This window comes from Mycobacterium deserti, from assembly GCF_025345615.1.
Classification (GTDB): domain Bacteria; phylum Actinomycetota; class Actinomycetes; order Mycobacteriales; family Mycobacteriaceae; genus Mycobacterium; species Mycobacterium deserti.
Genome location: NZ_JAODWD010000007.1, coordinates 56,548 through 111,978, shown reverse-complemented (window position 1 = coordinate 111,978; position 55,431 = coordinate 56,548). Strand labels below are relative to the sequence as shown.

58 protein-coding genes and 1 pseudogene (2 of these 59 cut by a window edge) are annotated in these 55,431 nt (G+C 64.4%); 26 read left to right on the top strand and 33 right to left on the bottom strand.

From position 1 onward, the window contains the following. Window positions 1-712: the 5' portion of an agmatinase gene (gene speB, locus N4S67_RS26140; RefSeq protein ID WP_260995956.1), read on the bottom strand. 320 nt of this gene lie to the left of the window's left edge; 712 of the gene's 1,032 nt are visible here — the first part of the coding sequence; the start codon lies at window positions 710-712; its stop codon lies beyond the left edge, outside the window. 25 nt (window positions 713-737) lie between these two features. After that, a complete protein-coding gene (locus N4S67_RS26135; RefSeq protein WP_260996180.1) occupies window positions 738-1,163 on the bottom strand; it encodes an acyl-CoA thioesterase in 426 nt (141 codons plus the stop codon). Window positions 1,164-1,222: 59 nt separating this feature from the next. Here N4S67_RS26135 and N4S67_RS26130 point away from each other — a divergent pair, with 59 nt between their 5' ends. Continuing rightward, a complete protein-coding gene (locus N4S67_RS26130) occupies window positions 1,223-2,170 on the top strand; it encodes a threonine ammonia-lyase (protein ID WP_260995955.1) in 948 nt (315 codons plus the stop codon). A 362-nt stretch (window positions 2,171-2,532) separates the two neighbouring features. On the opposite strand, the pseudogene N4S67_RS26125 reads toward N4S67_RS26130, so the two are convergent. Then, window positions 2,533-3,426 (bottom strand): annotated as a pseudogene (locus N4S67_RS26125) (peptide MFS transporter); the annotation flags it as partial. A 207-nt stretch (window positions 3,427-3,633) separates the two neighbouring features. Between N4S67_RS26125 and N4S67_RS26120 the strand changes: the two are divergent. The 3 genes from N4S67_RS26120 to N4S67_RS26110 all read left to right on the top strand — a co-directional run bounded on the left by N4S67_RS26120 (window position 3,634) and on the right by N4S67_RS26110 (window position 6,392). Further along, window positions 3,634-4,959: a DUF7159 family protein gene (locus tag N4S67_RS26120; RefSeq protein WP_449288841.1), complete on the top strand. Its 1,326-nt coding sequence runs from the start codon at window positions 3,634-3,636 to the stop codon at window positions 4,957-4,959. Next, complete coding sequence (locus tag N4S67_RS26115) at window positions 4,956-5,573, top strand: Pr6Pr family membrane protein (RefSeq protein ID WP_260995953.1); 618 nt, start codon at window positions 4,956-4,958, stop codon at window positions 5,571-5,573. Before N4S67_RS26120 ends, N4S67_RS26115 begins: the two co-directional genes overlap by 4 nt. A gap of 129 nt (window positions 5,574-5,702) precedes the next feature. Further along, complete coding sequence (locus N4S67_RS26110) at window positions 5,703-6,392, top strand: L,D-transpeptidase (RefSeq protein WP_260996179.1); 690 nt, start codon at window positions 5,703-5,705, stop codon at window positions 6,390-6,392. A gap of 7 nt (window positions 6,393-6,399) precedes the next feature. Here N4S67_RS26110 and N4S67_RS26105 read toward each other — a convergent pair whose 3' ends face one another. Genes N4S67_RS26105 through N4S67_RS26085 form a run of 5 tightly spaced genes read right to left on the bottom strand, consistent with a single transcriptional unit; the run spans window position 6,400 to window position 9,431 of the window. Next, window positions 6,400-7,071: a sterol desaturase family protein gene (locus tag N4S67_RS26105; RefSeq protein WP_260995952.1), complete on the bottom strand. Its 672-nt coding sequence runs from the start codon at window positions 7,069-7,071 to the stop codon at window positions 6,400-6,402. Beyond that, the gene (locus tag N4S67_RS26100) at window positions 7,068-7,790 is read right to left on the bottom strand and encodes a FadR/GntR family transcriptional regulator (RefSeq protein ID WP_260995951.1); all 723 of its coding nucleotides are present in this window, start codon (window positions 7,788-7,790) and stop codon (window positions 7,068-7,070) included. Before N4S67_RS26100 ends, N4S67_RS26105 begins: the two co-directional genes overlap by 4 nt. Window positions 7,791-7,844: 54 nt before the next feature. After that, complete coding sequence (locus N4S67_RS26095; RefSeq protein ID WP_260995950.1) at window positions 7,845-8,216, bottom strand: nuclear transport factor 2 family protein; 372 nt, start codon at window positions 8,214-8,216, stop codon at window positions 7,845-7,847. A gap of 12 nt (window positions 8,217-8,228) precedes the next feature. Next, window positions 8,229-8,645, bottom strand: a complete 417-nt coding sequence (locus N4S67_RS26090) for a lipoprotein LpqH (RefSeq protein WP_260995949.1) — start codon at window positions 8,643-8,645, stop codon at window positions 8,229-8,231. 42 nt (window positions 8,646-8,687) lie between these two features. Continuing rightward, window positions 8,688-9,431 (bottom strand): helix-turn-helix transcriptional regulator, encoded by a 744-nt coding sequence (locus N4S67_RS26085; RefSeq protein ID WP_260996178.1) that lies wholly within the window; start codon window positions 9,429-9,431, stop codon window positions 8,688-8,690. A 150-nt stretch (window positions 9,432-9,581) separates the two neighbouring features. On the opposite strand from N4S67_RS26085, the gene N4S67_RS26080 reads away from it, so the two are divergent. Then, on the top strand, window positions 9,582-9,869 hold the full coding sequence (locus tag N4S67_RS26080; protein ID WP_260995948.1) for a hypothetical protein: 288 nt from the start codon (window positions 9,582-9,584) through the stop codon (window positions 9,867-9,869). Window positions 9,870-9,878: 9 nt separating this feature from the next. On the opposite strand, the gene N4S67_RS26075 is transcribed toward N4S67_RS26080, so the two are convergent. Further along, window positions 9,879-11,126, bottom strand: coding sequence for a cytochrome P450 (locus N4S67_RS26075; RefSeq protein ID WP_260995947.1), 1,248 nt, complete (start codon window positions 11,124-11,126; stop codon window positions 9,879-9,881). A 256-nt stretch (window positions 11,127-11,382) separates the two neighbouring features. Between N4S67_RS26075 and N4S67_RS26070 the strand changes: the two genes are divergently transcribed. Further along, on the top strand, window positions 11,383-11,856 hold the full coding sequence (locus N4S67_RS26070) for a hypothetical protein (protein ID WP_260995946.1): 474 nt from the start codon (window positions 11,383-11,385) through the stop codon (window positions 11,854-11,856). 477 nt (window positions 11,857-12,333) lie between these two features. Here N4S67_RS26070 and N4S67_RS26065 read toward each other — a convergent pair whose 3' ends face one another. After that, the gene (locus tag N4S67_RS26065; protein WP_260995945.1) at window positions 12,334-12,951 is read right to left on the bottom strand and encodes a DUF2867 domain-containing protein; all 618 of its coding nucleotides are present in this window, start codon (window positions 12,949-12,951) and stop codon (window positions 12,334-12,336) included. Between the two features lie 58 nt (window positions 12,952-13,009). Between N4S67_RS26065 and N4S67_RS26060 the strand changes: the two genes are divergently transcribed. After that, a complete protein-coding gene (locus tag N4S67_RS26060) occupies window positions 13,010-13,558 on the top strand; it encodes a TetR/AcrR family transcriptional regulator (protein WP_260995944.1) in 549 nt (182 codons plus the stop codon). Window positions 13,559-13,590: 32 nt separating this feature from the next. Continuing rightward, the gene (locus N4S67_RS26055; RefSeq protein ID WP_260995943.1) at window positions 13,591-13,992 is read left to right on the top strand and encodes a VOC family protein; all 402 of its coding nucleotides are present in this window, start codon (window positions 13,591-13,593) and stop codon (window positions 13,990-13,992) included. A 68-nt stretch (window positions 13,993-14,060) separates the two neighbouring features. Here N4S67_RS26055 and N4S67_RS26050 read toward each other — a convergent pair whose 3' ends face one another. The 8 genes from N4S67_RS26050 to N4S67_RS26015 form a co-directional block, all read right to left on the bottom strand. After that, window positions 14,061-15,425: a lipase family protein gene (locus tag N4S67_RS26050; protein WP_260995942.1), complete on the bottom strand. Its 1,365-nt coding sequence runs from the start codon at window positions 15,423-15,425 to the stop codon at window positions 14,061-14,063. 97 nt (window positions 15,426-15,522) lie between these two features. After that, a complete protein-coding gene (locus tag N4S67_RS26045) occupies window positions 15,523-16,749 on the bottom strand; it encodes an NAD(P)/FAD-dependent oxidoreductase (protein WP_260995941.1) in 1,227 nt (408 codons plus the stop codon). After that, window positions 16,746-16,955, bottom strand: a complete 210-nt coding sequence (locus tag N4S67_RS26040; RefSeq protein WP_260995940.1) for a ferredoxin — start codon at window positions 16,953-16,955, stop codon at window positions 16,746-16,748. The genes N4S67_RS26045 and N4S67_RS26040 overlap by 4 nt, the downstream gene beginning before the upstream one ends. A gap of 47 nt (window positions 16,956-17,002) precedes the next feature. Continuing rightward, a complete protein-coding gene (locus N4S67_RS26035; protein WP_260995939.1) occupies window positions 17,003-17,617 on the bottom strand; it encodes a nuclear transport factor 2 family protein in 615 nt (204 codons plus the stop codon). A 25-nt stretch (window positions 17,618-17,642) separates the two neighbouring features. After that, the gene (locus N4S67_RS26030) at window positions 17,643-18,989 is read right to left on the bottom strand and encodes a Rieske 2Fe-2S domain-containing protein (RefSeq protein ID WP_260995938.1); all 1,347 of its coding nucleotides are present in this window, start codon (window positions 18,987-18,989) and stop codon (window positions 17,643-17,645) included. Between the two features lie 57 nt (window positions 18,990-19,046). Next, window positions 19,047-19,958 carry a styrene monooxygenase/indole monooxygenase family protein gene (locus tag N4S67_RS26025; protein WP_260995937.1) on the bottom strand — a complete coding sequence of 304 codons (912 nt, stop codon included), beginning with the start codon at window positions 19,956-19,958 and terminating at the stop codon, window positions 19,047-19,049. A gap of 593 nt (window positions 19,959-20,551) precedes the next feature. After that, the gene (locus tag N4S67_RS26020; RefSeq protein WP_260995936.1) at window positions 20,552-21,595 is read right to left on the bottom strand and encodes a helix-turn-helix transcriptional regulator; all 1,044 of its coding nucleotides are present in this window, start codon (window positions 21,593-21,595) and stop codon (window positions 20,552-20,554) included. A gap of 77 nt (window positions 21,596-21,672) precedes the next feature. Further along, window positions 21,673-22,449 carry an SDR family NAD(P)-dependent oxidoreductase gene (locus N4S67_RS26015; protein WP_260995935.1) on the bottom strand — a complete coding sequence of 259 codons (777 nt, stop codon included), beginning with the start codon at window positions 22,447-22,449 and terminating at the stop codon, window positions 21,673-21,675. A 143-nt stretch (window positions 22,450-22,592) separates the two neighbouring features. On the opposite strand from N4S67_RS26015, the gene N4S67_RS26010 reads away from it, so the two are divergent. The 8 genes from N4S67_RS26010 to catC all read left to right on the top strand — a co-directional run bounded on the left by N4S67_RS26010 (window position 22,593) and on the right by catC (window position 28,864). After that, window positions 22,593-23,123 carry a flavin reductase family protein gene (locus tag N4S67_RS26010; protein ID WP_260995934.1) on the top strand — a complete coding sequence of 177 codons (531 nt, stop codon included), beginning with the start codon at window positions 22,593-22,595 and terminating at the stop codon, window positions 23,121-23,123. A gap of 135 nt (window positions 23,124-23,258) precedes the next feature. After that, complete coding sequence (locus N4S67_RS26005; RefSeq protein WP_260995933.1) at window positions 23,259-24,314, top strand: aldo/keto reductase; 1,056 nt, start codon at window positions 23,259-23,261, stop codon at window positions 24,312-24,314. A gap of 28 nt (window positions 24,315-24,342) precedes the next feature. Beyond that, on the top strand, window positions 24,343-25,113 hold the full coding sequence (gene pcaD / locus N4S67_RS26000; protein WP_260995932.1) for a 3-oxoadipate enol-lactonase: 771 nt from the start codon (window positions 24,343-24,345) through the stop codon (window positions 25,111-25,113). After that, on the top strand, window positions 25,110-25,928 hold the full coding sequence (locus N4S67_RS25995) for a CoA transferase subunit A (protein ID WP_260995931.1): 819 nt from the start codon (window positions 25,110-25,112) through the stop codon (window positions 25,926-25,928). The genes pcaD and N4S67_RS25995 overlap by 4 nt, the downstream gene beginning before the upstream one ends. Then, window positions 25,912-26,574 carry a 3-oxoacid CoA-transferase subunit B gene (locus N4S67_RS25990; protein WP_260996177.1) on the top strand — a complete coding sequence of 221 codons (663 nt, stop codon included), beginning with the start codon at window positions 25,912-25,914 and terminating at the stop codon, window positions 26,572-26,574. Before N4S67_RS25995 ends, N4S67_RS25990 begins: the two co-directional genes overlap by 17 nt. After that, window positions 26,574-27,677: a mandelate racemase/muconate lactonizing enzyme family protein gene (locus N4S67_RS25985; protein ID WP_260995930.1), complete on the top strand. Its 1,104-nt coding sequence runs from the start codon at window positions 26,574-26,576 to the stop codon at window positions 27,675-27,677. The genes N4S67_RS25990 and N4S67_RS25985 overlap by 1 nt, the downstream gene beginning before the upstream one ends. 32 nt (window positions 27,678-27,709) lie before the next feature. Continuing rightward, a complete protein-coding gene (gene catA / locus N4S67_RS25980) occupies window positions 27,710-28,579 on the top strand; it encodes a catechol 1,2-dioxygenase (RefSeq protein WP_260996176.1) in 870 nt (289 codons plus the stop codon). A gap of 3 nt (window positions 28,580-28,582) precedes the next feature. Continuing rightward, the gene (gene catC, locus N4S67_RS25975; protein ID WP_260995929.1) at window positions 28,583-28,864 is read left to right on the top strand and encodes a muconolactone Delta-isomerase; all 282 of its coding nucleotides are present in this window, start codon (window positions 28,583-28,585) and stop codon (window positions 28,862-28,864) included. A 43-nt stretch (window positions 28,865-28,907) separates the two neighbouring features. On the opposite strand, the gene N4S67_RS25970 is transcribed toward catC, so the two are convergent. Then, window positions 28,908-29,966, bottom strand: a complete 1,059-nt coding sequence (locus tag N4S67_RS25970; RefSeq protein ID WP_260995928.1) for a GlxA family transcriptional regulator — start codon at window positions 29,964-29,966, stop codon at window positions 28,908-28,910. A gap of 91 nt (window positions 29,967-30,057) precedes the next feature. Between N4S67_RS25970 and N4S67_RS25965 the strand changes: the two genes are divergently transcribed. Then, on the top strand, window positions 30,058-31,101 hold the full coding sequence (locus N4S67_RS25965) for a DUF4440 domain-containing protein (protein WP_260995927.1): 1,044 nt from the start codon (window positions 30,058-30,060) through the stop codon (window positions 31,099-31,101). Window positions 31,102-31,293: 192 nt separating this feature from the next. Here N4S67_RS25965 and N4S67_RS25960 read toward each other — a convergent pair whose 3' ends face one another. Further along, window positions 31,294-31,998: an HD domain-containing protein gene (locus tag N4S67_RS25960; RefSeq protein WP_260995926.1), complete on the bottom strand. Its 705-nt coding sequence runs from the start codon at window positions 31,996-31,998 to the stop codon at window positions 31,294-31,296. A 192-nt stretch (window positions 31,999-32,190) separates the two neighbouring features. After that, window positions 32,191-32,637: a MarR family winged helix-turn-helix transcriptional regulator gene (locus N4S67_RS25955; protein ID WP_260995925.1), complete on the bottom strand. Its 447-nt coding sequence runs from the start codon at window positions 32,635-32,637 to the stop codon at window positions 32,191-32,193. 185 nt (window positions 32,638-32,822) lie between these two features. On the opposite strand from N4S67_RS25955, the gene N4S67_RS25950 reads away from it, so the two are divergent. Continuing rightward, complete coding sequence (locus tag N4S67_RS25950) at window positions 32,823-34,064, top strand: Dyp-type peroxidase (RefSeq protein WP_260995924.1); 1,242 nt, start codon at window positions 32,823-32,825, stop codon at window positions 34,062-34,064. 79 nt (window positions 34,065-34,143) lie between these two features. Beyond that, the gene (locus tag N4S67_RS25945) at window positions 34,144-34,830 is read left to right on the top strand and encodes a DJ-1/PfpI family protein (protein WP_260995923.1); all 687 of its coding nucleotides are present in this window, start codon (window positions 34,144-34,146) and stop codon (window positions 34,828-34,830) included. A gap of 4 nt (window positions 34,831-34,834) precedes the next feature. Here the strand turns inward: N4S67_RS25945 and N4S67_RS25940 are convergent, their stop codons facing one another. Genes N4S67_RS25940 through N4S67_RS25915 form a run of 6 tightly spaced genes read right to left on the bottom strand, consistent with a single transcriptional unit; the run spans window position 34,835 to window position 39,887 of the window. Further along, entirely contained in the window at window positions 34,835-35,965 is a 1,131-nt protein-coding gene (locus N4S67_RS25940; RefSeq protein ID WP_260995922.1) for a nitronate monooxygenase, read from the bottom strand. A 44-nt stretch (window positions 35,966-36,009) separates the two neighbouring features. After that, entirely contained in the window at window positions 36,010-36,384 is a 375-nt protein-coding gene (locus tag N4S67_RS25935; RefSeq protein WP_260995921.1) for a VOC family protein, read from the bottom strand. Then, a complete protein-coding gene (locus tag N4S67_RS25930) occupies window positions 36,381-37,001 on the bottom strand; it encodes a DJ-1/PfpI family protein (protein ID WP_260995920.1) in 621 nt (206 codons plus the stop codon). The genes N4S67_RS25935 and N4S67_RS25930 overlap by 4 nt, the downstream gene beginning before the upstream one ends. An 11-nt stretch (window positions 37,002-37,012) precedes the next feature. Further along, on the bottom strand, window positions 37,013-38,008 hold the full coding sequence (locus N4S67_RS25925; protein WP_260995919.1) for an NAD-dependent epimerase/dehydratase family protein: 996 nt from the start codon (window positions 38,006-38,008) through the stop codon (window positions 37,013-37,015). Between the two features lie 21 nt (window positions 38,009-38,029). After that, the gene (locus N4S67_RS25920) at window positions 38,030-38,797 is read right to left on the bottom strand and encodes an HAD family hydrolase (RefSeq protein WP_260995918.1); all 768 of its coding nucleotides are present in this window, start codon (window positions 38,795-38,797) and stop codon (window positions 38,030-38,032) included. A 13-nt stretch (window positions 38,798-38,810) separates the two neighbouring features. After that, window positions 38,811-39,887, bottom strand: a complete 1,077-nt coding sequence (locus N4S67_RS25915) for an NAD(P)H-dependent amine dehydrogenase family protein (protein WP_260995917.1) — start codon at window positions 39,885-39,887, stop codon at window positions 38,811-38,813. A gap of 78 nt (window positions 39,888-39,965) precedes the next feature. On the opposite strand from N4S67_RS25915, the gene N4S67_RS25910 reads away from it, so the two are divergent. After that, a complete protein-coding gene (locus tag N4S67_RS25910; RefSeq protein ID WP_260995916.1) occupies window positions 39,966-40,700 on the top strand; it encodes a glucose 1-dehydrogenase in 735 nt (244 codons plus the stop codon). A 62-nt stretch (window positions 40,701-40,762) separates the two neighbouring features. Here N4S67_RS25910 and N4S67_RS25905 read toward each other — a convergent pair whose 3' ends face one another. Continuing rightward, window positions 40,763-41,149: a PaaI family thioesterase gene (locus N4S67_RS25905; protein WP_260995915.1), complete on the bottom strand. Its 387-nt coding sequence runs from the start codon at window positions 41,147-41,149 to the stop codon at window positions 40,763-40,765. A gap of 58 nt (window positions 41,150-41,207) precedes the next feature. Here N4S67_RS25905 and N4S67_RS25900 point away from each other — a divergent pair, with 58 nt between their 5' ends. Both N4S67_RS25900 and N4S67_RS25895 read left to right on the top strand, forming a co-directional pair. Continuing rightward, on the top strand, window positions 41,208-42,479 hold the full coding sequence (locus N4S67_RS25900; RefSeq protein WP_260995914.1) for a competence/damage-inducible protein A: 1,272 nt from the start codon (window positions 41,208-41,210) through the stop codon (window positions 42,477-42,479). A gap of 32 nt (window positions 42,480-42,511) precedes the next feature. Beyond that, window positions 42,512-43,225 carry a 2OG-Fe dioxygenase family protein gene (locus N4S67_RS25895; RefSeq protein WP_260995913.1) on the top strand — a complete coding sequence of 238 codons (714 nt, stop codon included), beginning with the start codon at window positions 42,512-42,514 and terminating at the stop codon, window positions 43,223-43,225. Here N4S67_RS25895 and N4S67_RS25890 read toward each other — a convergent pair. Beyond that, window positions 43,209-44,315: a carboxylate-amine ligase gene (locus N4S67_RS25890; RefSeq protein WP_260995912.1), complete on the bottom strand. Its 1,107-nt coding sequence runs from the start codon at window positions 44,313-44,315 to the stop codon at window positions 43,209-43,211. The two genes, N4S67_RS25895 and N4S67_RS25890, sit on opposite strands and share 17 nt — an antisense overlap. 113 nt (window positions 44,316-44,428) lie before the next feature. On the opposite strand from N4S67_RS25890, the gene N4S67_RS25885 reads away from it, so the two are divergent. Continuing rightward, window positions 44,429-44,653, top strand: a complete 225-nt coding sequence (locus N4S67_RS25885) for a hypothetical protein (RefSeq protein ID WP_260995911.1) — start codon at window positions 44,429-44,431, stop codon at window positions 44,651-44,653. A 364-nt stretch (window positions 44,654-45,017) separates the two neighbouring features. Here the strand turns inward: N4S67_RS25885 and N4S67_RS25880 are convergent, their stop codons facing one another. Further along, the gene (locus N4S67_RS25880; RefSeq protein WP_260995910.1) at window positions 45,018-47,777 is read right to left on the bottom strand and encodes an ATP-binding protein; all 2,760 of its coding nucleotides are present in this window, start codon (window positions 47,775-47,777) and stop codon (window positions 45,018-45,020) included. 367 nt (window positions 47,778-48,144) lie between these two features. Here N4S67_RS25880 and N4S67_RS28090 point away from each other — a divergent pair, with 367 nt between their 5' ends. After that, window positions 48,145-48,474, top strand: coding sequence for a hypothetical protein (locus N4S67_RS28090; RefSeq protein ID WP_390893529.1), 330 nt, complete (start codon window positions 48,145-48,147; stop codon window positions 48,472-48,474). 63 nt (window positions 48,475-48,537) lie between these two features. On the opposite strand, the gene N4S67_RS25870 is transcribed toward N4S67_RS28090, so the two are convergent. Continuing rightward, window positions 48,538-49,080 carry a DUF3558 domain-containing protein gene (locus N4S67_RS25870; RefSeq protein WP_260995909.1) on the bottom strand — a complete coding sequence of 181 codons (543 nt, stop codon included), beginning with the start codon at window positions 49,078-49,080 and terminating at the stop codon, window positions 48,538-48,540. 659 nt (window positions 49,081-49,739) lie between these two features. Between N4S67_RS25870 and N4S67_RS25860 the strand changes: the two genes are divergently transcribed. Next, window positions 49,740-50,804 (top strand): hypothetical protein, encoded by a 1,065-nt coding sequence (locus N4S67_RS25860; protein WP_260995908.1) that lies wholly within the window; start codon window positions 49,740-49,742, stop codon window positions 50,802-50,804. 7 nt (window positions 50,805-50,811) lie between these two features. Here the strand turns inward: N4S67_RS25860 and N4S67_RS25855 are convergent, their stop codons facing one another. Then, window positions 50,812-53,571 carry a helix-turn-helix transcriptional regulator gene (locus N4S67_RS25855; RefSeq protein WP_260995907.1) on the bottom strand — a complete coding sequence of 920 codons (2,760 nt, stop codon included), beginning with the start codon at window positions 53,569-53,571 and terminating at the stop codon, window positions 50,812-50,814. Between the two features lie 207 nt (window positions 53,572-53,778). On the opposite strand from N4S67_RS25855, the gene N4S67_RS25850 reads away from it, so the two are divergent. Then, window positions 53,779-54,990: an enhanced intracellular survival protein Eis gene (locus N4S67_RS25850; protein ID WP_260995906.1), complete on the top strand. Its 1,212-nt coding sequence runs from the start codon at window positions 53,779-53,781 to the stop codon at window positions 54,988-54,990. On the opposite strand, the gene N4S67_RS25845 is transcribed toward N4S67_RS25850, so the two are convergent. Continuing rightward, window positions 54,987-55,431, bottom strand: partial view of an alpha/beta fold hydrolase gene (locus N4S67_RS25845; RefSeq protein WP_260995905.1) — the end only. 470 nt of this gene lie beyond the right edge of the window; only the last 445 of its 915 coding nucleotides appear in the window; the start codon falls outside the window, past its right edge — the gene reads right to left on this strand; its stop codon occupies window positions 54,987-54,989. The genes N4S67_RS25850 and N4S67_RS25845 overlap by 4 nt on opposite strands.

Below are 55,431 nucleotides of genomic sequence, written 5' to 3'. Positions count from 1 at the left end.
CGCGCATTACCACCTTGAAACCCCGCTCCCAGATCTCCTGCATGGTGTGCCAGGTCATCTTCTGCTCGAGCATCCATTCGAAGGTGTCTTGCGGCGGCCAGTAACCGCGCAGCCCCACCTGCACGAAGTGGCTGCCCGGCACCGCGCCCGACTCGATGAGGCGGCGCATCGGTGTGCCGTGGCTTGCCAAATTTCCCTCGATCTCCTCAGCGGTGTCGGCGTGCGCGTCGAAGTGCACGATGCCGACGTTGCCGTATCCGTGCACGTCGGCCACCGCGGTGGCGGCGGGCCAGGTGATCGAGTGGTCGCCGCCGAGGACGACCGGCACGATGCCGCGCGACGCCACCGCATGCACCCGCTCGCGGATATTGGCGTGCGAGACCTCGGTCTGCCCGTGCGGGCAGTACGCGTCGCCGAAATCGACGACCTCCAACCAGTCGAAGATCTCCAGACCGAGATCGAGGTGGTAGGTGCCCGGTTCGTAGGCGGTGGCACGGATCGCTCGGGGACCGAAGCGGGCGCCAGGCCGGTTCGTCGTCGCTACGTCGAACGGCGCGCCGACGACAGCCACATCGGGACGCCATGCATCCAGTTGGTCGACTTCGGTGAGAAACGGCCGTTGGCCGAACGACACCACACCCGCATGAGCGAGATCGAGCTGTTCGGCCATGCCGGGCGGAAGGTCGCGCTGATGTCCACGGTCGTGACCCATGGGACGACGGTACCGCCACCTTCGCTCATTCGGCCGCGGAACGGGCTTGGCGCTCAACCGAAATGAGCGCCTCGCGCAGCGAGTCGGGGATCGGCCGCTTCGCCCAGTCGGCGGTCGAGACCACCACGTACACGTTGTGGCCGCGCACCGCGGTCTGCTCGGCACCGATGTCGTCGCGACGCAGTACCTCGAACCCGAGTGTGAAGCTGGTCGAGCCGATTCTTCGGCACTGAACGGCAATTCGCACCGAATCCCGCCAGCGCACCGGGACGCTGTAATCGATTTCGCTGTGCACGACCTGAATGTCGTGTCCGGTCGCCATCAGTCCGGAATAGGAGACACCGTGGTGGTCGAGAAATCCGGTACACGCCTCGTCGAACCAGGTGAGGTAATGGCCGTTGAACACCACCCCTTGCTGGTCCACTTCCGCGTACCGCGGCACGATCGGCAGGGAGTACGCTACGGCGTCACCCTATCGAGCGAGCGGCGGGCACAGGGCAGACTGGACCCGTGCCCTTGGTGACCATCGATGACATCCGATCGGCCGCGACGCGCATCCGTGCGTTCGTCGTGCGCACACCTTTGATCCCGGCGCTGTGGGCCGACGGCGACCGCCCGCTGTGGATCAAGCCGGAGAATCTGCAGTCCATCGGCGCGTTCAAGGTGCGCGGCGCGTTCAACGCGATCGGCAACCTCGACGAGTCGGTGCGCACCCGGGGAGTGGTCGCGTACTCGAGCGGCAATCACGCGCAGGCGGTGGCCTACGCCGCGGCGGTGTTCGCGATTCCGGCCCACATCGTGATGCCGCGTGAGACGCCTGCGATCAAGGTGGACGCCACTCGCGCGCACGGCGCCGAGGTCGTGCTGTGCGAGGCCGGGCAGCGTGAGCGGGTGGCCGCCGACCTTCTCGAGCAGACAGGCGGTGTCCTCGTTCCGCCGTTCGACCATCCGGACATCATCGCGGGGCAGGGCACGATCGGCTTGGAGATCGCCGAGGACCTGCCCACCGTCGACAATGTGCTCGTGCCGGTCAGCGGCGGCGGTCTCGCGTCGGGCATCGGAACCGCGATCAAAGCGTTGTGCCCGCAGGCGCGGGTCATCGGTGTCGAACCGGAACTGGCGGCCGACACCGCGGAAGCGCTGGCCGCCGGGCACCGGGTGGATTGGTCGATCGAGGACCGCAACCGCACCATTGCCGACGGTCTGCGATCACAACCATCAGAACTGACCTTCGCGCATCTGCAGCAGGTTCTCGATGGCGTGATCACCGTGTCCGAGAACGAGATTCGTGCCGCAGTACGAGAACTCGCCCGCCGGGCGCACCTGGTCAGCGAACCGAGCGGGGCAGTCGCGTTGGCCGCCTATCGGCGCGGCGAGACGCCGCCTGGCCGTACAGTGATGGTGCTGTCGGGCGGAAACATCGAACCGGCCATGCTCGGCGAGATCCTCGTCGGATAGCGGTCAGGCGGCGGGGCGGGACGCCGCCGGGATCACCAACGGCACTGACACATCGCAGTTCTCATGCATCGAGTGCTGCCACGCGTCGAACTGCGCGCCGGCCTTCAGATAGCGACGTCGGCCCGTCCAACCGCACGAACACGTCGCGGCGAAATGTGCGAATCCGTAGGCGAGTACCGCCACAACACCGTGGCCCGTCGCCTCCGGCCAGAGCAGATCACCAGCATCGAAAGATAGTGCCACCGACATCGTGTCAGCCTCCTACGTCGACCCGACCCCGTTGTCTCGTCAAACGCGCGTGCAAGCGATCGAGTTCCATGCTGAACCCGCCGAATGTCGGTTCCGGTATCAACCCGGTCACGAATTGGCCACGTCACGCGGAGAGCCGATCGTGCGCGCTCCGCCAGCACGGTGAAGATCTGCTGAAACAACGACCAGAACACCGCATTCGCGATGAACAATGGGATGAACGCCCGCACCCGTGTGCGCTCGATGACCCCCGTCGTGACCTGCGACAGGTTCGACAGCTCAACCGCACACGTCGCGAACGCCACCGCGATCACCACGACCATCGCGACCGCCCCGCCGGCAAACCCACCGATTGCACTGCGCGGCAGTGGATTCGGCACATGTCGACCGTGCTCGCCAAGGTTGCGCCGAAACACGACGTACAGCGTCAGCCCGAAAGCCATCCCGATCGCCGCGGCGCCGAAGCCGTAGTGAAATCCCCACCGCGTCTGCAGCAGACCGGTGATCAACGGCCCGATGAAGGCACCCAGATAGAACAGGGTGAAGCCGCCGTCGCAGCGCGGATCGCCCTTGGCGTACCGCGTGCCCAACAGCGAGGACGCGTTGGCCTTCAGTGCACCGGATCCCAGCGCGACGAGTACCAGTCCGACCGCGACGCCCGCCAGCCCCGGTAACAAGGCCAGGGCGATGTGGCCGAACATCACCACGACTCCGCCGTAGAAGACCGTGCGCTTCATGCCGAGCAGCCGGTCGGCGACCCAGCCGCCCAGCACCGTCGACAGATAGACGAGCCCGACGTAGGCGCCGACGACGCCGGTCGCGGTGCTCTGCGCAAATCCCAGGCCGCTCGGTGAGCGAGAAATAGAGGTAGTAGCTGAGGATCGTCAGCATGCCGTAGAAGGAGAACGCTCCCACATCTCGACTCCGAACAGGTTGACCAGACCCATCGGATGGCCGAACAGGGTGCGTTGGGCGGGCCCGACCTCCCGCTGTCCTGCTGTTCGCATGCGGTCACCGTGCCACGGGACCCGATCAGGACGGCCTGGCCGCCGGGCAAATGGTGCGCTGGGTGACGTACAGGAGTTTCCTGCGCCACAGCACATTTCGAGACCGTCCACGGGAACCCCGCACGGACGCCCCGTGAGCTGACGCGCAACGGCACGGGTAGTGTCAGCCGGATAGGTGGACGTCCGACAAAGTAGTAAAGGGTTGTAGTGGACGCCGTACTCGGCTTATCCGTGACTCCGTCCGCCGTCGGTCTGGTTCTCGTCGAGGGAGCAGACGCCGACGGCGCCACCGTGGACCGCGATGCAATCGAGATCCTGCCTGGTCGGCGGTCGAGCGCCCAGCAGACCTCCGAACAAGCGGCCGCGGCTGTGCTGCGGACCGAGGCGATCGCCGCCGTCCGCGGCCACCGCGTGCAGTCCATCGGCGTGACCTGGAGCGACGACGCCGACACCGAGGCGTCGCTGCTCCTGAGGTCGTTGAGCGATTCCGGCTTCGACAACGTCGTGCCCGTGCGCCTGCCAGAAGCGACAGAGGCGTTGGCCTGGGGGATCGCCGAAGTGATCGGCCACGACATCACCGCGGTCTGCGTGATCGAACCCGAAACCGTGATCGCGCTGATCGTGCACACGCCCGAAGGGGCCGTGCAAACAGCCGTTCACCACGCCATGGACAGCGAAGCAGCCCTCATCGGCTGGTTGAGTGCGGTGTTCACCCAGGCTGACTGGCAGCCCGAGGCGCTGGTCGTCGTCGGGTCCGGCGGCGATTTCGACGCGTTGATGCCGCGTCTGGAGGATGCGTTGTCGGTGCCGGTGTTCGCTCCCGCCGAGGCCGAACTCGCCTTGGCTCGCGGCGCGGCGCTGGCGTCGGCCCACAACACCGACTTGATGTTCGCCGACGACGGCTACGGCGACACGCAGCCCGAACGTGGAGGCCGCCGACTGACACCGTCGGGGCCGCTGGCGATGCTGGTCGCAGGCGCCGTCACTTTCGTCGTCTCGGTGTCCGTCGCCGTGAGCATGGAGTTCGCGCCGAACCGCGACGCCGCCCCGGCCGAGCCGAGCCCGGCGGCCAAGTCCTCCGCCGAAGCCGCTGCGGCACCTGCGGCTTCCGTGCCGGCAGCGATTCCCGCTCCGGTCGCTGAAGCGCCGCCCGCCCTGCCGCCGCCGCAGGCACCACCCGTCGATGCCGCGCCGCCGGTCGAGTTGCCGGCCGAGCTACCGCTGGCTCCGGTGGAGGCTGCGCCGGAGGCCCCGCCTGTCGACGTCGCGCCTGCCGCGCCGGTCGCCCCGCTGCCCCCGGAGGCGCCCGTTCTGCCGCCGCAGGCTCCGGTCGTCCTGCCACCGGAGTCGCAGGCGCCCGGCCTCATGCCCGCAGTGCCCACGCCGGTGCCCGAGCGACGCGGATTCCTGCAGCGCATCCGCGACAAGTTCTCCGACATCGGTCAGCCCGACGTCCAGCAGGCGCCCGCACCTGTGCCCGCACCTCTGGCACCTGACGCGCCACTGCCCGCACCGCCGCCTCCACCTCAGTGACAACGAGCCCCACGGGTGTGGCGAGCCTGCGGGTAGGGCTGCGCATCGCCATCATCGTCGCGGTGCTGGTCGCGCTTGTCACGGTGGAACTGACCTCCCGATCCGGGGTCTCCTGGCGCTTCATCACGTTCACCTACCAGGCAAACGTGCTCGCCGCGGCCTACTATCTGTGGACCCTGCTGTCGCCGCGCGCCGACGCTCGCGTCGGCCTGCGCGGCGCGGTCGTCCTCTACGTCACGATCGCAGGCGTCGTCTGGAACCTTCTGCTGACCGGGAACAGCATGGGCTACACCCCAGCCAACGTGCTGCTTCACGTCGTCGTACCGGTGCTGGCACTCAGCGACTGGCTGCTCATCGGCCGGGGCCGGGGACGGGTGCGCTGGTGGCAGCCGGTCGCTTGGCTGGGCTATCCCGCGATGTATGCCGCTGCCGCTCTGGTGGTGCTCAACAGGCTGGGCCGGCGAGCTCCGTACTACTTCCTCGATCCCGCCAGCGTGGGGGCAGCGGGCGTCGCCGCCAACCTCGCGGTGCTGGGTGCGGGTGTGCTGGCCCTGGGCTACGCATTGCTGGCCGTCAACAGGCTCGCCACGCCGGGCCGAATCGATGCAACCTGAAACGATCTGGCCAGCAGCATCGATATACCCGTGAACCGCTTACCGGGGAAATCGGTGGCGACGACCTAGGATGGAAGTGTGCTGAAGCTTCGACATGCGCTCGCTGTTGCGGGCATTGCGGCGATCGCGATGACCGGGTCTGTGGCCACCGGCTCGGCAGGTGTCACGACGGGGCTCGACGTCGCCAGCATTGAACCGGCCGGCCAGACGGTCGGCGTCGCCCATCCGGTGACAGTGACGTTCACCAGGCCGGTCACCGACCGGTCGGCCGTCGAGCAGACGGTGGCGTTCGACGCGCCGACCGTTCCCGCGGGCACCTTCAGCTGGCTCAACGATCGCGCTCTGCAATGGAGTCCGGTCGATTTGTGGCCCGCTCACTCGAGCATCAACGTGTCCGTCGGCGGCGCCAAAGCGAGCTTCCAGACCGGATCATCGGTGGTCAGCGTCGCCAGCATCTCCAACCACACGTTCACCGTCAGCATCGACGGAGTGGTCGCTCGCGAGATGCCCGCGTCGATGGGTAAGCCGAAGTTCCCCACGCCTGTCGGAACGTTCCCCGTCATCCGCAAGGAACGCGTGGTCGTGATGGATTCGCGCACCATCGGCATTCCGCTGGAGGATCCCGAGGGGTACAAGCTGACCGTGGACCATGCCGTGCGGATCACCAGCGGCGGCGTGTACGTGCATTCGGCGCCGTGGTCGACCGGTTCCCAGGGCTACGCGAACGTCAGCCACGGATGCATCAACCTGAGCCCGGACAACGCCGCCTGGTACTACGACCTGGTCGGAGTCGGCGACCCGGTCATCGTCGAGAGCTGACCCGGGGTCACGCCGCGTCGGCGTGCAGATTCTTGGCGGTCGGCGAATTCTCGACCGTGGCCGGGTCGGGGTAGGTGCGAAGCGCCCGGTCCGCGGTTCCCGCACTGGTGACCGTGAACCAGTAGTGCTCGTTTTTGTAGTGGTGGTTTCGGTGGTTGCGCCAGATGGCCCGATAGAGACGGGTTTTCGGCTTGTAATCGCTGTGGATCAAGTAGTGGCTCCACTCGTAGACCAAGCCCAGCGCAGCGATGAACACCAGATACGTCAGCCCCATGCCGAGCCGCGGAAAGACAAGCAACGCAACGGCGATGGTCAGCGGAAGCACCCACGTCGCGAGCGACTTCCAGGGAATGAAGATCAACGGGATATTGCGCGGATCGGTGTGATGGGCACGGTGCTCGCGGGCCAGCAACGGGTCGATGGTGAGCCGACCGACCCGCTTGGGCCGCCAGTGCAGGATGAACACGTGAATGATCCACTCGAAGAACGGAAACAACGCGATCATCACCAGGGGCACGACCGCATCGGTCACTCGCCAGTCGCCGACGGCGATGCGCGCTACGAGCGCCGCGATGAGCGTGGCTCCGATCATCCAGGGGGAGGGGTGTCTCCAGAACTCGCGTACGGCGTCGGACAGGGTGAAATTCTTGCGCGCGCTGCGCGCCTTCGCAGTGGTCATCGCGGGTCCTCCAAATCGTTCAGAGCGGAAAGCAGTGCCAACGTGGCGGGCTCGAGCAGGTTGCGCGCGGCGTGTTCGGCGCGGGCCGGGTCACCGGCGGTGATCGCGTCGGCAAGCTCTCGGTAGGCCTGCGGGCGACCCACCTCGTCGGCCATCACCGCGGCCAGTGCGGGCAGCGCCGGTTCGTAGGTGGCGCGCAGAGTGTTGTACATCAGGCGGAACGCGATCGAGTCCGCGCCATCGACGACGTGATCCCAGAAGGTGAGCGCGTGCCGCTGCTGTGCGACCGCGTCCTGCTCGGCGGTGAGCGCATCGATCGCCTCGCGCAGGGGCTCCGCCAGCTGCGGCCCGCGCCTCTCGGCGGCCAATTGGGCGATCTTCGGTCCGTTGTGCAGGCGGGTCTCGAGGATGCTGCGGACAACGGTCAGGTCGAGTTCGCCCGCCCGGATGAGCAATCGGGGCAATAGGTCAAGACCGGCGTGCCTGCGGAAATCGCGCACTGTCGTGGCGTCACCCTGACGCACGTCCACCAGGCCGGCCGCGGTGAGCCGCTTGAGCGCCTCGCGCACCGCGGGACGGGAAACTCCGAGAACTTCGGCGAGCCTGCGCTCGCTGGGCAGCGCTTCCCCCGGCTGCATCTGGCCACTGAGCACCTCGGTGACGATCTGCTCGAAGACGTCCTCGGGTACCGAACGGCGGTTGACCGGTTGCAGTGCCATGCGTTCAGCGTGCCAGCCGACCGGCCAGAGGTCAAGTGGTCTTACCAGTATCCGCTATGCGCCGGTGAGTCGAGCTTTCATCATTTCGGCCAGGGTGAGTGTGGCCGACAGCGGTCGCACCATCACGGTGAGCTCTTCGATGGCTCCCGCGTCGTCGAGTCGGATGAAGTCGCAGCCTTGGAGTTCTTTGTCCCCGACCCTGGCCTCGAATACCAGGGCGTGATCACGGGCGTCGACGGCACCGATCTCCTGGACATACCGGAAATCCTCGAACACCTCCATCACTGCGGCGAGGATCTGTCGCAGCGCGTCGCGGCCCTGGTACGGGCGGTGGACGACGGGGCTGCGGAACACCACGTCGTCACGCATCAGGCCAAGCGCGGCATCAAGGTCTCGGTCTTCGATGGCGCGACGGAAGGCGTGCACTGAATCGACGACTCAGCAGTTGGTTTCGATGCGGAATTTCGCGCTCACATCGTTGCTCGGGTTGTCGGCGAACGAACCGTCGGCCGTCCCGGTGATGGTGTACTTACCGCCGGCTCCCTGAATCTCTGCCTCGCCCATGTTGTCTCGCCAGAAGGTACCCGTGAAACCGCCCAAGTCGCGGAAGTCGACCGACTGGATCGTGACGGAGTCCCCGGTATCGAGCGCGGCCGTGAATCCCTTCTCCTGATCGGGGGTCTCGATGAGCCACGCCCAGCCCGACTGCGAGCAGGTGACCGGATGCGGGCCGCCCGTACTCTCACCGTTGATGGTCACCTTCGCGGTCTTTCCGCCGAGAGCCGGGGGTTGTCCTCCGCAGCCGGCCACGCCCACGACGAGCACAGCAGCCACCGCAACAAGTCGGTTGTCCATGTCGGGTGACTCTATTGGTGTTTGCGGCCGTTCACCGGCATTTCAGTGCAGTGCCGCCGCGGTGGACTCGTCGGCAGGCAGAAATGCCTCGATGGACAGCTCGGCGGCGGTCAGGTCACGCGCGGTGCCGAAGGTGGTGACGGTCGACAGAAATGTGAGCAGCCGCCCATCGGGGGTGTAGAGCTCCAACGGCACGGCAACGCCGCCGAGGTCACGGCTGTCCGGAGGGTCTGTCAAACCGCCTGTGTGCGACTCCATCTCGGTGAGAAGCGCCGAGAGTTCGGCGTCCCCACCGACTGCGACCTCCCGCCGCAGCCGTTCGACGAGGTGATCTCGCCACTGCCCGAAATTGCGGATGCGTGGCGCCAGACCCTCCGGGTGCAGCGCGATGCGCAGCGCATTCGGCTGTTCGAGCAGATGTGGCGCGACGCCGTCCAGCAGAAGCGCTGCGCCGTCATTGGCATGCACGATCTGCCAGCTCCGGTCCACCACGACACAGGGAAACGGGTTGTAGGCGAGCAGAACTCGCTCGACGCCTGCGCGCACCGCCGCCATCTCTGGATCGTCGAGTGAGCGCTCACCGTAGGCGGGAGCCAGTCCGGCGGCCAACAGCAGTTGATTCTGATCACGCAGCGGGACGTCGAGCACGGCGGCCAGCCGCAGCACCATCGCGCGGCTCGGAGTCGATCGGCCGGTCTCGATGAAACTGACGTGGCGCGGGGAGACGTCGGCTTCGATCGCCAGCTCGAGCTGGGAAAGGCGGCGACGCTGCCGCCATGTCCGCATCAGCGAGCCGAACGTCGGGGTCGAGATGTCAACCGCGGTCACTCGGTCAGTCTGACCGACGAGATGCTTGGTCTCCACTACCTGTCGGGTAATTGCGACGCTTACCTATACGGCGCACGCTGGGGACGTCCCCAAACGAAGGAGAGCGCGATGCGCACACCGCCCGCTGACCGGCCCATTCCCCGGTGGGTGCACATTGTTCTGGTCTGCGACCGCGCCGGTTCGTCGTGGTACATCGGCCTGGGCTTCTTCTTTGCGCCGGTGCTCGCGCTGCTGTCACCGTGGCCTACGGTGACGACCGTCCTGTGGGTGGTCATCGCGTTCTTCGGCTTGTGGCTCGGCCTGCTCGGCATCGCGATGGCCACCGGTCTGGCGTTGGTGATGCGCTCCAACACGGAAATCCCGGAGGAGTACTGGCGCGCGATGGTGCGCGGCTGACCCCGTCCCTCAGACTGGCCGGCTCGCCCCCGAGTAGTCGACCTGCCAGTGCTTTATCCCGTTGAGCCAGCCCGAGCGCAACCGCTCGGGCTGGGCCAGCGGCTTGAGATCCGGCATGTGGTCGGCGACGGCGTTGAACATCAGGTCGATCGTCATCCTGGCGAGGTTCGCGCCGATGCAGTAGTGCGCTCCGGTGCCGCCGAACCCGACGTGCGGGTTGGGGTCGCGCAGGATGTTGAACGTGTACGGATCGTCGAAGACGTCCTCGTCGAAGTTGGCCGACCGGTAGAACATCACCACCCGCTGGCCCTTCTTGATCGGCACCCCGGACAGTTCGGTGTCCTCGAGCGCGGTCCTCTGGAACGACGTCACCGGGGTGGCCCAGCGGACTATCTCGTCAGCGGCGGTCGCCGGCCGCTGCTTCTTGAAAAGCTCCCATTGGTCGGGGAATTCGGTGAACGCCATCATGCCCTGGGTGATGGAGTTGCGCGTGGTCTCGTTGCCGGCGACGGCAAGCAGGATGACGAAGAACCCGAACTCGTCGTCGGAGAGTTTGTGTCCTTCGACGTCGGCCTGGACGAGCTTGGTGACCAGATCCTCACCCGGCGAATGTGCCCGTTCGGCGGCCAGTTTCATGCCGTACATGATCAGTTCCATCGATGCGGTGATCGCGTCGTTGTTCGCGAACTCCGGGTCCATGTCACCGACCATTTGATTGGACCAGTGGAAGAGTTTCATGCGGTCTTCCTGCGGCACACCCATCAGTCCCGCGATCGCCTGCAGAGGCAGTTCGGCAGAGACCTGCTCGACGAAATCACCTGAGCCCTCGGCCAACGCGGTCGCGGCGATCTGTTGCGCACGTTCGTCGAGTTCCTCCCGCAGTCGCTCGACGGCCCGAGGGGTGAAGGCCCGCGAGATGATCTTGCGCAGATGCGTGTGGTGCGGAGCGTCCTGATTCAGCAGCACGTACTTGCCGCGCTCGATCTGCTCGCCGACGGTGCCGTCCTTATAGCGCGGCAACGCGGTCTTCGCGAGGCTCGAGAAGACATCGCTGCGTCGCGACACCTCCTTGACGTCCTTGTGCTTGGTCACGACCCAGTAGCCGCCGTCGTCGAACCCGCCGATGCCTTGGGGTTGTTCGTTCCACCAGATCGGGGCGACCTTGCGCATCTCGGCCAGTTCATCGACCGGCAGTCGTTCGGCGTAGATGTCGGGATCGGTGAAATCGAATCCAGGCGGAAGGTTCGGAGTCGGCATCGGCAGTCCTCGGCATCCTCGTACGACGTTGTCTAGTGCCCTGCACGCATTGCTACACCACAGTTGGAGGGCGGTGCGGCCGGTTTGGAAAAGTCCCGGAAAGTCCGAAGTGGAACGTGTTCCCACCGCAGTGGTTTTATTGACAACTTGGTCACACGGGACCCAGGTGTAACAATTTCGCTACTCGAACTGAATCACTCAATAGCGCCGGTTGCAGCGGTGTTCGAAGCCGTGTCATCAGTGGGAGGACGTCGAGGTGAAGAAGTTGTCGGTGGCCGCGGGGAGCCTCGGAGTGCTCGCCGCAGTATGGCTCGCTCCGTCGGCACTGGCCGACCCGGTGGTTCCGGCCCCACCGCCACCGCCACCGCCGACCGCCGCGGTCCAAGCGGCCGCGGGCGAACCTGCCGCCCCGCCCGCCGAGGGCGTCCCACATCTGGCCAGCCCGGAAAACCTGCCGCCCGGTTACAGCATGGCGCCGGTCGGACCGCAGGAGAGCAGCGGCGTGACCTACCTGCGCGAGCTGTGGCACGCCGTGCAGACGCAGGAAGTCAGCGGGAAGGACGCGCTGCTGCTGCTGACACAGCGGCCGCTGGACCCAGGCACTGCACCGCCGCCGGGCATGTCGCCCAATCCGACACCGCCCGCGCCCGGGCAGCCGCTGCCCCCTCCGCCGCCCGCTCCGCCGCTGCCACCTCGGCCGCCCGCTCCGCCGCTGTTCGCGCTGCCCTGATCGACGACGCGTCTGACGGTTTGGGCGAGGAGCGATACCGGACCGTCCGCACGTGTCCGGGCTCCACCAGCGCCCACAGGGCGCGGGCGGCCGGGTTGTCGAAGCGCACGAAACTGGCGAACAGCAGCGTCTGCTCGTCGCGCCGTAACAACAGCTCGCCGGGCATTCCGATCCGGGACTCGGCACCGAGCAGGACGAAATCGTCGTTGCCCGCGCGGAGTTGCCAGCCGAGCACCGTTGAGTCTGATGCGGTCAGACTCACCTTGAGCCCGATCGCCGACCAGCCCGACAGCAGCCGAATTCTCGCGCTCACGGGTGCCTCTTGCAGAATCGCGCGCATCCATTGTTCGGCCCGCCGAGCGTGCGGCGGCCCCGCGTCGACGATGAACGCATCCTCGTAGTCGACGCGGCCAAGCGTTGTCGACGACTGATTGTCGCGGTCGAGCGCGACCTGGCGAACCCGGGAACGCGTGTGCATCATTGGGGCCCACCATCGGATTGTGTTGGGGCCCTGGCATGTTCACGCCATGCGCGACCGATCTCGCGCATCATCAGCGGATAGACGATCGCGTGGCGGAACGGAGCGATCGCGGCCAGGTACGCGGTTCCGAGCACGCCGTTTGGCTTGACCAACACGGCCATCTGCCCGCGGTGGCCACCCCGCCCGTCAGTGACCCACCCGACGTGCAGGACGCCGTGCACCGTCTGGTTGGCGATCTCCAGCGCGAACTCGTCGTCGGTGAGATACAGCGGGATGAACGGCTCGGCTTCAAACGGGGTAGCGGTGGCCTCGCGCAAATCTGGCGGCAACCGGTCACGCAATGTGTGGACCCGTTCTCCGAGACCGGTTTCCGGGCGGTCGAGCCCCAGTAGGCGTCCGAGAGTCCACCGAAGCGCGAAGAGGCCCCGTAGTACCACCGATGACCGCTCAGGGTCGAACCGGGCCCACAACCGCACCAGCTCAGGGAAGTCGTTCGCTCCACCGGATGTTGGCAGAGCCCATACGTCGAGAAGGCGAAAATCCGTGCAGATTGCGTGAATTCGCCATGGCCGGCCAGTGTGGTCGGACTTGGGAAGTAACCCGGAACCAAACATACAGAAGTGTATGCTTGGTGCGGAAGCCGCGTCAAGGCCCGAAGCGGATGGAGAGTTGATGGTCGCCCAAACCCGCACACCGAGAAGCACGTGGATCGACGCCGGTCTGGCAGCGCTTGCGGCGGGCGGGCCCGACGCGGTGCGGGTGGACCTGCTCGCACAGAAGCTGGGTGTCACGCGGGGAGGGTTTTACTGGCACTTCCCGAGCCGCAAGGCGTTTCTCGACGAGATGCTCGACGTGTGGGAGCACCGCAGCACCGACGAGACGCTCGACCGCGTCGAGAAGGAAGGCGGGGACGCTCGCGACAAGGTGCGACGGGCCGGCATGCTGACGTTCTCTGCGGAACTGCTGCCGATCGACCTTGCCGTTCGGGACTGGTCGCGCCGGGACAGGGCGGTGGCCAAGCGCCTGCGCCGGGTCGACAACAAGCGCATCGAATACCTGCGCGCGATGATCGCGAGCTTCATCGACGACGCCGATGAGGTGGAGGCCCGCAGCCTGCTGGCGTTCGCGCTCGCGATCGGCGGCCACTTCATCGCGGCGGACCACGACGGGCGCCCCCGCAAGCAGGTCGTCGAACGGGCCACACGTCACCTGTTGAAGTAGGGCCTACGATCGGCGACGACGGAAGGATGACCATGCTCGAGTCCGGACGGATCGCCACTCGACTCCCGGTGCAGGACATGGACCGCGCGCGAGCCTTCTACGCGGACAAACTCGGCCTCGAACCCGTCGAGCAGCGGCCGGGCGGCTTGCTGTACCGGTGCGCGGGCTGCGAGTTCGCGTTATTCGAATCAGCAGGCGCGTCGCCGGGCACCTTCACCCAGATGGCATGGACCGTCGACGACCTCACCGCGACCGTCACCGAATTGCGCAGGCGCGGCGTGGTTTTCGAGGACGTAGACGTGCCGGGCCTACAAACGGTCGACGGTGTCGCCGAGGTACAGGGCAACTATCCCAGCAAGGGCTCCGGAGAGCTGGGCGCGTGGTTCCGCGACAGTGAAGGCAACATGCTCGGAATCGGTCAACCGATTCCGTGACCTGGCGGAACCAAGGCGTCCACGATGGGTAGTGCCGGTACTCGCCGCCAGGCATCTTGGCAGGGGCGTCATAGGGTCGCGCAGTTGGAAGACGAGGGCGCTCGCTCGAACCGATCCGCGATCCACTTCAAGCCCCGCTCGCCCTCGACGAAGTACGTCAACACGCTGTTGGTTGCGGTTTTGTTGAGGAACGGGGGTTGTTCGTTGGTCCAGAACTCAACGTTGGTGCCCATAGCGCACCAGTCCACGGCCAGTTGCCTAGCGCTGACCCAGGAGAAAAGCGGGTCGAATCGGTTGATGTCGATTTGCACCGGCGCGGTCGGTTTCAACGAGCCCAGTCGCTGCGCGGCCAGAGCCGATTTGATCGGCTCGGAGGCAAGTATCTCGTGATAGTCCTGGTTGAAGTACGGCTGCAGATGCCGAAACATGAACTTCACCATGAGCTCGTCGATGCAGTTGTACCTCGTCTTCTGGAGGAAGTCGACGCCTCGGGGGGTCAGTTTGGCCATGATTGCCTGCTCGGCTTCCGGGAAGGCGGCGATGAACGAGTTGAGCGCATAACCCATGGTCCCGACCAACATGGATCCGTCGGCATAGTCCGCGTACTCGGCGTAGTCGACGAGGGGTGCGCCAATCCACGCGCCGACTACGTCGAGTTCGGGGGCGTAGGTTGGTGCCATCTCGACAGCCGCGCCGGCCGCTGTGCCGCCCGGTCCGTAACCCCAAAAGGCGACGGGACCTTGCGGATTCAACGACGTTCCCGGAAGCCGCATTGCCGCTCGCGCCGAGTCGATCACGGCGTTCGCGGTGGGCACCCGTATGCCTGCAGTCGGCGGGCCGTAGGTGCCGGTGCCTTGGTAGTCGGTCAGGACAAGCGCGAACCCTCGGTCGAGCATCGTGGCAACAAAGCCCGCTTCGTAATAGAACAAGAAGTCTAGGTAGCCGCCGTAGTGCATTCCACCTTCACTGATGAGTCGTGAGATCGCGCATTGGTCACCGAGGCCCTGCACCCATGGAGCGAAGGCTATGAGTGGGCGGGGACCGGAACCCGGCCACGGGTTCTCCGGCTCGATGTACGTGCCAGTCACGGCCACACGTTGTCCGCGCCCGTTGATGCTTTGATACATGATGCGCGTGCCCTTGCCCGAGTAGCGACCATGCCCCGCGGGATCCAGCGCGATGCGTGACGGTTCGGTGCGAAGGATGTCACCGGGTGACCCATCCGGGAGTGGATTCGGCGGAGTGTAGAACGGCCGGTATTGGCACTCGGGCTGGTAGCCGGTATTCGGCGGGCAATTCTCGGCTGTGGCCGCTGGAAGTTGTTGAAACACTGTGCAGGCCGCGACCGTGAAGGCCAAGGCGAGAATGAGCCGCAGCGTGATCGCAAGGCGGCAAGCGTCCCTGCCTTCCGTTGATCCTGTGACGTCGGCCATCAGGGTGCTCCTGTCCCATATCGGTGATGTGGTTCGTCGTACTGGGCTGCAGCCCTTGGCTTTCGAGGAATGGTTCGCTTCGACCCTGGCCACGCACTTATCCCCGAATCGCGGTGGGCACGGCGGTGACACCCTCCACGTCACTACGGGTGCCGCCTCGAAGAACCAGCCGCCGTAGCTTGCTCACTGCTGCCGGCCGGTTGATGCATACGCCACCGACGACGCGATCCCGCTCGATGAATGCGCCTACCATCAGCGGAGCATCTGCCGGGCCTCGTTCGAGGAGTACGAAGTCGCCGGTGGTGATCCCGATGAGTTGCAATTTCGCGCCGTACTGATCGGACCACACGTATGGCACCGATGAGTGTGACGGCGCCGCTCGGGGACCGGCGAGCAGCGACGTTGCTGCGGCGGCAGCCTGCTCGACGGCATTGGTCCAGTGTTCGACTCGCATCGAACAGCCGAACAGTGGGTTGTACCACCGTGCGACATCACCTGCTCCTGCGATAAATGGAGTGTCGGCAACGAGGAGGTTTGCGCCGCAAACTATTCCGTCATCGACCGGCAGCCCGGAGTCCTCGAGCCATTCGGTGTTGGGTAGGGATCCGATGGCGACGACGACGACGTCTGCGGGCAGCACCGTGCCGTCATCGAGCGTGACGCTTTCCACCCGGCCATCGCCGTCGATGGAGCGCACGAAAGATTGCAGTCGCATGTCGACACCGTGGTGCGCGTGGATGTCGCGCACGTACTCACCGACGATTCGCCCTCCGCCGCGCTCAAGTGGATGAGCAGACGCTTCAACCACTGTGACGTTGATGCCCAAAGACTTGGCGGTGGCGGCTATCTCAGTGCCGATGAAGCCAGCACCGATCACGACCAGGCGACAGGGGGGCGTCAATTGTTCGTGTAGCGCTTGGCTGTCCTCGATGGTGCGCAAGGTCAACACTCCGTCGAGGTCACCGCCTCGACCCGGGAATGGCCTCGCTGCGGCGCCCGTTGCGATGAGCAGTGAATCGAATTGCACGTCACCGCCTGAACGTAGATGAATCTGCCGCTCATCGAGGTTCAGACCGGTGGCCACATCAGGCAGGAGAAGTAACGTATCGACACCGAGATCGGTGACCGATGACAGCCGAGCGCGCTCAACGGGATATTCGCCTGACAACAACTGCTTCGACATCGGAGGCCGGTCGATCGGTGGAAAATGAGGCTCCTGTCCGATGAGTACCAATCGACCGGAATACCCTTGACCGCGTAGCGCTTCAGCGGCTCGAAAGCCGGCGAGTGATACTCCAACGATGGCGATCGTGCCGAGTGTCACTGCGGATCTGCTTCTGTCGACCGCAGCCGGATAGCGGCAGTCGGGCACCGCTGAACGACGCTGTTCAGAAGGTCGACATCGCCCGGTTCGACGGTGTCCTTGAGTAGATATGCGAGTCCGTCATCGCGCACCTCGAAGTAGTCCGGCGCGATGATCTCGCATTGCGCGTGGCCCTCGCACAGAGGCAGGTCGATCTCGATTTTCATAGCTTCCTTTCGGTGTTGAGGGGCACGGTGATTGCGGCCGTGCGGCGTTATGGTGCGACCTGTCTGGGCCCGTAAGAGACGTGCGGAATCTCCGTCCAACCGGACGAATCGAAGCGTGTCGAAAAGATCTCCTGGAACTGCATCCGGGCGATGCGCCATTCGCCGTCATCCTGGAGGAACCGGATGTGGTAGCGACCGGCGATCCATACCGCGACCAGTTCACCGTCGACGGCGACCGTCGCCGCTTCCCACGAGTACCAGCGGCCCACTGCTTCGGTCGGTGACTGCACTTGGATCCACTCGTTGGAGAGGAAGTGCATCATGTGGGGCATCCATCGCGGCCGCATGTTCGAGAACTCGGTGGCTCCGGTTCCCATCGGTTGGATCGTGGCCCCGGCGAACATCTCGCTGAGGCCGTCCCCTTCCCAGACACCTCCACGGGCCCATGCCGATCCGCCACCGGGGGAGGAGGGAGTCCCGTTCGGTGGCCGCGGGGCGGGGTGATCCGCCCAGTCGGGGATATCGAGGCCGGACGACCCCGCGTCGCTGGCCCACTGATGGCTGGCCATCAGTCGACGGATGTCGGCCTCTGCCTCAAGAATCTCGATCCGCCGAGCAAGTTGGGCGAGGTCGCCCGACTCGTCGCCGTTCATCTCGTTCATCTGATGACCTACTCGCTGCTGTCGGTCACAACGGCAGCGATGACCACGCGTGCTCGGCCGGGGCCCAGTCGTCAGGTATCGGCTCGCCAAGTGAGTTCATGTCTTTGTTCTGCAATACGAGGCTTAACGCCGTGTCAGCTGGTGCGACGACCCACCGATGTTCTATTGCGCTGTAGTCCATGTCAGGTTGAAGCCCCGGAAGCACCTGGCCGTCGGTTGCTGAAGCCAGCACGTCGAGTAGGTAACGGCGAACTTGAATGACGAGAAAATCTTCGGCGCCCAGGTGTTCCTTGCTGCGGTCGACGATGGGGCCCATGCTGTACTGGACTGCGAGGTCTTGCAGGTGAATGCCGTTGAACCCCGAGTACAACTCTCCGCGGTCCATGGCGCGTCGATCTTGGGTGTAACCGTCTCCGTTCCATTTTGTCGACATGTAGTTGTTGGCTTTGTTCACCGCCGAAAACTGTTGGCCCGCATCCAGGCCGGCGATCGCCTCGTCACTGAGTGGGCCATCGTTGCTCCACACCACGGAATACACGTAGTGGCTTTCATCGGTGCTGGGGACCCACGCGTGCATGACTCCGCCATCGAAGCCTTCAAACGAGGCCGCGAACAGCGTGTAGAACGGCATCACGAAGGGGTGCACCCAGAAGACAGCATCGCGCTCGTCTTCCAACGCGTATCGAAAGATCGTCTGCAGACCCCACGGCTCAACCGCGACGTCGGTCAGCGGCTTGGGATCGAACAAAAACTTGCCCATTCGGGATTCTGTTGCGCGCTGCCGTTCCCACTCGTCCCGCGAGTAGTGCAAGTACCCTGCATGGCCGGCGTCAACGTCGCCTTCCAGACCTTGAAGCCAGTTGCTCGGCTGATAGAAGTGATTGGCCCAAATGTTCTCAGCTGGAACTGTGTTGAATGGCCACTCGGGAAACGGGGGAGTGGATTCCGGCGGGCCCATGTACGTCCAGACCATGCCACCGGCCTCGCGCGTCGGATAGGCGGTGTGCTTGATCGACTGGGCGAATCGACTGTTCGGCGGTTCGGGAGGCGTCTCCAAGACGTTGCCGTCAGCGTCCACCTTCCAACCGTGGTAGACGCAGCGCACGGCGCAATCTTCGTTTCTCGCGAGCGCCAGCGAGGCTCGCCGGTGTGGGCAGAACCTGTCCAAGAGTCCGATGCGGCCGTCTGCGCCGCGGAACGCGACCAGTGGTTCACCGAGCAGCGTGATCTCGATCGGATCACAGTGTGGTGCAGGCAATCTCTCGCTCAGAAAAGCGGGGAACCAATAGCTGCGCATGACGTCGCCCATCGGGGTTCCGGGGCCGGTCTGGGTGAGTTTGTCGTTGTCTTCTTTGGTGAACAGCAGCGCCATTCGTCACTCCTAATCGTTGGCTGATTTACAAAAAATGATGGATTCGGATCGGCGATGTCACCGCGCCGCGGCCGGCTCTTGCTCGTTGAGCGAGTCCGGCTTTCCCTGAGCAGATGCGATGAATTCGTCGGCCCTGGCTTCAGATCCAAGGAACGGGGCGATTCGTTCGGGGTAGGCGAATGCTGAAGCAACACGGTCGGCGACGCTGCGCGATTTCGCGGCGGCGGCCAGGATCTTCTGCAGCGCCGGGGTGGGCGGGGCGACCATGGCGACGGACAGTCCGACGATGAATTGTCCCTGGGTATGCCAGAACTCCTCGTAGCGTTCCTCGACGAAGTCGGGGTCAAGCCGATCCGACGGCGTCTTGGAAATCGTTGAGAGCAGATGGTCGACGTAGGCGACGGTGCAGTTGCCGCCCTGGCCGGCGATCGGATCGTGGACGAACGCGACGTCGCCCACGGCATAGACCGAGCGGCCAGTGGCCTCGAGATGTGCCACGGGACGGCGCACGAGCGGGCGGATGGCGCCTTTGAGGTATGCCAGCGGGTCGGCGAGCTCGACGTTTTTGAGCATCGGTTCCCACGCGAGGTGATCATCGACAATGCCGCGAGCCACGGCCAGCGCATCTTGTGGGTTGCCGGTATCGCCGAATCGGTCGAAGTCGCCTCCGGGTCGTGCCTCGATCAGGAAGGTGTGTGCACGCTTCCTGCTCATGTGAAGTATTGGGCCCATGAAGATTTCGCCGTGTTCGGGCAGGAATCGGAAATAGAGCCGCTCCTGTCCTTCGACTGAGGGCACGCCTCTGATGAGCAGTTGAGTGAGGTGGCGTTGTGGTGCATCGAACACCGTTCGGCTTTCGTCGACGGCGAAAAGCCCTCCAAACGAGGCCTTCCCAGTCGCGACGAACACCATGTCGAAGTCGAGCGTGAGCTGTTCAAGGGTCTCTTGCGTCGCACTCGCGACAGTCACCAAACCTCCTTGGCGTTCGAACTGTCGCATCAGCAGCGGATACTTGAGGCGCAGATCCATTGCTGCTGACGGCTCATCCCAGTCGCCCTGCCATGCGCCCGTCGCCGACTTGCTGTCAAGGGACAACGCGAAATCGACGCCGATTCCCCAGTTTTGAGGAACAAGGTCAGATGCGCATGCACCGACCGAGCGCTCGCGAATCAGAGCAGGCGTTTGCAGGGTGTGACTGGCCATAGCACTCTGCCGCTCGATGTCATCGGCGCTACGATCGGTAATGATCGTGACGGCGTGGCCTTGGTGCAGAAGCCCGAACGCAAGATGAAGGCCACCTTGACCGGCGCCGACGATTGCAGCTGTCGCCATTCTTTGTTTCCGTCCTTCGGTTCTGTGTGCGATCCGCCATAGCTAATCTGAAATGGGACCGCGCTCACAGACCAGAACTGATGCGCTGTGCGACAACCAGTTTTGGAGTACCAAGAGCCGTCGATCGTCTCTTACATGAACCGTCGCGAACGCGAACGTCAGCGATGCGCGCAGGATTAGCGCCTAGCGATCAACAGCCGGTGGTGTCAGAACGTGGCGCAGGACGTGACTCAGTCGACCGGCTCATCTATGCCGATTACAAGGCGAGTCAGCTCTACGCGTGAGCGAGTATGTGTCTTCGCGTAAATGTGTTTGACGTATTGGCTGACAGTGTTCGAGCTCAACGACAACCGGCTACCGATCTCTCGATCGGTGAGGCCCTCGACGAGCAGCTCGCAGACCTGTCGCTCGCGCGCCGACAGTGCCGCCCATACCGTGCCACTAACAGGAGATGATGCGCCGGCGAGGCCGAGTACCGCCACCACGGCGTCGGGCTCTTCGCCCGGGCTTCTGGAGTGAATTCGGAGCAATCCTGAGCGGCCACTCTTCAGCACTACGGGAACTTCCCTCGTCAACGGCTCGCGGCCGGCAGGACGGGCGATCGCGTCGTAGGCGATTTCGCGCCCACGCTCTAAGCCGTCGATGAGCTCCCTCGCGGCATCGTTCAGCCACGGCGGTTCGTCGGGCGAGAAATTGATGATCACCGCAGTGCGTGAGATGTCGAGGGCAGCAAGAGCATTGCGCGACATTCGGGTCAGCGCGGTGCGCTGCTGAACAACCGTCACCGCTTGACCCACGACGCGGCCGAGCAATTCCGCGATTTCGACCGCTGGCTCGGCCGCACACTCATCACGGGGATCTGCGAAGTTCAGCGTCCCGATCACTTCACCGGCCGAAATCATCGGGGCTTCGATGACATGTCGGCAGCCATGCAAACCGACGACTTCCTGATACAGCTGGCTGTCCATCCACTCGACGAGCGACATCATGGCCAGGTTGTAGACGGCGCAATGACTGCGTAAAACGCGTGACAGGATCGGATCGACGGACCGACCGGCCTGCTCGTAGCGAACCAGAAAGTGGTCACTGGTGTTTTCACCCGCTGAACGAAGCGGTAGATGAGTGCGCGGATCGAGCAAGTACAGGCCCCGTATCGGCATGTCGATGAACTGCCCGGATTCACGCAGATACGTGCGCTCCAGGGCCTCGAGCGACTCTGCTCGGGACAGTAGCGCACCGAGATCGACCAGATCTGCCGCCACACTGGACCGCATGGCGGCTATCGTCCCATCCAGCAACTGGCTGGACAAGGTTTCGTCTGCCGCGAGGAGCACATCGTCGCACTCGCCGGTCAGCGGGCGAGCAGCCCGCCGTCGGCGACGAGTGTCGAACCACTCACATACGACGCGTCGTCGGACGCGAGGAAAATTATCGCGCGGGCGATCTCGGCCGGCTCCGCGTATCTGCCCAGCGGCGCGGCGGCCTGAGCCGCAAGGAAGATCTGCTCCTCTTCCTGATCTGACAATTGTGGCTGGAAATGGCGTATCTGATTGGTGCGCGTCACGCCCGGTGCAATGGAGTTGACGCGCACACCCTCCGCGCCATAGCGGGTGGCAAGCGAGGTAGCGAGCTGACGGACCGCGGCCTTCGTCATGTTGTAAGCGAAGCTGGATACGCCGTTGAACTCTTGGCCCCGAAACGCCGAGCCCGACGTCACAATGACGATTGAACCCGCTCGCTGTCGAAGCATGGGCGGGATGACGTGCTTACAGATGAGGAACATGCCGCGGACATTGACCGCCATCACCCGATCGAACTCAGCGGACGTCACGTCGGTGATGTCCTTATAGAACATCTGGCCGACACTGCCAACGAGTATGTCGAGAGCGCCGAACTCAGTGGCCGCAGTGTCCGCAATGCGGACGGAGGTCCGTTCGTCGCTGATGTCGCCGACGACCGTGGCGCAGCGACCGTCGGGAATCTCTGCGCGCAACGACTGCAGGTACTCGTCGTTGACGTCGTTGGCCACAATCGACGCGCCTTCGGTGATCATCTCTTGGCACGTCGCCCGGCCGATGCCGCTCCCGGCACCCGTGACCACGGCTACCTTGCCGTCCAATCGGCCCATGGCTCAACTGCCCCTTTGCTCGACCATCACTTGGTGAGCACGCTATAGCTGTCAGGAGGATGCAGATACGCCAGAACGTGAGGAGCCGCCATCCTCAAAAACGGGTGGTCACTGACGCCGCAACCGCGGCATAGCATCCGACGATGCCGTCAAACTTACTCGAGAAGATACAGCGACCGGTGGGCGAATTGCGCGCTTGCCTTGGCAGTTATCCAACCGGTGTGACCATTGTTGCCGCAAGACACGACGATGACGTCGCCGGTATGACACTCAACAGCTTCATCTCGGTGTCGCTGGAACCGCCACGCGTACTGGTGTCACTGGCACATGGCACCCGCACACTCGCGGTCACGCAGAAGAGCCAGAGTTTCACCGTCAACGTCTTGCAGGACAGCCAACAACGCATCGCGCGGGCATTTGCCGCGAGGGGAAGCTCATTCCCGTCGGAGTACGTGGGGCTGGAGGATGGCTCGTGGCTGACCGTCCACGGTGCGCTCGTTGTGTTCCGGTGCCGCGTGGCCGAGACGATCGCGATCGGCGATCACGAGCTTGTCGTGGGAGCGGTCGAGGAGTTCCGCGTGGGGGGCGGCCACCCCTTGGTGTTCTGTCGCGGAGCATTCACCGACCTCCGGGGCGCCGCCGTGACCCGTCGCCTCACAGCCACCAATCACTAACACGTTGGCGTACAACATGTATCAGCACCTGTGCTTGAAGAGCCAACGCGACTACTCCAGCCCTGTAGGTGACAAGCAGTACGGGAAATGGAGCATTGCCGAGTCCCGAACCAGGCCATAGCGTCAGATTTCGACATGGAACACTTCACTTTTGGCCGCACCAGCGGCATGCGAGTATCAGCGTTGTCCCTCGGCACGGGCACATTCGGCACCCGGTGGGGATACGGCGCCGACCCCGACACCGTCCGCCAGATGTTCGACAAGTTCGCTCACGCCGGTGGCACATTCATCGACACCGCAGCCAGCTATCAGGACGGAGAGTCGGAGGAAACCCTCGGCCGGCTCATGGTCGGTATCAGGGAGCAGTTCAGTATCACCACCAAGTTCGCGCTCGCATGCCCAGAGGGTGCCGGGTACTTGCCGACGGGAAACAGCCGTCGCGCCATGTTCCGATCGGTTGAAGGTAGCTTGCGCCGATTGCAGACCGATTACATCGACCTCCTGTGGGTTCATTTCCCCGACTTCGTCACTCCAATGGACGAAATCGTCCGCGGCCTAGATGATCTGGCGCGAGCCGGCAAAATTCTCTATGCAGGACTGTCCAACTTTCCGGCATGGATGACCTCGCGCGCCGCGACGCTCGCGGAACTCCGCGGCGCTATCCCGGTCACCGCAGTGCAATTTGAGTACAGCCTTGTCGAGCGCAGCGCTGATCGAGAGACCCTACCGATGGCCGAAGCGCTGGGACTCGGAGCTGCGTTGTGGTCACCGCTGGGAGGCGGATTGCTCACCGGCAAGTACCGACTCAGCGACGGCGGACGCCTTACCGACTGGAATCGATTGATTCACACCGAGACCGACGGCAGTAAGGCCGCGACCGTCGACACCGTTCTAGAGATCGCCGAGCAATTGGGTGTGCCTGCGGCTCAGGTGGCGGTGGCCTGGTTGCTCGAACGCGCACGACGTGCGCCGACGGGTCTGGTTCCGATCATTGGCCCGCGAACGGTGCAGCAGCTTGATGATTACCTCGCCGCGCTGGATGTCGATATCGAGCCGGCGGTCTACCACCGCCTCGATGACGTGAGTCGGGTGGAACTCGGACAGCCACATGACAAGCTGATCCAGGAGGGTGCGGAGGCCTTGGGAGGCGACCTCGGCCACTTCCGCCTGCCAGCCGTTCCGTCGGCGTAATCCCCATGCTCTGCCCCAGGGTGCATCGATGCCTGCAGTGAGCGTGCATGCGGTGATAACGGGAAATCCCGACGGCCCAGTAATCGTGTTGTCGAACTCTCTCGGGACGACGCATCGAATGTGGGATGCCCAGCTCGAAGCTCTCGAGAAGCATTTCAGGGTGGTCCGCTATGACACCCGCGGTCACGGAGCCTCACCGGTTCCGTTCGGCCCGTACACGATCGATGATCTGGCCGATGACCTAGTCGCATTGCTCGATCAGGCCGGCGTGACGCGCGCTCACCTGGTCGGGTTGTCGCTGGGCGGTATGACCGCGCTGCGAGTTGCGGCCCGCAAACCCGAGCGCGTGGATCGGCTCGCAGTGTTATGCACTGCCGCGGATCTGAAACCCTCAGCCGCGTGGACCGAGCGCGCTCAAGCAGTGCGGACGCATGGAAGCGCCGCCGTCGCGGCCGTGGTCGTCGAGCGCTGGTTCACTTCCGAATTTCTGTTTCGACATCCAGGGTTGCGTTCATCGCACGCGGCGATGGTCGCCTCGACGTCGGCCGAGGGATATGCGGCCTGTTGCGAGGCGATCGCCGGCCTGGACTTGCACAGCGACTTGGCATCGATCGCCGCGCCCACTCTGGCCATCGCCGGTGCTGACGACACCGCCACGCCGCCGGCCAGACTCACCGAGATCGCCGACGGCGTGCAGAACGGCAAGTTGCTCGTCATCCCCGATGTCGCTCACCTGGCCAATGTCCAGCGTCCCCAAGTCATCAACGAGGCCGTGCTCGCACACCTGGAGCACGCGTGACGGCGACCAAACTGATCGAGTCGGCAGCGGAGTCCGTCGCCGATGTTTTCGACGGTGCCTGTCTGGCAGTCGGAGGATTCGGCCTGGCCGGAATACCGTGGTATCTGATCGAAGCAGTCCTCGAGCAGGGCGCGGGTGACCTCACCATCGTGTCCAACAACTGCGGGGTAGATGGAGCAGGGTTAGGCCTGCTGTTGGAACAGCACCGAGTCAGTCGCGTCATCGCCTCGTACGTCGGCGACAACAAGGAGTTCGCTCGCCAGTACCTCGCCGGTGAACTGACAGTGGAGCTCACCCCGCAAGGCACGCTGGCCGAACGGATGCGGGCAGGGGGCAGCGGAATCGGGGCTTTCTATACGCCCACTGGTATCGGGACTCTCGTCGCCGATGGCGGACTGCCTTGGCGCTACACCACTGACGGCGGCGTCGCGGTGTCGTCGCCTCCGAAGGAGGTCCGCCGATTCCTCGGCAAGGACATGGTGCTCGAGGAGGCTATCCGCGCCGACTTTGCGCTCGTGCGTGCGGCCGTCGCCGATGCAGCAGGAAACTGCCGTTTCCACGCAGCGGCACGCAACTTCAATCCGCTGGCTGCCATGGCAGGTCGTGTGACCGTGGTCGAGGCCGAGCGCATTGTCGAAGTCGGGGCCTTGGGTCCCGACGATGTCCACCTGCCGGGCATTTTCGTCCAGCGAGTCGTCGCGCTGACTCCACAACAGGCAAACCGCAAACTTATAGAAAAACGCATGACGCGGCCCAAAACGATTGATCGAGTGGATTTTCAACGCCAGGGGAGCGGTGATGGGCTGGACCCATGAGCAGATGGCGGCAAGGGCTGCCCAAGAGCTTTGTGACGGCGACTATGTCAACCTCGGAATCGGATTGCCGACTATGATCCCGGACTTTCTGCCGCCAGGTTTGACCGTGACCTTGCACGCCGAAAACGGCATTCTGGGCGTCGGCCCGTACCCCGATGAGCACGAAGTTGATCCGGACTTGATCAATGCCGGAAAGCAGACTGTGTCAGTGGTAGCGGGTGCGTCCTATTTTGACTCCGCCACAAGCTTCGCGATGATCCGCGGCGGCCACGTCGATGTCGCGGTCCTCGGTGGCATGCAGGTGGCGGTGAACGGTGACCTCGCCAATTGGATGGTTCCCGGCGCAATGGTCAAGGGCATGGGCGGCGCCATGGACTTGGTCAACGGCGCCGACCGTGTAGTTGTTGTCATGGATCACATCACGAAGGCTGCTCAACCGAAGCTGTTGTGCACGTGCGACTTACCCCTCACCGGACGCGCTGTGGTGGACCGGGTGATCACCAATCTCGGTGTCTTCGACGTCGGCGGCGATGTATTCCGCCTAGTCGAACTGGCGCCCGGTGTCGGCTGTGAGGAGGTGGCGGCCAAGACTGGCGCTCGACTAGAGCACCTGGCGCAGGCGTGCGCCGTAGGCGGACGTTGTTAATGGAGATAACCCAGATCGAGGCCATCCCTTTCACAATTCCCTACCGCAAGCCGCTCAGGTTCGCCTCCGGCGAAGTTCACGCTGCCGACCATGTGCTGGTGCGGGTGCGCACCTCCGACGGAGCAGTGGGGGTGGCTGAAGCACCGCCTCGGCCGTTCACCTACGGCGAGACACAAGCCGGGATTGTCGAAGTCATTCGACAGATTTTCGCGCCCCAAATCATTGGGCTGACGTTGTTGCAGCGTGAAGTCGTTCATGCGCGACTCGCCGGCACCGTCGGCAATCCCGCCGCGAAGTCGGCGCTGGATATGGCGATCTGGGACGCGTTGGGCCGGTCGTTAGGTCGTTCGGTCAGCGAGCTGCTAGGCGGTTACACCGATCAGATGCGAGTCAGCCACATGCTGGGTTTCGCCGAGCCCGCCGAAGTCGTGGCCGAGGCAGAGCAGATGCGCGAGTTGTACGGCATCGAAGTCTTCAAGGTCAAAATCGGCCGCCGTCCGATGTCGATCGACACCGCCAGCGTGCGGGCGCTTAGACAGCATTTCGGCGAGTCCGTTGAGCTTTACGTCGACGGAAATCGCGGTTGGACCGCATCGGAGTCCTTGCGAGCCATGAAAGAGATGGCAGATCTCGGTCTGGTGTTCGCCGAAGAGTTGTGCCCGGCTGACGACGTGCTTGGCCGGCGGTGGCTGGTCAGCAAGCTCGACATCCCATTCGTTGCTGACGAGTCGGTTCCCACTCCGGCGGATATCACGCGCCACATGCTCAGTGGAACGGCCACAGCGGTGAGCGTCAAAACTGCGCGCACCGGCTTCACCCGCTCCCAGCGCGTACATCACTTGGCTGAGGGCCTCGGTGTGGAAATGGTTATGGGCAATCAGATCGACGGTCAGCTGGGGACCGCCTGCACGGTCAGTTTCGGCTCTGCCTACCAGTTGACATCACGGCGCGCCGGCGAGTTGTCGAACTTCCTCGACATGAGCGATGACCTGTTAATGGAGCCGCTGCAGATTCGAGACGGGGTGCTCCCGGTGCCCTCAGGACCAGGGATCGGCGTGGAGATCGACCCCGAGAAGCTCAACCGGTACCGCATCGATTGTTAACAGTGCCAGCGACACCAACGAGGAGAGCGAACATGACTAGATCTGACGTAGCCATTCCCGGTCAGGCGACCGCTGCGGGTTCCGGCGCCTCGGCGACGGAGCGGTTTCGCACCGACAAATCTCCGTTCACCACCGTTCAGAACACGGCCAAGCAGCGAGTCAACTTGCTCGCTTGCGAAGTCCTCGATTCCGTCCGCGCGACGATTCGTAAACATGATGTCAGCTACGCCGAGTACAACGTGTTGAAGGCATGGCTGATCCAAGTCGGCCAGGACGGCGAATGGCCGTTGTTTCTTGACGTTTGGTTGGAGCATGTGGTGGAGGAGGTCGCTACTAGACACCGGCACGGCAGTAAGGGCTCCATCGAAGGCCCATACTATGTTCCCGGTGCCCCCGAGCTGGCTGCCCGTGCCACGCTTCCGATGCGCGATGGCGAGCGGGGTGAACCCCTGGTATGGGAGGGGGCTCTTCGATCCACCGACGGCCGCCCATTGGCCGGCAAGCTAGAACTCTGGCAAGCCGATTCGGACGGCTATTACTCTCAGTTCGCACCAGGCATTCCGGAGTGGAATCTTCGCGGCAGTTTCTCGATCGGCTCAGACGGCGAATTCGCCATCACCACGATTCATCCAGCGCCATATCAGATTCCGACTGACGGCTCATGCGGAAAACTCATCTCGGCCGCGGGTTGGCACGCCTGGCGTCCGGCGCACCTCCATGTCAAGGTATCCGCTCCCCGGCACGAGGTGCTTACCGCTCAGTTGTACTTCCCGGGTGATCCACACCTCAACGACGACATCGCGTCGGCGGTGAAACCGGAGCTGATGCTGAACCCGACAGTCCAACCTGACGGGAGTCAGAAAGTGGTGTACGACTTCACCCTCGACGCGATAGACGATTGACCGATGCTTTATCACGTGCGCATGGATGTCCGGTTACCACCGGGTCTTGATGAAAAGACTCGAACCGACATCGTCATGCAAGAGAAGCAATATGCGCAGCAGTTGCAGCGCGCGGGGAAGTGGCCGCACATCTGGCGGATCGTGGGAGAGTACGCCAACTTCTCGGTCTTCGACGTCGACTCGAACGACGAATTGCACCAACTACTCTCCGCCCTACCCTTGTATCCATACATGGAGCTCACCGTGGTACCGCTTGCAACTCATCCATCCGACGTCAACGCCTAATCACACCGAATGTTCTCTGGCGGAATGGAAGGCACCACGGCTTTCACGACTGGTGACTGCGAGCTGCGCTCGGACCGTGCCGTCCGACGCGGTCGAGATAAGTAGATCGGTAGTTCTGTGGTGCGGCGCCCACGGCGCGGGAAAAATGGTAGCGCAAGGAGGGTTGCGATCCGAAGCCGGACTCTTCGGCTACCCGATCAAGTGGAAGCCGTGTCGATTCCAGGAGCCGGCGTGCGCGATCGACTCGCATCTGCAACAGAAGCTGGTGGGGCGTCGTGCCGACGTGAATTCGGAACTGACGGTTGAGACTTCGCACGCTCATAGACGCCTGTTCGGCGATGGCCTTCAAGTTGAGCGGAGACGACAAATTGGCTTCCATCCATTCGATGGTTGATTGCAGGGTGTTCGAAGTGTCCACTGGATCAAGGTGCTCGACGTATTGAGATTGGCCGCCGTTTCGCCAGGCGGGAACGACCAACCGGCGCGCGGTTCGGGCGGCCAGTTCTGCGCCCGCATCGGACCGAATCAAGTGCAGGCAGAGGTCGATACCTGAAGCCATCCCGGCAGAAGTGAGGGTGTTTCCGTCGTCGACGAATAGAACGCTGGAATCGACATCGATTGACGGGTGACGGCGTGCGAGCTCGGATGCCCACAGCCAATGCGTAGTCGCCCGCCGTCCGTCGAGCAGACCGGCGGCGGCTACCGTGAAAGCTCCCACGCATACCGCCGCGACGCGGGCCCCCCGGCCCACAGCTTCTCTGAGTACTTCTGAGACTTCCGGGTGAGGTGTGTCGAGAAAGCTCTCCGTCCCCGGGATGACAACGATGTCGGCGTCAGTAGCAGCCTGCAGCCCAAACGGCGTGCGAATCTTTGTCTCTCCCCAGCGGCCACCGGTCGTGAAGGATTGTCGGCGCGAGCACAGCCGCACCTCGTAGCGTTGTGGCACAGCAGTTTCCCCGCGAACCGGCGCATCTAGTGCCGTGCTTGAGTCCCAGCGGTCAGTGCTGTCAGACAGGTTAGCCATGCCGAACACCTGCCCCGGGATCATGAATTCGAACCCGATCGCGTTGTCGAGACCAAGTACAGCGACGACGACCGACATGGCTAGATCTTAGCAAGAGTTGGCTTTATGGCCACTGTGCTGAAGGCCTTCAACACCACAGACTGTGGGTGCTTCCAATGAAAGGATCACTATGAAAGCCAATTTGGATCGGTCTGAGTTCACATTCCCAACGTCTGAAATCGCGGTTACGGCAGACAGATTCGTCGCCGACATCTCGCCGGCGTTTCTCTATAACCACTGTGTGCGCGCCTACCTTTTCGGTCGCAAGCTCGCGGCAGCGACAGGACTGCGTCCCGATAGAGACTTCGACGACGAACTTGTTTATCTGAGCTGCATCCTGCACGACCTCGGCGCCACCGAGCACGCAAATGGAAACCAGAGGTTCGAGGTCGACGGCGCCGATGCGGCGTTGAAGTTCCTACGCGATCACGATGTCGACGAACGACGCGCAAGGACTGTCTGGAACGCCATCGCGCTACACAGCAGCGAAGGCATCGCGGCTCGTTTAGGTCCGGTGGAGGCGATCACACATATGGGTACCGGGGCCGACATCTTGGGACTGGGCCGAGAGTTGTTGACAGATCAATTCGCCGAACGGGTTCATGACCGCTGGCCCCGCCACAACATCGGGTATGCGCTGGCGCAGACGGTCGCCGAACAGGTGCATCGCAATCCCGCTAAGGGCAGCCCGCTCAGTCTTCCCGGGCATTGGCACCAGCTTTTCTACCGTGCCGACCCGGTGAGTTGGTTCGATTTGATCGAAGCAGCGGGTTGGGACGATCAACCGGATGCAGATGCGGCAGAACGAAATGGCCCGCAAAGCCCCGACCAACTAGCGGAGCAGTTCATGGCTGCTTTCACAGCTCGGGATCTAGATACATTGCGGTCGCTGTACGAGCCAGCGGCGCTGTATGCGCCCAGCCCTACCGGCACGATAACCGGAAAAGACGCCATCGCAGACTCTTTGGACTCGATGATGAAGAGTGGCGCGGCGATCGACCTGAAGCTGCGACGCATTCGGGTGGCCGGCGATCTGGCGCTGATTTCCAACGACGCGACAGTGGTCGGCAGTCCGGACGGCGAACCGCTTGTCACCACGACCACTGAGATCGCGCGGCGACAGAGTGATGGCCGCTGGCTGTACGTACTCGACGATCCGTTCTTCTCCCACTGAGCCGTGTCACGCACGACACCGCCGGGCGCTCAAACGATTTACCGGCTGAGCTGCCCGGCGGTGGTCGCTAAGACCTGCTCATTCAGCGCCGATGGCAAGGCATTTTGTGGGCAACTGCGCTGGATCCGAAGGCGACGACGCGACCATTCTGTCGAGCCAGCCCTACGCAAGTGGGTCGCGTACCGGGCTGGGCTACTCGCCCCATCCGTTGGCGGAAATGTAGTGCTCGATCGTCGGGAGCGACAGTTCGGGGTGGCGTGCACGCACCAGTTCGCCGGGCAGTGTGCCGGGTGGCGCCTTCATCGGGTTCGCCATCGCGACTGACTTGATGACGTCAAATAGCGCAGGTGCGCCACCGAGACGTGGGTACGCGGCATGGACAAGATCAGCAAACCCGGCCGGGAAGTCTGCGGCACTGCCACTCAGGTCGAGAGCGATGCCGTCCACCGCCGTCCAAATCTCCGGTGACCGGCGGCGCCGGTAGACGGGGGACTGGCTCAGTCCAGAAGTGTGGGCAGCAATAGCATCCCACAGGGCATCCACCCTGGCATCGGTGACGCCGTTGGCTTCAAGGAAGTTGGCCGCGTAGTCGGCGCCGTCCATTTCGAATCTTTGGTCGCCGTTGGCCACCTCGGCGAGGCCGATGTCGTGCAACGCGCAGATCAGGAACATCAACTCCTCGTCATAGTCCGCGTTGGGGCGCAATCCCTTCGCCGTCGCCCGCTCGCGGCCGAACAGAAATCCTCGGAGACTGTGATTTCGAACCGCCGGCTGAAGGTGCCGGTCGATCAACTCCAGAACGGTGTTCGTTAAAGGTGTATCGGGCAACGCAAGTGAGTTGTTCTGTGATGGCGGCGGCGCGGCAGACGCTGATCCGCTGATCTGCGTCACGCTCATAGCGACGCCAGCAAGTGCGAAGCCTAGTGCGGCACGTCGTGACGTCGTCATGCAACTCTCCTTGTCGATCTGAACCGGTACTTCCCCGTCTAGCTTCAGTACACCTGAAGGATAACGGCTGCTCCGGGGAAGCGACAAGTGACCCGGTGTATGCCTGACAACTGAAGCTGTCGATCAACGGGCGCACGCTGCTCACTTATTGACGTCATCCGCCGTTGCGGACTGGATTGCGGTGCCGATCTGCCGCAAGAGAGGATCAGTGGCTTTCCCAAACACTCGATCGTCAACCTCTGCCACTACATCGCGTGCCGCTTGTAGAAGTCGACGTGCTCTCGGCGTGAGAACGATGGTCGAAGACGACCCCGGCCTAGCAGTTCGGTCCTGCACTAAGCCTGCGCTAGCAAGAGCTTTCACGGCCGTATGGACACTCTGGACTGTGGTGCCTGACATACGCGCGAGTTCGCTGAACGACACTCCGGGCATGCCGGCGATATGGCCTAACAGACCCAGCTTCGTGACAGTCAGACCGAGATCGGTCAGCGCTTGGTTCAGTTCGTTCTCGACTTGTCGCGCCACCGCGAGCACTACGATGGACGGGCTGGAAACCGGCGCGGCCATGCGGTCCTTCGGGATCGTCATGTGGCCATTCTCTCAACCGCGCACGCCATACGACGCATATCCATGGCATTCCTTCAATACTGTTGAAGCTTGTCGATCATCCAGTTACGGTGAGGATCATCATGGAACGCTCTACTACTGGAGGTAGTAGTCGGCTCGTTGGCATCGGCGCTCGGATGTCACGGCGTGGACTAATCGGGTCGGCAGTGATCGCTGCGGGCGCAACGTCAGTCGGAATCATCGCCAGCAAAGATCCACGCTTCGATCAGGAAAGTGGAAGTCCTCCGATGGAGCCTTTCCAGGGACCGCACCAGGGTGGGATCGCGAGTGACCAGCAGGCGTATGCGCTTTTTCTCGCATGTGATCTCGCCAAATCCGGTAAGGAGCATCTGCGCGAGCTGCTCGACGTGTGGAGCGCCGTCGCCGCGGAGATAACTGCGGGGAATCCACCCCCACAGCCGGCAGGCTTAACGCCGGGATTCAGTGCGGACACCGACGTTGGCGCAGGTCTTGATCCAGCCCGCCTCACGGTTACGTTCGGATTAGGGCCCGGTGTGTTTGGCGACGGGATGGGCCTTGACTCCCAGCGACCCAAGCATCTGCGTCCCTTACCTGAATTTCTCGGCGACACACTGAATCCCGCATGGAGTGACGGCGATGTGCTGGTCCAGATTTGTGCCGACGATGCGCAGGTGGTGAGCCACGCATTTCGGGCTTTGCGCGCACGTATGCCAGGCTTAGCCCGGATGCGCTGGACGCAGTATGGCTTTCTCAGCCGGCCAGCCGCAGGAGGCACCCCGCGAAACCTCCTCGGCCACAAGGATGGAACCGTAAACCCGCGGCCGGGGACAGCCGAGTTCAACCGGTCGGTATGGGTGGATTCAGTCGATGAACCGGCGTGGTTTCACGGCGGCAGCTACCTGGTCTTCCGAAAAATTCGGATGAAGACCGCCGACTGGGACCAGCTTCCGCTCGCCGAGCAGGACCGTATCATTGGACGCCAGCGCGCCGATGGCGCCCCCCTGGGAGGCGTCGACGAATTTGATGCGGTCGACCTCCAAGCACGCGCTTCGGATGGAGAGCCAGTGATTCCAAAGAACGCCCATATCCGCCTCGTTCATGGATTTGCGATGCTGCGTCGCTCATATAACTACGACTACGGAACATTGATCGCGAATGCGGGCGGCACGCCCGACCCGGTGCCCGTCCCTCCCCACGTTCATGCCTCCGACACCCCCGCGCACGCCCACGGTGGCCATAGCCAGCTCGATACCGGACTGCTCTTCGCCGCTTACATGAATGATCCGCCCGCTCAATTCATCGCCGCGCAGCGCGCGCTGGCGAACGACCCTTTGAACGGACTCATTCAGCACACCGGTAGTGCGATCTTCGCCATGCCCTCAGGATGTGCAAAGGGTGAGCCGATCGCCAAAGTGCTGACCGACTAGTGGACGTCTGCTCAATGCCGTCTCGATCTCAGTCTGACGATCGGGTGCGGTGCCGAGATGCTGTTGCAGGAGAACAAAAATGACGACTTATGGACTATTCATCTTCAACGAAGCAGAGGAGTTGGACTTTGTTGGTCCTTGGGAAGTTTTCACCGTCTCGTCGATGATCCGTGATCACGCTGACACCGCGGTGTTGATCGCCGAGCGCCCCGAGCCGATCCGTTGCAGTAAGGGCATGCGCGTGTTGCCCGACTGGACCGTCGATGACCACCCCAAGCTCGACGTGTTGCTGGTGCCTGGCGGCCGCGGTGCTCGCGAGGTTGAACCCTTCAATTCGACTACAAGAGAGTGGGTTACGAACACCGCTCGAGAGGCAACCTGGGTGGTCAGTGTTTGCACGGGAGCGTTCCTGCTCCACGCCGCCGGCCCCGCGCGCGGGCACCGGGTGGCCACTCATTGGAAATACGAGGAGCAACTTCAGTCACGCGGTGAGGTCACGGTGGTACGTGACGCTCGATACGTCGTAGACGGCAACCTTCTCACCAGTCAAGGTGTTTCCGCAGGGATTGACTGCGCGTTGTGGCTTGTCGGTCGGCTTCACGGCCGCGATCATGCCCGCGCGGTGCGACGCTACCTGCAATACGAACCCGCCCCGCCTTATCTTGCAGATGAACCCCTCGCCACCGCGCCCGCGATCTCGATTTGCCGACGTGACGAGAGGTCAGGTCACCATCCGCGCGGGCGGTCAGCCGATTCCGTGACCTAGGGCGTCAGACGGTGGCGGCCTCGTTGATCTCTTCGAGCCGACCCGTCGCCTCGAGGTACTCCTGCACCCAGCGTTCGATCACCGCCGATGTCTTCTCGACCTTGGTGAACTGGCCGACGACCTGACCGATCGGGTTGAACGCGACGTCCACCGTTTCGTTGGGGTACTTGTGCGTGGCCGCGACGGCCATGCCCGACACCATGTACTGCAGCGGCATGCCGAGCGGCTTGGGGTTGTCTTCCTTTTCCCACGCCTCGGTCCAGTCGTTGCGCAGCATGCGGGCCGGCTTACCGGTGAACGACCTGCTGCGCACGGTGTCGCGGCTGCTGGCCTTGGCGTAGGCGGCATGCTGGACCGGCGTGTTCTCCGACTCCTCGACCATCACCCACTGCGAACCGGTCCACGCGCCCTGCGCCCCGAGCGCGAGCGCCGCGGCGATCTGCTGACCGCTGCCGATACCGCCCGCGGCGAGCACCGGCACCGGTGCGACCTCCTTGACCACCTGCGGCCACAACACGATCGAGCCGACCTCACCGCAGTGGCCGCCTGCCTCGCCACCCTGGGCAATGATGATGTCGACTCCGGCGTCGGCGTGCTTGCGCGCCTGCGAAGGCGACCCGCACAGCGCCGCGACCTTTCGGCCCTCGTCGTGGATGTGCTTGATCATGTCGGGCGGCGGCGTGCCGAGCGCATTGGCGATCAGCGTGCACTTTGGATGCTGCAGCGCCACCTCGACCTGCGGCGTGGCGGTCGCCTCGGTCCAGCCGAGCAACTGGAACGCGTCCGCGCCGCTGTCCTCGATCGGGACGCCGTGGTCGGACAGGATCTTGCGCGCGAAGTCGACGTGCTCCTGCGGGACCATGTCCTGCAGTGTCTTGGTCAGCTCGTCGGCCGACATGTCGGAGTCCATGCCCTCGTATTTGTTCGGGATCACGATGTCGACGCCGTAGGGGTGGTCGCCGATGTGCTCGTCGATCCAGTTCAGCTCGATCTCGAGCTGATCGGGGGTGTAGCCGACCGCGCCGAGCACGCCGAACCCGCCGGCCTTGCTGACCGCGACGACGACATCGCGGCAGTGGGTGAACGCGAAGATCGGATATTCGATGCCGAGGTCGTTACAGATGGGCGTGCGCATCCCTGCTCCTTCGTGGCCGCTTCAGAACTGAAACGTGTTCTAGTTTAGCCCTCCGCCGCATTCGCGGTGCCAGTTGGGGTGATGTCTTCGACATACGACACTTCGTTGCCCTCGGAATCGGCGATGTCGAGCACCCTGACCATGTCGGCGATGACGACGGGCTCTCCCGTGGGGACCCCGAGTTCATTGAGGCTGGCGATCTGGGCGGCGAGGTCGTCGACGCCGAACCTAACCGCTGACCTGCCCGCACGGTCGGCGTCCTCGATCAATTGCAGCCATGCCGTCGCGGTCAGCTGCCACTCGGCGACCCCGTCGATGGGTTCGAGGTCCGGTCCGCGCCCGAGTATTCGGGTGTACCAGGCCAGCGCCCGGTCGTAATCGCTCGCCGCGACCACCGCGCAGATGTCGTTCACCGTCATGTCTGCGCCGCCGCGAGAACCGGGAACGCACCGGCGTCACCCCGGGCGAACAACCCCTCGTAGGCCTCGAGCACCGCCGGCGACGCCAGGCCGAGCCGGCCCATGGCGGCACAGGCGAACTGCACCGGCGACTGCGGGCCGGCGGTGATCAGGTCGCCGTCGACGACTGCGCGCTGGTCGATATAGTGCGCGCCGCCGGAATACCCGGTGGCCGCGAGGTACTCGGCCGCGGCGCTGGTGTGTGTGCGCTCGTCGAGTAGTCCGGCGCGGGCTAGGCCCGCCGTCGCGCCACAGATTGCGGCCACCGGAACGCCGGCGTCGAGGAAACGGCGAGCGGCCGCCGCGAACGCTTCTCCCTGACCGTCGTCCCACATCTCGCCGCCGGGCAGGATCAGCAGGTCGCTGTCGGCGGGACCCACCTCGCCGATCAACGCGTCGGGGAGCATCCGTACCCCGCCCATCGTCGTGATCGGTTCACGAGACTCGGCGACGGCGACAACGTCGTAGCGCGTGCCGGTGAACCGGCCGGTGCGCAATTCGGCCAGCAGATAACCGACCTCCCAGTCGGCCAACGTGTCATAAATGCCGAGGTGCGCGGTTCTGTTGAGAGTAGCCATTTCTCGCGAGTCTATGGGGATGGACGTGGTGAGAACAGCCCATCGTGGTAGGTGCTGCCGAGGTATTCCTTCGCACCGACGAGTGTCGACAGGGGAGTGCGCACCGAGTCGCTTTCGGCGACCATCGCGGCGACCGAGTCGAGGTCGAACGACGGCCGCCAGCCCAGCGTGTGCCGGGCTTGGGTATTGACGTACACGCGGTCGACACTGGCAGGGAACCGCCAGCCCCGCTGCGCCCACACCGCGGCGGCCCGTGGCACCCGACGGCGGAACACCGCCGCGGCGTCGGTGCGCAACTCGGCGAGATCCTCGCGCCGAAACGGTGTGGTGGCCGAGATGATGAAGCGGCCGAAGCCGAGTTCCGGTGCCTGTCGCGCGGCGAGCAGATGCGCGCTCACGACGTCGTCGAGCGCCACGCGCCGGTAGGCATATTCGTCGGCCTTCACGTTCTCGTCGTCGCGACCGTAATGGGCATCCGGAGAATCATCCATCTCCGGGAAGAACCGCGACGTGCGCAGGACGACACAGTTCAGGCCGTCGTTGCGTTGTGCCAAGTGGCACAGGTCCTCGGCGGCGGCCTTGGTGACCCCGTAGATGTTCTTGGGCACCGACGCCACCGAGTCGTCGATCCACGCTGCGGGCTCACCTGGTGGGGGGACGAGCGCATCGCCGAATACCGTTGTCGACGAGGTCATCACGAACGCGGCGACGCCGGCGGCCACGGCCTGCTCGAGAAGCGTCAGCGTGCCCGAGACGTTCGTGTCGACGAACGCCTGAGCCGGCTGGAACGCCACCTGCGGCTTGTGCAGGGTGGCCGTGTGCAGTACCACGTCCACTCCGGCCATGAGCTCACGCGTCAGACCGGCGTCGGTCACCGATCCCACGACATCGGTCCAGTCCGACGAACGGACATCGAGACCGATCGCGTCGACCTCGCGGCTGCGCAGCGTCCGCAAGAGCGCCTCGCCGAGATGTCCTGCGCTCCCGGTGACCAGCACACGTCTCATGGCATCGACTCTGTCAGACCGTCAGTCGTACCCGATCAACCGGCGGAACGACACGCGCTTGCGCGTTCCCGATCCCTCGACGCGCAGCACCGGCCAGCCGTGCTCGGCCGCCATCGCGGCGAGGCCCGACCGCGGGTTCACTGGACGTGGATTGCCGACCAGCGCCATCAGCACCGCGTCCTCGTCACCGTCGGCATAGAAGTAACTGCGCTGCAGCTCAACGCCGTTCGCCTCACAGAAGCGTTGCACCGCGGTGGACTTGTTGCGGCCCCAGATGATCGGCTTAGCGATCCGGCCTGTCAGCAACCCGGCGTCGTCGAGTTCGAAGTGGTTGCAGAGCACGTGGTTGATGCCGGTGAACCGGGCCACCGGTTCGGCGTGAATCGTCAGCGCCGAGCTGCTGAGCACGACCGTGTGGCCGCGCTCCTGGTGCGCCTGCACGATCTCGTGCATGTAGGGGAACACCCGCGCCGCGATCCGCTCGGCGAACAGGCGCTCACCGAGATCGTCGAGTTCGGCAAGTGATTCACCGTGGAGATAACCGGCCGCCCGGGTGAGTAACCGCTCGAACTGCATGCGGCCCAACCGGTATCGCAACGCGGCCTCCACGACGCCAAGCACCTCGCCGACGCGTGCCTGCCTGCGTCGGATCCGGTCGGCCGCGTGCGCGGTGGCGGTGAATCCGTCGACCAGTGTCCCGTCGAGGTCGAAGAACGCACCGACGCGGGGTCCGGCGGGACTCGCCGCGATCTCGGCGATCGGGTCCGGAGTCACCGGTTGCGCGTCCATAACGCGCTCCAGCCTACTGAGCGGCGTACAGCCCTTTTCCGGTGACGAGCGGCATGTCAAGAGTGGTGCGGATGCCGCGCGCTGCCGCGACGACGTCAGGGATGGCGTTGACGATGCGGCCTGCCGCCGCGAGGATCGCCGCGTAGTTGTGATCGCCGTTGCGGCTGGTCGGACAGATGTCCATCGTGTAGGACGGCTCGCCGGTGATCTCGACGCGGTAGGACCCGCCGGGCTGGGCGGGCTGGGCCCAGTCGGGGCGCAGGTCGCCCCGCAACCGGGTGACGTGTTCGACGACGATCGCCGGCTTGCCACCGACCATCCCCTCGATCTGGAACCGCACCGCCGCGACGGTGCCCTTCTTGATGGTGCCGACCGCCACGTCGAAGTCCTCCGGTGCCGGCTCCTGCTCGACGGAGTCCTTGATGTCGTCGACCTCGATCCCCAGCCCGGCGGCAAGCTGGCGGATCGCGGTTCCCCACGCGATGGACAGCACACCCGGCTGGTAGAGCATCGGAAGGTCGCCGATCTCGTTGCCGAAGCCCATCACCTCGAACATCACGGTCGCGCCGTCGTACGTCGCGTAGTCGGCGATCTCCATGGTGCGGATCTGCTCGATGCTCTGGCAGGTCCCCGCGAGCGCAAACGGCAGCAGATCGGTCGCGAACCCCGGATCGACGCCGGTGAAGAAGACCGTCGAATCACCCTCGCGCGCAGCCTCTTCGACACGCTGGATGTACTTGTCCGGGATCACCTGCCACGGATACTGCAGCACGCCGAGCCCGGAGCCGACGACGTCGATCCCCGCGGCAAGGATTTTGCGCACGTCGGCCATGGCGTCGCGCAGCCGGGTGTCACCCATCGCGCAGTACACGACGCAGTCCGGCTTGGCGGCGATGATGCCGTCGAGATCGTTGACCGCAGTGATGCCGGTGGTCACTCCGAGCCCGGCCAGTTCACCCGCGTCCTTGCCGACCTTGGCGGCAGAGGAGACCCACACGCCGGTCAGGTCGAACCGCGCATCCTCGACGAGTTGCCTGAGCGCGAGGCTGCCGCAGTTGCCGGTTCCGATGAGCGCCGCACGAATAGCCATGGCCAGCAGTATGCGTGCTGCACATCGAAATTGGAACAAGTTCTAGTTTCCCAAATCCGTGCGGTAGCCTGACGCCCCATGGGACGTGTGGACGGAAAAGTGGCACTGATCAGTGGCGGCGCGCAGGGGATCGGCGCCGCGGATGCGCGGGCGCTGGTGGCCGAGGGCGGCAAGGTCGTGATCGGTGACATCCTCGACGAGAAGGGCAAGGCCCTGGCCGACGAGATCGGGAACGCTGCACGCTACGTCCACCTCGACGTCACCCAGGCCGACCAGTGGGAGGCCGCTGTCGCCACCGCGGTAAGCGAGTTCGGCAAGCTCAACGTCCTGGTCAACAACGCAGGGACGGTGGCGTTGGGCCAGATCGGTCAGTTCGACATGGCCAAGTGGCAGAAGGTCATCGACGTCAACCTCACCGGAACATTCCTCGGCATGCAGGCATCGGTGGAGGCGATGAAGGCCGCGGGGGGCGGCTCGATCATCAACGTCTCATCGATTGAAGGTCTGCGTGGCGCGGTCATGGTGCATCCCTACGTGGCGTCGAAATGGGCCGTGCGCGGGCTCACCAAATCCGCGGCACTCGAGCTCGGTCCCCACAACATTCGGGTCAACTCGGTGCACCCGGGCTTCATCCGGACCCCGATGACCAAGCACTTCCCCGACAACATGCTCCGGATCCCGCTGGGCCGTCCGGGTCAGCCCGAAGAGGTCGCGACCTTCGTGGTGTTCTTGGCCAGTGACGAATCGCGGTACTCGACCGGAGCAGAGTTCGTCATGGACGGCGGCCTGGTCAACGACGTGCCGCACAAGTAGCCGCGCAGCGGAACGTCCGCACCGTCGACTTCGACTATGCCGCAACGGCTTCAGCGTGCCCGTCAGTCGATAGCGGCGAAGTTGACGGTGGCCGTGGCACCGACTTCGTCGTCGTTGCCGCGGTAGATGTCGACCTGCACGACAACCGATCGCTTGCCCTGTCGCAGGATCCGGGCGACGGCGCGGGCGGGCCCGATTTTGATCGGCCGCAGATAGCGGATGAACAGGTCGGTGGTCGCGATCGCGTGACCGAACGGGGTGGCTCGCGCGGCGAGTTGCCCGGCGGTGACGTCGGCCATGGTGGCGATCAGCCCGCCCTGCAGTCCGCCGGCGGTGTTGGTGGTCCGCTCGTCGACCGGCATCACCATCACCACGGTGTCATCGTCAGACGGTGCCTCGGTCAGGCCCAGCTGATCGAACAGCTCCCGTAACGACCTCGGCGCAGTCACGGAGAACGACATTACCGGGCTGCGGCATCCGCGTCCGCGGTGCGTAGTGTCGTACGTCGTGAGCGCACGCGCGGGCATCGTGGTGACAGGGACCGAGGTCCTCACGGGCCGGGTGCAGGACCGCAACGGGCCATGGCTGGCCGATCGGCTCCTGGAACTGGGCGTCGAACTCGCCCACATCACGATCTGCGGCGACCGGCCCGAAGACATCGAAGCGCAGCTGCGGTTCCTGGCCGGTGAGGGCGTGGACTTGATCGTCACCAGTGGTGGCCTCGGTCCGACCGCGGACGACATGACCGTCGCGGTCGTGGCCCGATTCTGCGGCCGAGAGTTGGTGCTGGACAACGTTCTCGAAGACAAGATTGCCGCCATCATCGAACGGCTGATGGCGCGGTTCCCGAACGTCGATGCCGAGGCGATGCGCGCGTCGAACCGAAAGCAGGCTCTCGTCCCGGCCGGCGCGCACATCATCGACCCGGTGGGCACCGCGCCGGGCGTCGTGGTCCCCGGCACGCCGACGGTCGTCGTGCTGCCCGGGCCGCCACGCGAGCTGCAGCCCATGTGGCCGTCGGCCCTCGAGACGCCTGCGGTGCAGGAGGCGATCGCGGGTCGCACGACGTACCGCCAGGAAATGGTCCGGATGTTCGGACTGCCCGAGTCCGGCCTGGCCGAGACCCTGCGCGACGCCGAGAAGGACGTCGACGGGTTCGAGCGACTCGAGATCACCACCTGTCTGCGCAGGGGTGAACTCGAGGTGGTCACCCGCTACGAACCCGACGCGGCGGAGGTCTACACGAACCTGATGTCGCTGCTGCGTGAGCGGCACGGCCACGACATGTTCTCCGAGGACGGCACGACCGTCGACGAACAGGTCGCCCGATTGCTCACCGGGCGGCGCATCGCCACCGCGGAATCGTGCACCGCGGGACTGGTCGCGGCCCGGCTGACCGACCTCGCCGGATCGTCGGCCTACGTCGCCGGCGGTGTGGTCGCCTACGCCAACGCGGCCAAGACCGACCTGCTCGGGGTCGACCCCGCGCTGCTCGACGCCCACGGAGCGGTGTCTGAGCCGGTGGCGCAGGCCATGGCCGACGGCGCACTGCGCCGCTTCGGCGCCGACACCGCGGTCGCGACCACCGGCATCGCCGGGCCGGGCGGCGGGTCCGAGGACAAGCCCGTGGGCACGGTGTGCTTCTGCGTGAAGCGCGCCGACGGCCCAACCGTTGTGCGAACCATGCGGTTGCCGGGCAATCGGGCCGACGTGCGGGAGCGCTCCACGACCGTGGCCATGCACCTGCTTCGGCGCACGCTCGCCGGTTCACCGGTTTAACCGCGTCGCCTGGCAGGTACCCATGCGATGCTATGACCACCGCGTACGTCGGCAGCGCGGCTCAGCGCTTGCGTACTGTCGGCACTTACCTGATGCGGCCCGCCGAACTGAACGGCACGCTCGGCATCGACGCAGGCGCGTGGCAACTCTTCGGTCGACACTGGAACGAGTTGGCACCTGATGTCTACGCCGCCGAGTTGGGCACCAGACGGCTGCGCCGCTACGGACACTTCCGCTTCACCGCCGCCGACGGAGGTCTGGAACCGCTTCCGCACGGCGCCTTCGTGCAGCCCGATAATTCCAACCCGCTTTACATCGAACGTGACCGTCACTTCGAACCGCTGACCGAGGAGTTCGTCGACGACCCTGTCCTGCAGAGCCTTCTGTCCCTGCTGGGACAACTGGCCACGGCGCTCGACGACGTCGAACGATGGAGCGTGAAAGTCACCCCGTTCCGGGTGCTCGCCTCGGCGGGCGACGCCGGCCAACCCACACCTGAGGGACTGCATCGCGACGGCGTCACGCTGGTCAGCTCGCTGCTCGTCAGTCGCGACAATGCGGTAGGCGGTGAGAGTTCGGTGTTCAGCGCGAACGGCCGACACCTGTTGTCGGCCATACTCGAGACGCCCGGCACGCTGCTGCTGGGAGACGACCGCAAGACCCTGCACGGCGTCTCACCGATCCGTCCGCGAGATGCCGCCCGGCCCGCGCGGCGCGACGTCCTCGTCATCACGTTCGCGCCGTAAGCGCCACCAGGTCGTCCACCACATCGGCGACGATGCCGCGACGCGCGACGGAAGCGCGCTGCAGTTCAGCACCCGTGCCTCGGGCGGCGAGGCGGTCCAAGAACGCAGACACGGTCGACGTGTCCCCGCAGGTTTCCAGCGCGGGAGCAATGTACTCGACCAGCCGAGCGGCCTGCGCGGGCGCGGACAGAGTATGCCCGGTCAGCGCGTCCACCCCGGCACCGGACCAGCCGTCGCGGGCCGCCCGCCAGTACGCGGCTCGGAGAATTTCACTGCTCAGCCGGGGGCCGGGATCACCGGCGCTGGCCTTCGCGGTGGCCGTGAGCACCAGCGCCCTGGTCAACACGGCCAACGCGACTGTGTCCTCGACGTCGGCGGGAACGTCCATGGTCCGGATCTCCAGGGTCGGCAGTCGCGGGTTCAGCCGGACATCCCAGAACGGCAGGGACGCGTCGAGCATCGCGCCCGAATCCGCGGCGGCGGCTGCGAGTTGTTCGTGATGGGCCAGCGATTCGGCATACGGCGGCGGACCCAGGCAGGGAAAACGGCTTCTGATCACAGCGCGCCAGTCGGCGTATCCGGTATCGCTGCCGTGGTGAAACGGCGAGTTCGCGCTCAACGCGATGAGGAGGGGCAGCCACGGCCTCATGTGGTTGCCGACCCGCACGGCCAATTCACGATCGGGCAGATGGACGTGGATGTGCATCGAGTTCACCGCGAAGTCGTCGAGCATTGCGCGGTACTGCTCGCGCCCGGCGCGGTACCGCGGATGATCACCGAGCGGGGGAGGGCTGTCAGCGGCGAGGACCGGCGTGCCGGAGGCGCAGAGCAGCACGCCTTCGGTCACGGCTGCGTCGATGGCAGTGGCGCGCAGCCACCTCAGTTCGGCGAGCAACCGATGCGCGTCCCCGCACGGCCGTGTCTTCACCTCGATCTGGTGCTCGGTGAACTCCCCGGAAACCTGGTCGCCCAGTTGGACCGCGGCGCGGGTCACCACCTTGTCCGCAGCCGGATGCGGCAGCCGGCTCTCGGGGTCGAGCAGGAAATGCTCCTCCTCGACGCCGATCGTCGGAACGGCGAACGCGGTCACGGCCGGGCGGCGGTCCGAAACGCCTGGGGCTCGAGTTCGATCATCGGCACATCCTTTCGCAGGCTCGCGTCGCGGATCGGATAACGTACCGGGCGACCCAGGAGGAGTACCCCATGACTGCAACCGTCCAGCGCGAGGAGCTATCCGAGCTCGCCATGCAGGCCGGATGGCACCGCAGAGACGCCGACCGCACCGACTACTACACGCGGAGTCCCGTGCGCGTTCACGTGATCTGGCAGGGATCCGACGCGATCAGCGGCGGTGCGCTCTACCACGACGACACTCTCATGGCCTACACCAGAGACCTGGCCACCGTCGCGGGCTGGCTGAAACGCTGATCAGCTGCATCGGGGGACTTTCTACGATTCACTCCAGAACCGAGCGTCGACGGCCGCGGTGAGACGCTGAGCTGGACATCCGGCCTGTCGACACACCTCTGCTACCGATTTTTCGGAGGCGGAACCGAACACGGCCAGGACGATTTCGTCATTGGGTACAGCGAGCGTCGCGAGTAGATGCACATGTGACCCGCCGGCGGAAATGTATTCGGCACACTGAATCAGCCGCGCGATGCTGAGTTCGAGCGGCTCATTGGCGATAGCGGGCCGGTACCACTCAACAAGAAAGTTGGGAAGTGCCGGCCCGTCAGTGCCCATGGCGCCACACTAAGACAACGGCGCGCTCAGTGAATCGGGTGTTTCCCTACCCATCAGCCCTCTCCATGATCCGTCCGAGCTCGGCTCGAGAGCGGATGTTGAGCTTTCGGTAGATTCGAGACAGGTTGGCCTCGACTGTCTTTGGGCTGATGAACAGGACGGCCGCCATCTCCCGGTTCGTGACGCCCGAGGCGGCCAGCTCGGCGACGCGCTGCTCTGAGGCGGTCAGTTCGGCCTGCGTCCGGACCCCACTGGCTCGCTTGAGCTCGCTACGGGCTCGGTCGGCCCACAGCGGCGTGGCCAATTCCTCGAAAGCCGCTAAGGCCTCCCGCAACGTTGCCGATGCAGCCTCCCGCTTGCGTTGCCGACGCTGAATCTGACCGACCAACAACTGTGTGCGCGCGCGTTCGAACGGCATTGGCAGCCGAGCATGATGAATCATCGCCGTCTGAACGACTTCGTACGCCGCATCGACGTCGCCGTAAGCAGCCAGCAACATCGCTCGACACCGAGCACCCACGGCCAGCATCCACGCGCGATCGAGCCGAGCCCCGTTTTGTTCCAACAAGCTCACGAGCGGCTCTGCGTCGGCGAGTCGACCCAGCGCAACAAGGGATTCGACGGCGTCGGGGACGAACGATGCGGCCGGGATTTCCGTCGCTCTCGGCGCTGCATCGAGATTGGACAGTAGAGGTGCGACGGCGCCCAACGCGGCATCGTAATTGCCCAGTGACACCTCCAGGAAACCTAGCGTCGTGATCGTCCAGACTACCAAAAGGCTTGCGCTGCAACGCTGGCTGGCCGCGAGCGCTTCGCTCGTGGCGCGGCGAGCCTGATTCTCTTGACCGGCGTAGGCAGCCAAGGCGGCCCGTATCGTCATCGCAACGAACATGGGGACGTCACCACCCAACTGCAGGGCCCGTTCCATGGTGTCCTCGGCAATCAGCGCGGCGTCGGTGAAGTTGCCTCGCCAGATCGCGACCAGAACGGTATGAACTGCGACAAACATCAGTTCGTTCTCTTCGCCACGCTCCATGCAGCGCCGCCGAATGGACGCCAACTCGTGGTGAGCCCGGTCGAGCTGTCCAGTCCAGCCCAGCAGCATGGCGTTTTGCATCCTTGGACGGAAAGCCATAGGGATGTCCGCGTCTTGGTCGTCCAAATCCACTGCGCGCGCCAGGCTGGCCGTATCGAGGCCGTCGCCCCGCAGGAACCAAAGGGTTGCCCGCATGCTGAGGGCCTGACTGAGCGGATGCGGCTGACCCAGCCGTTCTGCATGCGCAACTGCGTCTTCGATACTGCCCGTGGCCGCACCGAAACGACCAGCGTTGTACCTGGCGTAGGACAACGTGATCAACAGCCGCGTCCGGAGCGCAAGATCGCCTCCCGCCTCGTCGAGCGCACGCGTCAGCACGTCGACCGCCTCTGCGAAACCGTCGTCGAAAAGATGAACGAAACCGAGCAGGCTTGACGCCTCGGCCCGCAACGTGGCGGGCTCAAGGCGCTCGATGGTGTCCAGGAGCAGGACACGGGCTCGTTCGGTGTCACCCGCATTGAAGTGGTAAGCAGCCGAACGTATTCGCCGTTGCGGCGTGTCCCCGCCAAGTCCGATCGCGAGTCCGAGGAGTTCGGCCGCGGCGGCCGGGGCTCCTCGCTTGCGCGCCAACTCTGCTGCCGTGTCCAAAGCGCTCAATGTGTGCTGATCACCGGTTGCGGCGGCCAGTGCCAGATGCCTGGCCTTGAGCTCAGGCTCCTCGGCGACAGCGGCCAGGCGTCGGTGCATTGCGCGGCGGCGGGCCGCGGTGGTGTCGCTGTAGACGCCCCGGGTCAGAAGGGGATGGCTGAAACGAACACGGTGGCCGCGGATTTCGACGATTCCCTTGTTCTCTGCGTCCTCCAGGACCGCCAGGATGCGTTCGGCGTCGGCGTTGTTGGCCTGTGCTATCGCCTCGACTGTGGGATCGGCCAGGCACGCTGCGGCAAGGAGGACTTCCCGAGCACTGACAGACAACGCGCCGATCCTGGCCCGCACCAACGCAGCGAGGCTGGTCGGCAGTGATGCTTCGCCGTCGGCGCCTTGTTCATCCATCGACCGCGCGATCTCAATGGCGTAGAACGGGTTGCCCCCGGAGACATCGAAGATTCGGGTCATCTTCGGACGGGAGAAAGAGCGCCCGACCCGCTCTGTCAACACCGCGTGCAATGCACCGACGCTCAGCGGGCCCACACGAATGCGGTTCAGCGCGTCTGGTCGACGCAATTCGAGCCCCGGTTCGAAATGGTGATTGTTGGGACCGGTGCGCACCGTCGCGAGGAACGCGACTGGGCCGGTGAGTCGTCGTGCGGCCGACGAGACGACGAGCGCACTGGGCGAATCGAGCCACTGCAGATCGTCGATTCCCACAAACACCGGTGACGCTTCGGCGAGGCGCTCCACAACGGACACAAAGCCTGCAGCCGCGGCGCGCTGATCGGTCACCGGGCCATCGACGCCGACTCGCGACAACACCCGGCCGACCGCAAGTCGCTGCGGTGGCGGCAGATCCGCCAGGACGGCTTCGTCTACCGCCTCCAATAAACCGGCCAAAGACGAATAGGCCAAGGCTGATTCCGTCGGCGCCGCACGCGTCGACAACACCCGAAATCCGAGCTCGCGCGCCCGTTCAAGAGCCGCCAACCACAGGGTGGTCTTGCCGATACCCGCCTCGCCCTCCACCGTCAGCGCCGAGGGGCCCGACGAAACCGAGGCGAGAAGGTTCTCAATCGCCGCCGACTCCGCCCGACGGCTTACCACCCGTGTCGGCATGAACGAATATTGGCAGTCACCCGATTGCATGTCTAGCGCTGTCGCTAACTTCCGTCACGGGCAAAGATGCAGCGTGAGCCGCAGATTGTTGATCTGGTTTCGAGCGCTGCAACGCTCGGCATCGATGAGGCACGGTTCGCATGCAGTCACCTTCATCGGGTCGCACAGCGACCGCATGCGTAGCCCACTACTCGACTTACGCACCTGGCCAGCGAACATCGCTATTCGTCGGCCTTGCCCATGATCCGTCCGAGCTCGGCTCGAGAGCGGATGTTGAGCTTCCGGTAGATTCGAGACAGGTTGGCCTCGACTGTCTTTGGGCTGCTAAGGCCTCCCGCAACGTTGTCGATGCAGCCTCCCGCTTGCGTTGCCGACGCTGAATCTGACCGACCAACAACTGTGTGCGCGCGCGTTCGAACGGCATTGGCAGCCGAGCATGATGAATCATCGCCGTCTGAACGACTTCGTACGCCGCATCGACGTCGCCGTAAGCAGCCAGCAACATCGCTCGACACCGAGCACCCACGGCCAGCATCCACGCGCGATCGAGCCGAGCCCCGTTTTGTTCCAACAAGTGGATCATCCTGTCGAGAATGGCGATGAGCGGCGCCAGCGTATGTACCGCAGCCTCATAGTTTCCCAGCGATACCTCGAGGAAGCCCAAGGTGGTGATCGGCCACTCGGCCAATCGGTGTGAATCACAGCGCTGACCCGCCGCCAACGCCTCTGCGGACTGGCTGCGTTTTTCGCATTGATGCGGTTACTGCGGTATCTGCGGCCCGATCTTTCTCGCCAGCTCGACGGCGGCGGTATCCGCTTCATCGCCTGCCATGCTGAGCACGGCGACCTGCACCATGTTCAACCGGCTACCCGCGACGAACTCAACCACCCCGTTGCCCAGGAAGCGCATTCCGTCAGGGCCGGGCGTGCCCAGTTCGGGGAAGCCGGGTTCGGGGGGTGGAAGAGTGTTGTTCACGGCGGTGTTCGAACTTCCGATCTCCACTGAGATCGACTCGTAGGAGGAAGGGTTCTCCCAGATGCATCCCGGAAGTCGAGGATCGCTGGTCGTCGACTTTCCCTCGACGTGGACACCGAGCATCGTGGCGATGTCCTCTGCTGAGACAAGCGCGCAGGCATCGATCTCCGTCGCGGTTCCCGAAGCATCCGAAGCGACAGCAGTCCCCGCCGGACGACTCACCGCGACGCTGTCCCCTCCACTGCCGGCCCCGCACGCCGTCAGCGCGAAGCACGCCGCGGCGATCATCAGCACCCGGCCCACGCCGCGGTCTGTCTGTTTGAACACTGGTGGTCCTTTCCGTCATCAGAACTAGGTGAAGCCCAACCCGCCGCAGCGCGTTTCCTGAATGCCATCACCGATCACGCCGCCATGGGTCGCGGTGGTCTTGTCACCAAAAGTGAAGTCAGCAAAGCCCAGATTGAAACACCTTGCTGAACGTCGCCGCCGGCGTGCGCGTCCGGGCTTGCGAACTCGGCGTTGGTCTCCGGGACGAAGACCGGCTGCGAGGTGAACGATGCCTGCGGAGAGAACGCAGAGGTGATGCTGTGATGATCGGCCACCGCGCGCTGCAGACCTACGATGGGGTCCCCGCCGCCCATCACACCCCCGCGGGCGCGGCTGAAGCGGTGAACATGATGAAGTCGATCAGAGGTGTTATCGGAGTTGTCATTTGGATGCCTTTCGAGTGCGGTGGTTCGAAGAGCGCAATGCCCCAGCGGCTCGCCGAGCGGGGGTTCTGATCTTCATCCCGCGACGGTATTTGTCAGGCATCGTTGTTGAATCGGGTGTTTCCCTACGATTCGTTTTTCCTCGAAAAAGGTTTAGCCAGGTGGCTGGTCCTGGCTCGGATGTTCGGGAGAAAGTTAGGGAAACACCCGATTCAACGGTTTCGTTGACGTCGTAGCGTCAAAGCTAACCAGCAACCCCCTCACGGGAAGGCGCACATGGATTCTGCTGAACGCCTGTCGCGATTGGCTGTCCTCGCCCTGCTGTGCGTGACGGCCGTTGGCTGCGGTGACAGCATGAACGACATGCCGGCGTTGGGCGCGAGCGCGGAACCGAACGCACGCGGCGGTCTGTTCAGTCGTGCGCAGCCCTGGACGGCTGACGTGTCTGGTGCCGCCAAGTCCGACCGCAGCGATGCAATCATCCGGTCGCTCAACGACCTAGGCGGATGGGGCGGCGGGAATAGATTCCAGACCGACTTCTCCATCCCGGTATTCTTCGCCGACAGCAGCACGCCGCGGTTGCAAGTGGTCGGTGCCGAACAGTACTGCTTTGGCGGGCCCGACTGCGATGAGGTGCCGGCGCAGATGCCGGTCCCGGCGGGCGCCAACTTCGAAGGCTCCTCAGATCTGACCTGCGATATCTCCGGCAGCATCGAAACTCAGGGTGACTGCCACCTGCTCGTCGTCGAACAGGAGGAGGGCAAGCTTTATGAGGTCTACCAGGGCACCGCGACGGACGACATCATCACCGCCGTGGGTTTCTTCGTCTGGGACCTCGACAAGTCGTACCCTGACACCCTGCGTGGTGAACAGTGCACCAGCGCCGACGCCGCAGGCTTCCCGATCGCCGCGCTCACCCCAACGGCCGACGAAGTCGCCTCCGGCACAATAAATCACGCGCTGCGCTTCATCCTGCCCAACGATCGGATAAAGGAAGCCGTTTACGTAGCTCCAGCCACTCACGCGGGCGGTCCGGAGAGCACCGACGTCAATGCGCCTCCCTACGGTGTCCGATTCCGGCTGAAGCCCGACTTCGACGAATCGGGCTACACGGATCCGCAGAAGGTCGTCCTCACGGCGCTCAAGACGCATGGCATGCTGCTCTCAGACGGCGGCGAGATCCCGTTGACATTCGCCGACGATCGCACCAGCTCCGCCAAATGGGCCGACCTCGGAATCGATTCAAATTCCTTTAGCGACATCACCGTCGATCAGTTTGAGGTTGTCGAACTTGGACCCGAAATTGAGCTGACCTACGAGTGCGTGCGCAGCGACGAATGAACCGGCTCTATCCGTCGGGTCGACCCATGTGTCGGCCCAGTTCGGCGCGCGAGTGAATACTGAGCTTGCGATATATGCGGGAGAGATTGGCCTCCACAGTTTTTGGGCTGATGAACAGCGCGGCGGCCATCTCGCGATTGGTGATACCAGTGGCCGCCAGTTCGGCGACCCGCCGCTCCGAGGCGGTCAGCTCGGCCCGAGTCCTGGTGCCGCTAGCCCGCTGCAACTCTGCATGAGCTCTCTCCGCCCACAACGGGGTGCCGAGACACTCGAACGTAGCCAACGCCTCCCGCAGCGTCGCCGAGGCGGCCTCCCGCCGCCGTTGCCGACGTTGAAGCTGACCGACCAGCAGCTGTGTACGGGCACGCTCGAACGGCATGGGGAGGCGGTCATGTTCGGCCATTGCCCGCTGCGCCGCGACGTCTGCCGCTTCGGCATCTCCGCGGGCGGCAAACAGCATGGCTCGACAACGACCGCTGGTCGCTAGCATCCACGGACGGTCAAGCCGATGGCCGTTGCGTTCAAGGACGTCGACCATCTCCTCCGCCTCACTGACACGCCCGAGCGCAATCATCGCCTCGACCGCATCAGGAACGAACCCAGCCACGAAGATTTCTGAGGCGTTGGGTGAGTCCTTGACGCGGGACAGCATGGGCTCGAATGTGGTGAGCGCAGCCCCATGGTTGCCCAGTGAGACTTCGAGAAACCCGAGGATCGTGATGGGCCACCCCGCCAAAATGGCTGAGCCGCACCGCTGGCTGGCCGCTAATGCCTCTGTTGCGTCGGCCCGCGCCTCGCCGGCCCGGCCGGCATAGGTGGCAAGCGCCGCCCGCATTGTCAAAGCTGCGGAAAGGTTGACGTCGCCACCCATCTGCTGCGCCCGTTCGGCGGCGTCGTCGGCGACCGTGGCGGCTTCCCTGAAGTCCCCAATCCAAATCTCGTTGAGAAAACTGTTGAAAGCGACGAACATCCACTCGCTCTCTTCGCCGCGTTCGATACAGCGCCGCCGGATCGACAGCATTGCTTTCCGGGCCTGGGGCAGGTGTCCCGTCCACGAGAGCAGCATGGCGTTCTGCATGCTGGGTCGAAACGCCACTGGCAGGTCCGAATGAGGCTCCTCTGATGCGAGTGCGCGGCGTAGGCCTTCGCCCTCGAGGCCGTTTCCAGCCAAGAAGTGCAGCATGGTCCGCATACCTAGCGCCTGGCTCAGCTGTTGCGGCTGCCCGAGATGCTCGGCGTTCGCAACGGCGTCCTCGACGTTGCACAGGGCAGACGTCACCTCACCGGCATTAAGGAGGGCAAACGACAACGTGACCAACATCTGAACCTTCAGTGCAAGATTGTCGCCGGTCTGGTCGACTGCGGCCTGCAGCACGGCGGATGCCTCCGAAAGACTGTCTTCGAATATGTGCACAACGGCGAGCAGATTCGAGGCATCAGCTCGCAGCATTCCGGGCGCCAACATCTCGATGGTCTTCACGAGCAGGGCGCGTGATTGCGCAGGCTCTCCAGCTTCGAAATGATATCGGGCCAACCGGATTCGGCGCTCAGGGGTGTCCCCACCGAGCCCCATAGCCAGCCCGAGTAGTTCAGCTGCAGTCGCGGGTGCACCTCGCACGCGAGCCGACTCGGCTGCTGTGTCCAGCGAGAGCACTGTGTCCGGATCGCCGGATGTCGCTGCCAGGGCCAGGTGCCTCGCTCTGAGCTCGGGGTGCTCAACGAGCTCGGCCAGCCGCCGATGCATATTCCTGCGCTTGGTCGGGGACGCGCCGGTTTGAACGCCTCGGGCCAACAACGGGTGCGTGAAACGCAGCCGGTGGCCCTCGATTCCGACGATGCCCTTGGATTCGGCATCCGCGAGCATCCCGCGGACGTGCTCGACGTCGCAGCCGGTGGCTGCGGCCACCAACGTCACCGTGGGAGTAGCCACACACGCCGCGGCAAGCAGCGCCGTCTGCAACTGGGGGTCGAGGCCGCCGATCCGTGCCCGCACCAGTTCGCCCAAAGTGGGCGGCAACGACGTGCCAACATCTGTCGCATCGTCGTCCATCGCTCCCGCGAGTTCCAGGGCATAAAACGGATTTCCGCCCGAAACATCGCAGATTTGACGCATTTTAGGCCGCGAGAACGACCGACCTAGACGCTCGGATAGCACTGCGTGCAAGGCGCCAGCGCTGAGCGCGCCCACTCTGAGGTGGCGCACCTTTTCTGGCTCGCACAACTCCAGTGACATTCTCGGCTCGGCAGCTTGCGTCTCGGTACGCACGGTCGCAAGCACGCCAACCGGCGCGGGGAGCCGACGGACGGCAGACGACACGATATGCGCGCTCGGCAGGTCGAGCCATTGCAGATCGTCGATCGCCATCAGAACAGCAGAAATTTCGGCGAGTCGCTCGATGACTGATACAAATGCCGCCGCCACCGCGCGCTGATCGCATACCAGCCCATCGGCGTCGCCCCGCAATAGAACCTGATCGATCGCAATTCTCTGCGGCGGCGGTAAAGCCGCGAAGTCGTCGTCGTCCAAATCGCCCAGTAGATCGGCCAACGATGAATAAGCGAGCACCGACTCCGCCGAAGTCGTTCGAGTCGACAACACGCGAATCCCGAGGTTTTTCGCCCGCTCAAGGCCCGCGAGCCACACGGTGGTCTTGCCGATACCTGCTGCGCCCTCCACCACCAACGCCGACGGCCCCGCCGACATGGACGCGAGGAACCCATCGAGTGCCTGAAATTCGCTATCACGACCCACCACATGTGTGGCCATGCCTGAATACTGACAGTCGGCACAGCGCTGGTCCACCGGTGTACGACTAACTTCATCGATGTCGTATGCGCCAGGCGTGACCACCCACTCGTCTGACGTGTCCCCGCGAATCGATACCCAAAAGCCATGCGGCTGGGGACCTGACGGCGAAGATTGTCTTGAAAATCGGATGCGCTCAGCCACCGGCCTGTGGCACCGTCGAGTTCTGTGCCGGCCTCAGAAGCTCCGAATGCCGTAGATATCCGCTCCGCAATTGACGCGGACTGGCCCGCGATCGAATTGCTGGACGCCACCTGCTTCGGCGTCTTCGGGCCGTCGGAGACCTTCTGCGCATGGCGGTCGTCGATCCCCGCAGGCGGCTCGGTACTCGCGTGCGACGGCGACGACGTGGTCGGCATGGCGCACTATCTCGACCTCCGGCTGACGGTGCCTGGCGGCGCGGTGCTCCCGATGGCCGGTGTCACGATCGTCGCGGTGGCGCCGACCCATCGCAGGCGCGGGTTGCTGCGTGCCATGTACACCGAACTGCATGACCGCATCGCTGCGAACGGGTATCCGCTCGCCGGGCTGACCGCCAGCGAGGGCGGGATCTACGGCCGCTTCGGCTACGGCCCGGCGACCATCGAGGAGGAACTCACCGTCGAGCGCCACGTCACGAGCTTCCGCGCCGACGCTCCCGATCCGGGCGGTGTGCGGTTGGTGAAGCCCACTGACCACCGCGCCGACCTCGAAGCGATCTACGAGCGCTGGCGCCTTGCGACGCCGGGCGGCATTGCGCGGCCGCGCCCACTGTGGGACGAACTGCTGACCGACCGGGAGAGCCAACGACGCGGCGGCACAGCCTGGTTCACCTTCCTGCACCCTGACGGCTACGCGCTGTACCGAGTTTTCGGTGACGACCCGATGTTCGTGCGGGTCGCCGAACTGAGGGCGGTCACCCGTGACGCGCATGTCGCGCTGTCCCGGGCGCTGGTGGGCCTCGACCTGATGAAGAGCATCCGGTTCGGTACGCACCCGGCCGACCCGCTGCCGTATCTTCTGACCGACTCCCGGCAGGCCAGGGTCACGCACCGCCAGGACGACCTGTGGCTGCGCATCATGAACATCCCGGCCGCACTGGAAGCGCGCGCGTACCGGGCGGAGTTGTCGACGGTCATTGAGGTGACCGACGATTTCCGTAGCGACGGTGGCAGATTCGCGTTGCAGATCCACGACGGGCGTGCCCGCTGCACACCTACCGACGCCGCGGCCGACGTCCGGATGGGACAGGACGTACTGGGCAGCCTCTATTTGGGCGCCCATCGCCCATCGGCGTTCGCAGCGGCAGACCGGTTGCGCAGCAACGACTCAGAGGTCTTGGCCGGTCTCGATGCCGCCTTCGCCACCGATGTGCCCGCCGAGCTGGGATTCGGCTTCTAGGACTCGTACTCGTCCCACACCTTGATCATCGTTTGCAGGATCTCCTCGGCACGGCCGAGGCCGGCGAGATGGCTTTCGCCCGGCATCGGATACAGCTCGGCGTCGGAGAGGCGAGAGACCACATGTTGACCGTGCGCGTAGGGGACGATGTGGTCGGCGTCGCCGTGCCACCAGCGGACCGGCACGGTGATTTCGTCAAGCCGGAATCCCCAATCCCGGGAGAACACGACGATGTCGGCGAACGGGGCGGCCAGCTGCTTACGGCTGCCGTTGAGCAGGTCGTCGAGGAACATCGCTTTGATCTCGGGCCGGGCCAGCAGCCGGCGGTCGGCCTCCGGTGACACGCGGCCGTACAGATCGGCCGCGGGCGAGGCGACCGGCTTGATGAACCGGATGAGCGCGGAGGCGATGAGGCCGATGGGCAGCCCGGCGTACTGCAGC

What these genes read in the sequence shown, in the direction of transcription:
- N4S67_RS26035 (WP_260995939.1), bottom strand. Translation starts at nt 17,617, where the DNA reads ATGAACGAGATGAACGGCGACGAGTCGGGCGACCTCGCCCAACTTGCT.
- catA (WP_260996176.1), top strand. Translation starts at nt 27,710, where the DNA reads ATGACTAGATCTGACGTAGCCATTCCCGGTCAGGCGACCGCTGCGGGT.
- N4S67_RS25880 (WP_260995910.1), bottom strand. Translation starts at nt 47,777, where the DNA reads ATGCCGACACGGGTGGTAAGCCGTCGGGCGGAGTCGGCGGCGATTGAG.
- N4S67_RS26110 (WP_260996179.1), top strand. Translation starts at nt 5,703, where the DNA reads ATGACCGGGTCTGTGGCCACCGGCTCGGCAGGTGTCACGACGGGGCTC.
- N4S67_RS26005 (WP_260995933.1), top strand. Translation starts at nt 23,259, where the DNA reads ATGGAACACTTCACTTTTGGCCGCACCAGCGGCATGCGAGTATCAGCG.
- N4S67_RS25920 (WP_260995918.1), bottom strand. Translation starts at nt 38,797, where the DNA reads ATGGACGCGCAACCGGTGACTCCGGACCCGATCGCCGAGATCGCGGCG.
- N4S67_RS25985 (WP_260995930.1), top strand. Translation starts at nt 26,574, where the DNA reads ATGGAGATAACCCAGATCGAGGCCATCCCTTTCACAATTCCCTACCGC.
- N4S67_RS26030 (WP_260995938.1), bottom strand. Translation starts at nt 18,989, where the DNA reads ATGGCGCTGCTGTTCACCAAAGAAGACAACGACAAACTCACCCAGACC.
- N4S67_RS25860 (WP_260995908.1), top strand. Translation starts at nt 49,740, where the DNA reads ATGGATTCTGCTGAACGCCTGTCGCGATTGGCTGTCCTCGCCCTGCTG.
- pcaD (WP_260995932.1), top strand. Translation starts at nt 24,343, where the DNA reads ATGCCTGCAGTGAGCGTGCATGCGGTGATAACGGGAAATCCCGACGGC.
- N4S67_RS26100 (WP_260995951.1), bottom strand. Translation starts at nt 7,790, where the DNA reads ATGGCACTGCAACCGGTCAACCGCCGTTCGGTACCCGAGGACGTCTTC.
- N4S67_RS25945 (WP_260995923.1), top strand. Translation starts at nt 34,144, where the DNA reads ATGACGACTTATGGACTATTCATCTTCAACGAAGCAGAGGAGTTGGAC.
- N4S67_RS25960 (WP_260995926.1), bottom strand. Translation starts at nt 31,998, where the DNA reads ATGAGCGTGACGCAGATCAGCGGATCAGCGTCTGCCGCGCCGCCGCCA.
- N4S67_RS26065 (WP_260995945.1), bottom strand. Translation starts at nt 12,951, where the DNA reads ATGTTTGGTTCCGGGTTACTTCCCAAGTCCGACCACACTGGCCGGCCA.
- N4S67_RS26040 (WP_260995940.1), bottom strand. Translation starts at nt 16,955, where the DNA reads ATGAAAATCGAGATCGACCTGCCTCTGTGCGAGGGCCACGCGCAATGC.
- N4S67_RS25965 (WP_260995927.1), top strand. Translation starts at nt 30,058, where the DNA reads ATGAAAGCCAATTTGGATCGGTCTGAGTTCACATTCCCAACGTCTGAA.
- N4S67_RS26050 (WP_260995942.1), bottom strand. Translation starts at nt 15,425, where the DNA reads ATGGCCGACGTCACAGGATCAACGGAAGGCAGGGACGCTTGCCGCCTT.
- N4S67_RS25855 (WP_260995907.1), bottom strand. Translation starts at nt 53,571, where the DNA reads ATGGCCACACATGTGGTGGGTCGTGATAGCGAATTTCAGGCACTCGAT.
- N4S67_RS25895 (WP_260995913.1), top strand. Translation starts at nt 42,512, where the DNA reads ATGACCACCGCGTACGTCGGCAGCGCGGCTCAGCGCTTGCGTACTGTC.
- N4S67_RS26055 (WP_260995943.1), top strand. Translation starts at nt 13,591, where the DNA reads ATGCTCGAGTCCGGACGGATCGCCACTCGACTCCCGGTGCAGGACATG.
- N4S67_RS26010 (WP_260995934.1), top strand. Translation starts at nt 22,593, where the DNA reads ATGCCGTCAAACTTACTCGAGAAGATACAGCGACCGGTGGGCGAATTG.
- N4S67_RS26015 (WP_260995935.1), bottom strand. Translation starts at nt 22,449, where the DNA reads ATGGGCCGATTGGACGGCAAGGTAGCCGTGGTCACGGGTGCCGGGAGC.
- catC (WP_260995929.1), top strand. Translation starts at nt 28,583, where the DNA reads ATGCTTTATCACGTGCGCATGGATGTCCGGTTACCACCGGGTCTTGAT.
- N4S67_RS26080 (WP_260995948.1), top strand. Translation starts at nt 9,582, where the DNA reads ATGCGCACACCGCCCGCTGACCGGCCCATTCCCCGGTGGGTGCACATT.
- N4S67_RS25915 (WP_260995917.1), bottom strand. Translation starts at nt 39,887, where the DNA reads ATGGCTATTCGTGCGGCGCTCATCGGAACCGGCAACTGCGGCAGCCTC.
- N4S67_RS25970 (WP_260995928.1), bottom strand. Translation starts at nt 29,966, where the DNA reads ATGTCGGTCGTCGTCGCTGTACTTGGTCTCGACAACGCGATCGGGTTC.
- N4S67_RS26085 (WP_260996178.1), bottom strand. Translation starts at nt 9,431, where the DNA reads ATGCGGACATGGCGGCAGCGTCGCCGCCTTTCCCAGCTCGAGCTGGCG.
- N4S67_RS25955 (WP_260995925.1), bottom strand. Translation starts at nt 32,637, where the DNA reads ATGACGATCCCGAAGGACCGCATGGCCGCGCCGGTTTCCAGCCCGTCC.
- N4S67_RS26020 (WP_260995936.1), bottom strand. Translation starts at nt 21,595, where the DNA reads ATGCGGTCCAGTGTGGCGGCAGATCTGGTCGATCTCGGTGCGCTACTG.
- N4S67_RS26075 (WP_260995947.1), bottom strand. Translation starts at nt 11,126, where the DNA reads ATGCCGACTCCGAACCTTCCGCCTGGATTCGATTTCACCGATCCCGAC.
- N4S67_RS26060 (WP_260995944.1), top strand. Translation starts at nt 13,010, where the DNA reads ATGGTCGCCCAAACCCGCACACCGAGAAGCACGTGGATCGACGCCGGT.
- N4S67_RS25935 (WP_260995921.1), bottom strand. Translation starts at nt 36,384, where the DNA reads ATGACGGTGAACGACATCTGCGCGGTGGTCGCGGCGAGCGATTACGAC.
- N4S67_RS25885 (WP_260995911.1), top strand. Translation starts at nt 44,429, where the DNA reads ATGACTGCAACCGTCCAGCGCGAGGAGCTATCCGAGCTCGCCATGCAG.
- N4S67_RS25910 (WP_260995916.1), top strand. Translation starts at nt 39,966, where the DNA reads ATGGGACGTGTGGACGGAAAAGTGGCACTGATCAGTGGCGGCGCGCAG.
- N4S67_RS26105 (WP_260995952.1), bottom strand. Translation starts at nt 7,071, where the DNA reads ATGACCACTGCGAAGGCGCGCAGCGCGCGCAAGAATTTCACCCTGTCC.
- N4S67_RS25925 (WP_260995919.1), bottom strand. Translation starts at nt 38,008, where the DNA reads ATGAGACGTGTGCTGGTCACCGGGAGCGCAGGACATCTCGGCGAGGCG.
- N4S67_RS25990 (WP_260996177.1), top strand. Translation starts at nt 25,912, where the DNA reads ATGGGCTGGACCCATGAGCAGATGGCGGCAAGGGCTGCCCAAGAGCTT.
- N4S67_RS26090 (WP_260995949.1), bottom strand. Translation starts at nt 8,645, where the DNA reads ATGGACAACCGACTTGTTGCGGTGGCTGCTGTGCTCGTCGTGGGCGTG.
- N4S67_RS25930 (WP_260995920.1), bottom strand. Translation starts at nt 37,001, where the DNA reads ATGGCTACTCTCAACAGAACCGCGCACCTCGGCATTTATGACACGTTG.
- N4S67_RS25940 (WP_260995922.1), bottom strand. Translation starts at nt 35,965, where the DNA reads ATGCGCACGCCCATCTGTAACGACCTCGGCATCGAATATCCGATCTTC.